Source organism: Pseudonocardia sp. ICBG1293, assembly GCF_020131355.1.
Taxonomy (GTDB): domain Bacteria; phylum Actinomycetota; class Actinomycetes; order Mycobacteriales; family Pseudonocardiaceae; genus Pseudonocardia.
Genome location: NZ_JAHLEL010000007.1, coordinates 56796 through 114466 on the forward strand (window position 1 = coordinate 56796; position 57671 = coordinate 114466).

At 74.6% G+C, this 57671-nt stretch carries 49 protein-coding genes and 6 pseudogenes (2 of these 55 cut by a window edge); 15 read left to right on the forward strand and 40 right to left on the reverse strand.

What is annotated here, in order from left to right; genetic code table 11:
• Window positions 1-894, reverse strand: partial view of a GNAT family N-acetyltransferase gene (locus tag KPF47_RS39855; RefSeq protein WP_224386933.1) — the 5' portion only. It extends 270 nt beyond the left edge of the window; the window shows 894 of its 1164 coding nt (coding positions 1-894); its start codon is at window positions 892-894; its stop codon lies off the left edge, out of view.
• A gap of 233 nt (window positions 895-1127) precedes the next feature.
• Between KPF47_RS39855 and KPF47_RS03730 the strand changes: the two genes are divergently transcribed.
• Window positions 1128-2360, forward strand: coding sequence for an IS110 family transposase (locus tag KPF47_RS03730; RefSeq protein ID WP_224386690.1), 1233 nt, complete (start codon window positions 1128-1130; stop codon window positions 2358-2360).
• Here KPF47_RS03730 and KPF47_RS03735 read toward each other — a convergent pair.
• The 11 genes and pseudogenes from KPF47_RS03735 to KPF47_RS03780 all read right to left on the reverse strand — a co-directional run bounded on the left by KPF47_RS03735 (window position 2309) and on the right by KPF47_RS03780 (window position 12177).
• Entirely contained in the window at window positions 2309-3274 is a 966-nt protein-coding gene (locus KPF47_RS03735; RefSeq protein ID WP_224386934.1) for an aminotransferase class V-fold PLP-dependent enzyme, read from the reverse strand. The genes KPF47_RS03730 and KPF47_RS03735 overlap by 52 nt on opposite strands.
• Complete coding sequence (locus KPF47_RS03740) at window positions 3267-4424, reverse strand: iron-containing alcohol dehydrogenase (RefSeq protein WP_224386936.1); 1158 nt, start codon at window positions 4422-4424, stop codon at window positions 3267-3269. The genes KPF47_RS03735 and KPF47_RS03740 overlap by 8 nt, the downstream gene beginning before the upstream one ends.
• The gene (locus KPF47_RS03745) at window positions 4421-5563 is read right to left on the reverse strand and encodes a thiamine pyrophosphate-dependent enzyme (protein WP_224386938.1); all 1143 of its coding nucleotides are present in this window, start codon (window positions 5561-5563) and stop codon (window positions 4421-4423) included. The genes KPF47_RS03740 and KPF47_RS03745 overlap by 4 nt, the downstream gene beginning before the upstream one ends.
• The gene (locus tag KPF47_RS03750; RefSeq protein ID WP_224386940.1) at window positions 5560-6444 is read right to left on the reverse strand and encodes an isocitrate lyase/phosphoenolpyruvate mutase family protein; all 885 of its coding nucleotides are present in this window, start codon (window positions 6442-6444) and stop codon (window positions 5560-5562) included. The genes KPF47_RS03745 and KPF47_RS03750 overlap by 4 nt, the downstream gene beginning before the upstream one ends.
• Before the next feature lie 46 nt (window positions 6445-6490).
• Complete coding sequence (locus KPF47_RS03755) at window positions 6491-7600, reverse strand: pyridoxal phosphate-dependent aminotransferase (protein ID WP_224386941.1); 1110 nt, start codon at window positions 7598-7600, stop codon at window positions 6491-6493.
• A pseudogene (locus KPF47_RS38370) lies at window positions 7597-8247 on the reverse strand (Ldh family oxidoreductase); the annotation flags it as partial. The pseudogene KPF47_RS38370 and the gene KPF47_RS03755, both read right to left, overlap by 4 nt.
• Window positions 8248-8272: 25 nt before the next feature.
• Window positions 8273-8836 (reverse strand): annotated as a pseudogene (locus tag KPF47_RS40735) (Ldh family oxidoreductase); the annotation flags it as partial.
• On the reverse strand, window positions 8743-9939 hold the full coding sequence (locus KPF47_RS03765) for a glycerate kinase (RefSeq protein WP_224386943.1): 1197 nt from the start codon (window positions 9937-9939) through the stop codon (window positions 8743-8745). The gene KPF47_RS03765 and the pseudogene KPF47_RS40735, both read right to left, overlap by 94 nt.
• Complete coding sequence (locus tag KPF47_RS03770) at window positions 9936-10838, reverse strand: TauD/TfdA family dioxygenase (RefSeq protein ID WP_224386945.1); 903 nt, start codon at window positions 10836-10838, stop codon at window positions 9936-9938. Before KPF47_RS03770 ends, KPF47_RS03765 begins: the two co-directional genes overlap by 4 nt.
• Complete coding sequence (locus KPF47_RS03775) at window positions 10838-11578, reverse strand: SDR family oxidoreductase (RefSeq protein WP_224386947.1); 741 nt, start codon at window positions 11576-11578, stop codon at window positions 10838-10840. Before KPF47_RS03775 ends, KPF47_RS03770 begins: the two co-directional genes overlap by 1 nt.
• Window positions 11578-12177 carry an aspartyl/asparaginyl beta-hydroxylase domain-containing protein gene (locus KPF47_RS03780; RefSeq protein ID WP_224386949.1) on the reverse strand — a complete coding sequence of 200 codons (600 nt, stop codon included), beginning with the start codon at window positions 12175-12177 and terminating at the stop codon, window positions 11578-11580. The genes KPF47_RS03775 and KPF47_RS03780 overlap by 1 nt, the downstream gene beginning before the upstream one ends.
• Window positions 12178-12500: 323 nt before the next feature.
• Between KPF47_RS03780 and KPF47_RS03785 the strand changes: the two genes are divergently transcribed.
• Entirely contained in the window at window positions 12501-13757 is a 1257-nt protein-coding gene (locus KPF47_RS03785) for an ATP-grasp domain-containing protein (protein ID WP_224386952.1), read from the forward strand.
• Between the two features lie 26 nt (window positions 13758-13783).
• Here the strand turns inward: KPF47_RS03785 and KPF47_RS03790 are convergent, their stop codons facing one another.
• The 4 genes from KPF47_RS03790 to KPF47_RS03805 form a co-directional block, all read right to left on the reverse strand.
• A complete protein-coding gene (locus KPF47_RS03790; RefSeq protein WP_224386953.1) occupies window positions 13784-14974 on the reverse strand; it encodes a S8 family peptidase in 1191 nt (396 codons plus the stop codon).
• 184 nt (window positions 14975-15158) lie between these two features.
• The gene (locus KPF47_RS03795) at window positions 15159-16274 is read right to left on the reverse strand and encodes a sulfate/molybdate ABC transporter ATP-binding protein (protein ID WP_374108791.1); all 1116 of its coding nucleotides are present in this window, start codon (window positions 16272-16274) and stop codon (window positions 15159-15161) included.
• Complete coding sequence (locus tag KPF47_RS03800) at window positions 16271-17044, reverse strand: ABC transporter permease (protein WP_224387284.1); 774 nt, start codon at window positions 17042-17044, stop codon at window positions 16271-16273. Before KPF47_RS03800 ends, KPF47_RS03795 begins: the two co-directional genes overlap by 4 nt.
• 95 nt (window positions 17045-17139) lie before the next feature.
• A complete protein-coding gene (locus KPF47_RS03805; RefSeq protein ID WP_224387285.1) occupies window positions 17140-17544 on the reverse strand; it encodes a molybdopterin-binding protein in 405 nt (134 codons plus the stop codon).
• 80 nt (window positions 17545-17624) lie between these two features.
• Between KPF47_RS03805 and KPF47_RS03810 the strand changes: the two genes are divergently transcribed.
• On the forward strand, window positions 17625-18833 hold the full coding sequence (locus KPF47_RS03810) for an acyl-CoA dehydrogenase family protein (protein WP_224386955.1): 1209 nt from the start codon (window positions 17625-17627) through the stop codon (window positions 18831-18833).
• A 27-nt stretch (window positions 18834-18860) separates the two neighbouring features.
• On the opposite strand, the gene KPF47_RS03815 is transcribed toward KPF47_RS03810, so the two are convergent.
• Window positions 18861-19151, reverse strand: coding sequence for a hypothetical protein (locus tag KPF47_RS03815; RefSeq protein WP_224386957.1), 291 nt, complete (start codon window positions 19149-19151; stop codon window positions 18861-18863).
• A 283-nt stretch (window positions 19152-19434) separates the two neighbouring features.
• Between KPF47_RS03815 and moaA the strand changes: the two genes are divergently transcribed.
• Window positions 19435-20493 (forward strand): GTP 3',8-cyclase MoaA, encoded by a 1059-nt coding sequence (moaA, locus tag KPF47_RS03820; RefSeq protein ID WP_224386959.1) that lies wholly within the window; start codon window positions 19435-19437, stop codon window positions 20491-20493.
• A gap of 2 nt (window positions 20494-20495) precedes the next feature.
• Window positions 20496-20768, forward strand: coding sequence for a MoaD/ThiS family protein (locus KPF47_RS03825; RefSeq protein WP_224386962.1), 273 nt, complete (start codon window positions 20496-20498; stop codon window positions 20766-20768).
• A 24-nt stretch (window positions 20769-20792) separates the two neighbouring features.
• Here KPF47_RS03825 and KPF47_RS03830 read toward each other — a convergent pair whose 3' ends face one another.
• Window positions 20793-21248, reverse strand: coding sequence for a hypothetical protein (locus KPF47_RS03830; protein ID WP_224386963.1), 456 nt, complete (start codon window positions 21246-21248; stop codon window positions 20793-20795).
• Between the two features lie 103 nt (window positions 21249-21351).
• Between KPF47_RS03830 and KPF47_RS03835 the strand changes: the two genes are divergently transcribed.
• The 3 genes from KPF47_RS03835 (at window position 21352) to KPF47_RS03845 (ending at window position 23839) form a co-directional block, all read left to right on the forward strand.
• The gene (locus KPF47_RS03835) at window positions 21352-22044 is read left to right on the forward strand and encodes a response regulator transcription factor (protein ID WP_224386965.1); all 693 of its coding nucleotides are present in this window, start codon (window positions 21352-21354) and stop codon (window positions 22042-22044) included.
• Complete coding sequence (locus tag KPF47_RS03840) at window positions 22044-23321, forward strand: HAMP domain-containing sensor histidine kinase (RefSeq protein WP_224386967.1); 1278 nt, start codon at window positions 22044-22046, stop codon at window positions 23319-23321. The genes KPF47_RS03835 and KPF47_RS03840 overlap by 1 nt, the downstream gene beginning before the upstream one ends.
• Window positions 23322-23428: 107 nt before the next feature.
• Window positions 23429-23839, forward strand: coding sequence for a PepSY domain-containing protein (locus tag KPF47_RS03845; protein WP_224386969.1), 411 nt, complete (start codon window positions 23429-23431; stop codon window positions 23837-23839).
• A gap of 18 nt (window positions 23840-23857) precedes the next feature.
• On the opposite strand, the gene KPF47_RS03850 is transcribed toward KPF47_RS03845, so the two are convergent.
• The 4 genes and pseudogenes from KPF47_RS03850 to KPF47_RS03865 form a co-directional block, all read right to left on the reverse strand.
• On the reverse strand, window positions 23858-24853 hold the full coding sequence (locus tag KPF47_RS03850; RefSeq protein WP_224386971.1) for a DUF2399 domain-containing protein: 996 nt from the start codon (window positions 24851-24853) through the stop codon (window positions 23858-23860).
• Entirely contained in the window at window positions 24850-29352 is a 4503-nt protein-coding gene (locus tag KPF47_RS03855) for a hypothetical protein (RefSeq protein ID WP_224386973.1), read from the reverse strand. Before KPF47_RS03855 ends, KPF47_RS03850 begins: the two co-directional genes overlap by 4 nt.
• Before the next feature lie 400 nt (window positions 29353-29752).
• Window positions 29753-30490: pseudogene (locus KPF47_RS03860) on the reverse strand (hypothetical protein); the annotation flags it as partial.
• Window positions 30487-31947 (reverse strand): hypothetical protein, encoded by a 1461-nt coding sequence (locus KPF47_RS03865; protein ID WP_224386975.1) that lies wholly within the window; start codon window positions 31945-31947, stop codon window positions 30487-30489. The gene KPF47_RS03865 and the pseudogene KPF47_RS03860, both read right to left, overlap by 4 nt.
• A 148-nt stretch (window positions 31948-32095) precedes the next feature.
• On the opposite strand from KPF47_RS03865, the gene KPF47_RS03870 reads away from it, so the two are divergent.
• On the forward strand, window positions 32096-32602 hold the full coding sequence (locus KPF47_RS03870; RefSeq protein WP_224386977.1) for a PepSY domain-containing protein: 507 nt from the start codon (window positions 32096-32098) through the stop codon (window positions 32600-32602).
• A 59-nt stretch (window positions 32603-32661) separates the two neighbouring features.
• Here the strand turns inward: KPF47_RS03870 and KPF47_RS03875 are convergent, their stop codons facing one another.
• From KPF47_RS03875 to mftF, 7 genes are all read right to left on the reverse strand, one after another.
• Window positions 32662-32970: a hypothetical protein gene (locus KPF47_RS03875; RefSeq protein ID WP_224386979.1), complete on the reverse strand. Its 309-nt coding sequence runs from the start codon at window positions 32968-32970 to the stop codon at window positions 32662-32664.
• Window positions 32967-33971, reverse strand: coding sequence for a P1 family peptidase (locus tag KPF47_RS03880; RefSeq protein WP_224386981.1), 1005 nt, complete (start codon window positions 33969-33971; stop codon window positions 32967-32969). Before KPF47_RS03880 ends, KPF47_RS03875 begins: the two co-directional genes overlap by 4 nt.
• Before the next feature lie 73 nt (window positions 33972-34044).
• Window positions 34045-34761, reverse strand: coding sequence for an SRPBCC family protein (locus tag KPF47_RS03885; RefSeq protein WP_224386983.1), 717 nt, complete (start codon window positions 34759-34761; stop codon window positions 34045-34047).
• An 87-nt stretch (window positions 34762-34848) separates the two neighbouring features.
• Complete coding sequence (locus tag KPF47_RS03890) at window positions 34849-35700, reverse strand: xanthine dehydrogenase family protein subunit M (protein WP_020626512.1); 852 nt, start codon at window positions 35698-35700, stop codon at window positions 34849-34851.
• Window positions 35697-38180 (reverse strand): xanthine dehydrogenase family protein molybdopterin-binding subunit, encoded by a 2484-nt coding sequence (locus KPF47_RS03895; RefSeq protein WP_224386985.1) that lies wholly within the window; start codon window positions 38178-38180, stop codon window positions 35697-35699. Before KPF47_RS03895 ends, KPF47_RS03890 begins: the two co-directional genes overlap by 4 nt.
• Before the next feature lies 1 nt (window position 38181).
• Window positions 38182-38697 carry a (2Fe-2S)-binding protein gene (locus KPF47_RS03900; protein ID WP_224386987.1) on the reverse strand — a complete coding sequence of 172 codons (516 nt, stop codon included), beginning with the start codon at window positions 38695-38697 and terminating at the stop codon, window positions 38182-38184.
• Window positions 38698-39079: 382 nt separating this feature from the next.
• Window positions 39080-40573 (reverse strand): mycofactocin biosynthesis glycosyltransferase MftF, encoded by a 1494-nt coding sequence (gene mftF / locus KPF47_RS03905; RefSeq protein WP_224386989.1) that lies wholly within the window; start codon window positions 40571-40573, stop codon window positions 39080-39082.
• 97 nt (window positions 40574-40670) lie between these two features.
• Here mftF and KPF47_RS03910 point away from each other — a divergent pair, with 97 nt between their 5' ends.
• Complete coding sequence (locus tag KPF47_RS03910) at window positions 40671-41804, forward strand: alkaline phosphatase family protein (RefSeq protein ID WP_224386991.1); 1134 nt, start codon at window positions 40671-40673, stop codon at window positions 41802-41804.
• Between the two features lie 7 nt (window positions 41805-41811).
• Here the strand turns inward: KPF47_RS03910 and mftE are convergent, their stop codons facing one another.
• Entirely contained in the window at window positions 41812-42534 is a 723-nt protein-coding gene (gene mftE / locus KPF47_RS03915; protein WP_224386993.1) for a mycofactocin biosynthesis peptidyl-dipeptidase MftE, read from the reverse strand.
• 123 nt (window positions 42535-42657) lie between these two features.
• Window positions 42658-44727, reverse strand: coding sequence for a mycofactocin system FadH/OYE family oxidoreductase 2 (locus tag KPF47_RS03920; RefSeq protein WP_308015319.1), 2070 nt, complete (start codon window positions 44725-44727; stop codon window positions 42658-42660).
• Window positions 44728-44954: 227 nt separating this feature from the next.
• On the opposite strand from KPF47_RS03920, the gene KPF47_RS03925 reads away from it, so the two are divergent.
• Entirely contained in the window at window positions 44955-46187 is a 1233-nt protein-coding gene (locus tag KPF47_RS03925) for an IS110 family transposase (RefSeq protein ID WP_224386690.1), read from the forward strand.
• A gap of 153 nt (window positions 46188-46340) precedes the next feature.
• On the forward strand, window positions 46341-47051 hold the full coding sequence (locus tag KPF47_RS03930; RefSeq protein WP_224386995.1) for a hypothetical protein: 711 nt from the start codon (window positions 46341-46343) through the stop codon (window positions 47049-47051).
• A gap of 78 nt (window positions 47052-47129) precedes the next feature.
• Here KPF47_RS03930 and KPF47_RS03935 read toward each other — a convergent pair.
• From KPF47_RS03935 to mftA, 5 genes and pseudogenes are all read right to left on the reverse strand, one after another.
• Window positions 47130-48647: pseudogene (locus KPF47_RS03935) on the reverse strand (NAD(P)-binding protein); the annotation flags it as partial.
• A gap of 59 nt (window positions 48648-48706) precedes the next feature.
• Window positions 48707-49942 (reverse strand): mycofactocin radical SAM maturase, encoded by a 1236-nt coding sequence (gene mftC, locus KPF47_RS03940; protein ID WP_224386997.1) that lies wholly within the window; start codon window positions 49940-49942, stop codon window positions 48707-48709.
• A 33-nt stretch (window positions 49943-49975) separates the two neighbouring features.
• Window positions 49976-50251 carry a mycofactocin biosynthesis chaperone MftB gene (mftB, locus tag KPF47_RS03945; protein WP_224386999.1) on the reverse strand — a complete coding sequence of 92 codons (276 nt, stop codon included), beginning with the start codon at window positions 50249-50251 and terminating at the stop codon, window positions 49976-49978.
• Window positions 50252-50289: 38 nt separating this feature from the next.
• Entirely contained in the window at window positions 50290-50412 is a 123-nt protein-coding gene (locus tag KPF47_RS38375; RefSeq protein ID WP_255659054.1) for a hypothetical protein, read from the reverse strand.
• Window positions 50402-50488: a mycofactocin precursor MftA gene (gene mftA / locus KPF47_RS03950; protein WP_224387289.1), complete on the reverse strand. Its 87-nt coding sequence runs from the start codon at window positions 50486-50488 to the stop codon at window positions 50402-50404. Before mftA ends, KPF47_RS38375 begins: the two co-directional genes overlap by 11 nt.
• Before the next feature lie 158 nt (window positions 50489-50646).
• On the opposite strand from mftA, the gene KPF47_RS40740 reads away from it, so the two are divergent.
• The 3 genes from KPF47_RS40740 to KPF47_RS03965 all read left to right on the forward strand — a co-directional run bounded on the left by KPF47_RS40740 (window position 50647) and on the right by KPF47_RS03965 (window position 53656).
• Window positions 50647-51783 carry a GNAT family N-acetyltransferase gene (locus tag KPF47_RS40740; protein ID WP_224387001.1) on the forward strand — a complete coding sequence of 379 codons (1137 nt, stop codon included), beginning with the start codon at window positions 50647-50649 and terminating at the stop codon, window positions 51781-51783.
• A gap of 345 nt (window positions 51784-52128) precedes the next feature.
• Window positions 52129-52971, forward strand: coding sequence for an IS5 family transposase (locus tag KPF47_RS03960; protein ID WP_224386276.1), 843 nt, complete (start codon window positions 52129-52131; stop codon window positions 52969-52971).
• Window positions 52972-53062: 91 nt separating this feature from the next.
• Window positions 53063-53656, forward strand: a complete 594-nt coding sequence (locus tag KPF47_RS03965; RefSeq protein ID WP_224386178.1) for a plasmid pRiA4b ORF-3 family protein — start codon at window positions 53063-53065, stop codon at window positions 53654-53656.
• Window positions 53657-53687: 31 nt separating this feature from the next.
• Here the strand turns inward: KPF47_RS03965 and KPF47_RS03970 are convergent, their stop codons facing one another.
• The 4 genes and pseudogenes from KPF47_RS03970 to KPF47_RS03985 form a co-directional block, all read right to left on the reverse strand.
• Window positions 53688-54533, reverse strand: coding sequence for an IS5 family transposase (locus tag KPF47_RS03970; RefSeq protein WP_224387003.1), 846 nt, complete (start codon window positions 54531-54533; stop codon window positions 53688-53690).
• A 215-nt stretch (window positions 54534-54748) separates the two neighbouring features.
• Window positions 54749-55606 (reverse strand): annotated as a pseudogene (locus KPF47_RS03975) (IS5 family transposase).
• A gap of 254 nt (window positions 55607-55860) precedes the next feature.
• Window positions 55861-56703, reverse strand: coding sequence for an IS5 family transposase (locus KPF47_RS03980; protein WP_224386276.1), 843 nt, complete (start codon window positions 56701-56703; stop codon window positions 55861-55863).
• Between the two features lie 136 nt (window positions 56704-56839).
• Window positions 56840-57671 (reverse strand): annotated as a pseudogene (locus tag KPF47_RS03985) (IS5 family transposase) (it continues 26 nt past the right edge of the window).

Genomic DNA, 57671 nt, shown 5'->3' on the forward strand with positions numbered 1-57671 from the left:
GCGACAGGACGGCCCGACCCGGCGCAGCATCGCCGCCAGCCGGTCGGGGTCGTAGTAGCGCGGAGATCCCGCCCGCCCCGCCGTGGCGGCCACCAGCCGGAGCAGCTCGGTCAGCCGCGGGTGGTCGGGGCCGTGCTCGACGGTGCGGACACCCCGCTCCGCGGCCCGGCGCAGCTGACGACGCAGCTCGTGGCGGACGGGGCGACGCAACCCGGCCAGGTAGGTCTCGGGGTCCGGATGGTCCGTCGTCAGGAACTGCCAGCGCGGGACCAGGGTCCGCAGGTGCAGGCCGCGCTCGACGAGCAGCCCGACGGCGGGCGCGTCGGCCTCGACGTTGACGAAGCCCCACAACGGGCACCCCAGCTCGTCGGCCTGGCCGGCGACCGCGGACAGCAGCGCGTCCAGCGCGGCCGGTCCGCGGGTCAGCACCCGTGTGTCCGGGCAGTGCCACATCGCCGAGAGCAGCGCCTCCTGGCCCGGTTCCAGGCCGAGCAGTCCCAGCGGATCGGCCTGCCGGTACAGCGGCGCGGCGGCGGCCGGACCGTCGTCGTCCGCGATCTGCACGTACCGGGTCGCCGTGACGGCGGCCACCGGATGGGCCTCGTAGGCCTGCAGGAACGGCCGGTGCTGGAACAGGGTCGCGCCGGTGTGGGAACAGAGCGCGTCCCAGTCCGGACCCAGCTCGTCGGCCCGCGCGACCACCCGCCGGGTGAACCGCTCCGGGCGCGGTGCGGGCTCCGACGGCCCGGTCACCGCCGCGAGCGCCTCGACACAGGCGAGGACCTCGTCCACCGGGACGGGACCCATGTGCCCGATACGGACCACCTCGTCCTTCCAGCCGGCCCGTCCGGAGGAGACCCACGTGTCGTGCTCGGCGGCCAGCCGGGCGCGCACGGCCGCGGCGTCCCCCCCGTTACCTTCTTGATCAAGCCCGCTGAGGGCTTGCAGGCCGCCGGCCGCGGTATGACTGACTGCCCCTGTCGCCCGATGATCTGGGGGGTGTTGTCGCCGTGGCCGGAGGGCGCCAACGACCGCTGATAGAGACCTGACCCGTGTGGTCTGCTCGTAACGTGGCTGCCGGCGCGGGTGCTCGTGGTCGGCCTGCCGCGACGAGAAGGGAGCGGCGGTTGCCCGATCCTGACCAGCACCCGACCGGGTTCGCGGTGTTCTGCGGCCTGGACGTGGGCAAGTCCGAACACCACGCCTGCGCGGTCGACACCAACGGGAAGCGGGTGCACGACAAGGCCCTGCCCAACGACGAATCGGCGCTGCGCACCGTGCTGTCCGGGCTGGCCGAGCACGGCGCGGTGCTGATGGTCATCGACCAGCCCGCCTCGATCGGAGCGCTGGCCATCGCCGTCGCTCGTGATCTGGGGATCACGGTGGCCTACCTGCCCGGGCTGGCGATGCGCCGCATCGCCGACCTGCATCCCGGGCAGGCCAAGACCGACGCCCGCGACGCCCACGTGATCGCCGAGGCCGCCCGGACGATGCCGCACACCCTGCGCCGGGTCGGCACCGACGACGAGACCCTCGCCGAACTCACTGTGCTCGCCGGTTACGACGATGACCTGGCTGGGCAGAGCACCCGGCTGACGAACCGGCTGCGCGACGCCCTGCTGCATGTTCATCCCGCCCTGGAACGCCTGCTCGGGCCACGCCTGGACCGCGGTGGCGTGCTCGACCTGCTCGCGGCCGCGCCCACCCCGCAAGCCCTGCGAGAGCTCGGCGCTGACGGGATCGCCGAGACGATGCGGGCCCGGTCGCCTCGACTGGCCCGCACCCTTCCCGCCCAGATCCTGACCTCGCTCGACGCCCAGAGCCTGACCGTTCCCGGCACGGCCGCGTTCGCCCGTGTCATCACCGGCGTCGCCGGGCAGCTGCGCCAGGTCCACACCGAACGCGACCAGCTCGCCGACGAGCTCGAAGCCCGCCTGGAGGCCCACCCTCTTGGACCGGTCCTGACCTCGATGCCCGGACTCGGGGTCAGGACCGCCATCAAGATCCTCACCATCGTCGGCGACGGCTCCGGGTTCCCCACCGCCGGGCACCTCGCCGCTTACGCCGGCCTCGCCCCAGTCACCCGCCGCTCCGGCACCTCGATCAAAGGCGAAACCCGATCCCAGCGCGGCAACCACGCCCTGAAATCCGCGCTGTTCCTGTCCGCATTCGCCGCCCTGGCCGACCCCGCCAGCCGCGCCTACTACGACCGCAAACGAGCCGCCGGCAAACGACACAACGCCGCCCTGATCTGCCTCGCCCGACGCCGCACCGACGTCATCTACGCCATGCTCCGCGACCGCCGCCCCTACAACCCGCCCACGGTCAACAACCCCGATCCAGAACTCGCCGCCGCTTGACGAACCCATAGAGACACCCCCCCGGGCAGCCGGACGGCGGTGACCCCGGGCGAGCGGTGCTCCGGGGCCGGTACGACCTCGAACCCGCGCGAGGCGAGCGCCTCGTGACACGCGCGCGCGGTCCGCCGGTGCCGTTCCCACACCGCGGGCAGCCCCTCGTCGTGCAGCAGGTCCAGTGCCGCACCGAGGGCCCGCAGCTGGGGCAGCGCCGGTGTCCACGTCGTCGTCCGCTCGGTGGCGGAGTCGGCCGCGGCGGCGAGGTCGAGGTAGAACGCCCGCGACCCCGGGGTGCGGGCCCGCTGGAGGGCCCGCCCGGACACCGCGACCAGTGCCAGACCCGGCGGGCAGGCCAGCGCCTTCTGCGTGACGCCGACGGCGACGTCGAGCCCGAGCTCGTCGAACCCGATCTCGGTGGCACCGAGGCTGCCGACGACGTCGACGAGCAGCAGCGCGTCGCCGGCCCCGCGCACGGCCTCGCTCCACGCCCGCAGCGGGCCGAGCACACCCGTCGACGTCTCGCCGTGGGTGAGGAGCACCGCGTCGTAGTCGCCCGCCACGGCCGCGACGCGCGCGGGATCGACGACCTCACCCCACTCGCAGCTCAGCTCGTCGACCCGGGCGCCGGTGCGGCGGGCGATCTCGGCGAACCGCTGCCCGAAGTAGCCGATCTGCACGGAGAGCACCCGGTCGGCGGGGCGCAGTACCGACCACGCGGCGGCCTCCAGACCGCCGGTGCCCGAACAGGTCAGGACCAGCACGTCGCGGGTGGTCCCGAACACGGGTCCGAGCCGACGGGCGACGTCGGCGAAGTCCGACCGGAAGCCCTCCGAGCGGTGGCTCACCATCGGGGCGGTCATCGCCGCGAGGACCGCGGTCGGGACCTCGACCGGACCGGTGACACGGTAGTTACGCACCGGGCTCCGCCCTCTCCCTGAGTTCGGCGAGCGAGCGCCGCAGCCGGACACGGACCTGCTCGGGTGACAGGTGCACCGGGGTACCACCGACCCGTTCCGAGGCGAGCCCTTCCCCGACCAGGCGGTCGAGCAGCGGCTCGACCCGCCGGGCGGGCACCCCCGCGACGTCGCAGCGGGCGAGTACCCGGTCGAGCAGCGCCGCGACGCCTGCCCCACCGTCCACACCGAGGGCGTCCGCCGCGGCGGCGACCGCGGACCGGGGCACGGCCCGGCCCCGCGGGTCGCACACGGCGTCGCCCCCGGCCTCCACCACGGCAACGAGCCAGCGCAGCGTGACCGCGACCGCGTAGCCGTGGGGGAACCCGAGGTGCGCGGTGAGCGGGTAGGCCAGCGCGTGCGCCGCCGTCGTCCGGGTCCGGTCGATGGCCCGCCCGGCCAGGGTCCCGGCGTCGGACAGGGCCGCCCAGCCGTCCGGACGCCCCACGGCGGCCGGGTCGCCGAGCACCGGCGCGATCCGCTCGAGCGCGCGGACCGCGTCGGACCGCGACCCGGGACCGGAGCGGACCGACCACAACGACTCGATCGCATGCGCGACGGTGTCCAGCGCACCGCTCCACAACACCGCTGCCGGGCAGGTCGCGAGCAGCCCGGGATCGACGGCCGCCACCTCCGCACGGACCCGGTCGTCGTCGAGCGAGAGCTTGCGCGGACCGTCGTAGAGCGTGGCGAAGGAGGTCACCTCGCTGCCCGTGCCCGCCGTCGTCGGCACCAGGACCAGCCGGGGACGGTCCGCGGCGGGTCGGGTGCGCCGGGCGAGCACCGCGGCAGCGGCGTCCGCGTCACCGGGCAGCGCCCGGGCCGCCTTGGCGACGTCCATCGCCGACCCTCCCCCGATCCCGACGACGACACCGGCGCCGTGCCGCTCCCGCGCGCGGGCGGCCGCCAGCGCCTGCTGCGTGGTCGGGTTGGGGGTGAACGCCGAGAACGTCGCGGTACCCGCGGGCAGGAGGTCCGCGACACCCGCCCGGCGCAGGGCGGTCGGGGCAGCGACGACGAACGCGCGTCCGCCCGACAGCACGTCGTGCAGCCGGTGCAGCCGGTCGGCGCCCCGCAGCGCCAGCACCCGGGTCCCCGGCCCGACCGCGGTCACCTCGGCCCTCCCGTCGTCACCGACGCCGGTCGCCCGGCCGCGGCCCGGAACCGCTCCGTGAGCTCCGGGAGCCCGCTGCCGGAGCTGGCCCGCGGGTACACCTCGTCCGGCGTCGGCCGGACCCGCAGTACGCACAGCGCGGGGCCGGGTCCGGAGAGGGCCGCGTCGAGCGCCTCGTCCACCCCGCCGTCGGTCACCACCGTGGCGTATCCGAGGCCGCGACCCAGCGCCGCCCAGTCCAGGTGGCCGCTGGTGGAGCGCTGCGCCCCCGTCGACTCGTAGCACCCGTTGTCGACCACGACGTGCACGAGGTTCGGCGGGGCCTGGGCGGCGACGGTCGCCGCGGTGCCGAGATGCATGAGCAGGGCGCCGTCCCCGTCGAGGACGACCACCCGTTGCTGCGGCCTGGCCCCGGCCAGGCCCAGCCCGATCGCGGCCGCGTGCCCCATCGAGCCCTGCATGTAGAACGTACGGTCGCGGTCGCGTTCGTGGTGCGCCTGCCGGGAGAGGTAGCCGGTCGTGGTCACCAGCAGGTCCTCGTCGACGCGGTCCAGCAGGGCCGCGACCGCCCGGGCCCGCGTCGGTGCCCGCGGGTCGGGCTCCGGGCGCGAGGCGTCCGCCGCGGGTCCGAGGGCGCCCCGGGGCACCAGACCCACGAACGGCAGGCGCTGCGCCCGGGCCCGGGCGGCGCGGTCGAGGACGTCCCCGACCGGCAGCCCGACGCCCTCCGGGGCCGCACCGCCCGCCAGGACCGCGTGGGGCACCTGCAGTGCGTCCAGCATCGCGGTGGTGGCCGTGCCCATCGTCGCGTGCTGCTGCTCGTCCCCCGCGGGGTCGGGCCAGCCGCGCAGCGACATCAGCACCGTCACCGGGATCCCGCAGGCGAGCACGAGGCTGGTCAGCGGGTTCACCAGGTTGCCGAACCCGCTGTTCTGACAGAGCACGACTCCCGGGCGGCCGCCCAGCTCCCACCCGGCGGCGATGGCCAGCGCGGCGCCCTCGTCGGCGGCCGGGCCGAGGTCGCCCGCCCGGTCGTAGAGCTGCCACGGCCCGGCCAGGTGACCGCACGGCACCCCGGTGGCCCGGTCCAGACCCGCCGCGCGCAGGGCGTCGACCAGCTCCGCGGCCGGGACGCTCACCGCTCCCGCCCGAGCCACGTGTCGAGCTGGGAGATCGCGAAGATGTCGCGCACCGGCGCGATGTCCTGCTCGATCGGCCCCGAGCTGCCGTGCTCCAGCACGGCGGACCACGTGCTGCGCACCGCGCTGACCAGTGCCCGCAACGCCTGGTTGGCGTAGATGACCATGTCCACCCCCGCCTCCGCGGCGTCGGCGCTGTCCCAGGCGGCGTAGGTGGTGGGGACGACGACCACCGGGGCCCGGCGCTCCCACCGACGCAGGAACTCGATGACCTCCCCGGGGCCCGACGCCTTCGAGTGGATCAGGATCGCGTCCGCCCCCGCCTCGACGTAGAGGTGGCAGCGGCGCAGCGCCTCGTCGATGTCCTCACCGCAGATCAGGGCCTCGGTGCGGCCGATCAGCAGCGTGTCCCGCCTGCTGCGGGCCTCGGCCGCCGCCTGCAGCTTGCCCGCGAACTCCTCGGCGGCCAGCAGCTGCTGGCCGGCGCCGACGAAGCTGTTCCGTTTGGGGAAGACCTTGTCCTCGATGCAGACGGCCGCGATCCCGGCCGACTCGAACTGCATCATGGTGTAGGCGGCGTTGATGCTGCCGCCGAAGCCGGTGTCGCAGTCGGCGAGCACCGGCACCTCGACCGCGCGGTGCATCGCGGTCGACGCGGACAGGTACTCCGCCAGCCCGAGCAGGCTGACGTCGGGCAGGCAGGCCGCGGCGGAGATCCCGAAGCTGGACGCCCAGACCGCGTCGAAGCCGGCCTGTTCGGCGAGGCGGGCGGTCAGGCCGTCGTGGGCCCCGGCCACGCGGACGAGTCTGCGGTCGGCGAAGGCCTGCCTGATCCAGGCGGCGCGCTCCGCGCCCACCGGGCGTGGCGGTGACATGGTCATCGGTATGACTCCCGACGGTTGGGACGGCACCGCGGCGACGTGGTCGTCACCCGGCGATCTCCTGCAGGTGGGTGCGTAGCCGCTCCGCGGCCGACGCGAGCACGCCCGGTTCCGCGGCGACGCACAGCCGCAGGTGTCCGGGCATGCCGAAGGTCGACCCCGCGCGCATGCGGACCCCCGTGCGGTCGGCCAGCGCCGCACAGAGCGCGCGGTCGTCCCCGGCGCCGAACGCCCGGGACGCCAGCAGCCGGCGGGCGTCCAGGCACAGGTAGATCCCGGCGTCGGCGGGCACCACCTCGACACCGGGCACCGCCTGGAACAACGCCGTGGCCTCGGCCAGGGCGGCCGTGGAACGGCGCACCCGCCCGGTCACGTCCGCGGAGCGGAACGGTTCCGCGAGCGCCGCGACGGCGACGTCCTGGGCGGCCGTGCACACCGGACCGGTCACGTGTTCGGCGACGTCGTCGAGTTCCGCGGCCAGCTCGGGTGGCCCGACCACCCACCCGACCCGGAGCCCGGCGAGTGCGTGCACCTTGGACACGCCACCCACGACGACGGCGTCGGCACCGACGACGGCGAGGGGGTCCTCGGGGCCGGCGAAGGCGCCGTAGACGTCGTCCACCACGACGGTGATCCCGGCCTCGGCGGCCCACCGGGCGATCGCCCCCACCCGCTCCCGGTCCAGCACGGCCCCGCTCGGGTTGACCGGACTGGTCAGCAGTACCGCCGAGGTGGCGGTGGTGCGCGAGGCCTCCAGCGCGTCCACGTCGGCGCGCCAGCGGTCCGCCGGGTCGCCGGGCACCACGACGGTCCGGGCCCCGGCGAGGTCGAGGGTCCGCGGGTAGTGGCTCCAGTGCGGGGCGGGCACCAGCACCTCGCGGTCGCGGGCGACGACGGCCGCGGCGGTGAACAGGGCGGCCCGGACCCCCGGGGTGACCACGACCTGGCCGGCCCCGGTCGCCCGCCCGGTGCGCCCGGAGTACAGCGCGGCGACGGCACGGCGCAGCTCCGGTCGCCCGCCCCGCGGGGCGTAGGGCAGCGGGCCGTCGCCGGCGGCGGAGCGCATCGCCGCGCGCAGCGGCGGAGCGAGTGGGTCGAGGACCTGGCCGGAGGACAGGTCCAGCACCGCCTCCCGCATCGCGGACGGCGCGCTCACGCGTCGGCACCCGGGGCGCGACGGGCGACCGGGGCGACGCCGGTCCGCCCGGCGATGGCGTCGAGATCGGCCAGTATCGGCGGGAGCAGCGGGATCCCCTCGGCGGCACGGTGCGCCGTACTGCGCACCCGCCGTTCGCCGGGCAGCCGCACACCGGGTCCGCCGACCGCGGCCGGCAGCCCGGTGATCTCCGCTCCCAGGTCGGTCACGCGCGCGCCGATCTCGTCGGGCTCGCCGAACGCCGCCGGGTCCAGGCACAGGACGAAGTGGCCGAGGTCGGCCCCGTCCGGACCGTAGGTGTGGCGGCTCCAGCTGGCTCCCGCCAGCGGTCCGCACAGCAGCTCCACCAGCAGGCCCAGCCCGGAACCCTTGTGTCCGCCGAACTCCGGGCCCAGCCCCCCGAGCGGCACGAGAGCATGGCCGGCCCGTGCCTTGAGGCCGGCCACGAGCGCGGGGATGTCGGTGGTGGGGAGCCCGTCGGGGCCCATCGCCCAGCCCTCGCGCATCGGCGCGCCCTCCCGGTGCAGCCGTTCGAGCTTGCCCCGGGGGACCACGGACGTAGCCGCGTCGAACACGACGGGCCGGTCGCCGGCGGGGACCGCGTAGCTGATCGGGTTGGTGCCGAACATCGGTGCGGCCGCGCCGGTGGGCGCGACCTGGGGGGGTGGCGTTCGTCGTGACCAGGGCCAGCACCCCGGACCGGGCCGCCCGCTCGGCGAACCAGCCCGCGATGCCGATGTGGTTGCTGCGCCGCACGGCGACGGCGGCGCACCCGGTCTCCCGGGCCCGTGCGACGGCGTGGTCGACGGCGAACCGCAGAGTGGGCTGTCCGAGGCCGTTCCCGCCGTCGACGACGGCGACCGCGCCGGCGTCGCGCACGAGGGAGGGCACGGCGGTCCCGGAGATCGTGCCCGCCCGCAGTCCGTCGACGTACCGTCGCAGCCGGGCCACACCGTGGCTGTCCACACCGGCCAGGTCCGCCGCCACCAGCACCTCCGCGGAGACCTCCGCGTCCGCGCGCCGGGCTCCGGCGGCGACGAGCGTCGCGGCGGCGAACGACCTCAGGTCGGCGGCGTCCACCACCCGGGCGTCCGGGCGTCCCGTGTCGCCGGTGGTCCCCGTGCCGTCGGACGTCGTCGTACTCACCCGCTGCTCCCGTTCCTCGATGTCGTCGTGGCGGTCCCCGGTGCGGTGGACGTCGCCGGGGGCCGTGGCCGGGCCGCATGGTGGCGCCACACCGCCGCCCCGGCCGCGGCGAGGCGGTCGGGCAGGGTGGCGGCCCCGCCGGGTGCCAGCAGGTGGCGGTGCACGGCCGCGTCACGGCCGGAGGCGCCCGCCTCCTCCTCGAACCGGGCGGCGACGATGGCGGTCGGCCGACCGTGCTCCCGCCGTAGCGCGGCGACCGCGCCGGGCACCTTGCCGGTCCAGGTGCTCGCGTCCACCACACCCTCGGCCGTGACGACGAGGTCCGCGCCGGCCACGAGACCACCGGGGTCGGCCATGGCGAGTACGGCCAGCGTGCCGCCCGTCGCGGTGGCGGCGGCGACCGCGGAGAGCCCCACACCGATCCCGCCACCCGCTCCCCACCAGGGTGCGGCGCACCGCTCGTGCAGCTCGGCCGGTCCGCCCTGCGGGTCGGCGCGGGCGAGCAGCGCGACCAGGTGCGCCATCCCCGCCGCGGCCACCGGCCGCTCCGCGGCGCCGAGCCCCTTCTGCGCACCGAACCGCGCCGAGTTCGACGAGTACGTGGTGGAGACGTCGGCCAGGAACCGCAACCGGACCCCGGCCAGCAGGTCGCGGGCCGGTCCGAGGTCGACGCGCACGACCTCGTGCAGCGTGCCGGGCGTGACCGGCACGCTGCGGCCGGTCGCGTCCTCGAACCGCGCGCCGAGCGCCGCCAGCGCCCCCGCCCCGCCGTCGACGGTCGCGGTTCCACCGAGCCCGACCAGCACCTCACGGTGGCCGGCACGGACGGCGTCCGCGACGGCGACACCGACCCCGGCCGACGTCGACCGCAGGGGGTCGAGCGGGGTGCCGGCGAGCGCGGCGAGGCCGCAGCAGCGAGCACTCTCCACCAGCGCGGTCCCACCCAGCCGGAGCCAGTCCGTGGCCCGTGCGCGACCGAGTGCGTCGGGGACCTCCACCCGGCGTCGGGTGCCCCCCGTCGCCGCGGCCACCACGTCGAGCGTGCCGTCCCCGCCGTCGGCCAGTGGCAGCCGGAGCACCTCGGCGTCGGGAGCCGCCCCGGTGACGCCCCGGGCCAGCGCCGCCGCGACGCCCGGTGCGTCGAGGTGCCCCCGCATCGGATTGGGCGCGACGACGACGGCCGGTGCGCTCACGCCGGCCGCGGAGCTCGCCGGATCCAGGACCGGACCAGCAACCGCGGCCGGTCCGGCTCGTCGACGAACTCCGTCCGTCCGTGCAGCAGACGCAGGTTGTCGAACACGGCGAGTTCGCCCTCCTCGAGTTTGCCGACCAGCTGTACCGCGGGATCGGCCACCACGGCGTCGAGCGCGTCGAGGGCGCCGACCTGGTCCGCGGTGAGCTCCGGGACCCCGTCGTGGCGGTGCCCGATCTCGATGTAGCTGCGCAGGTAGCTGATGGACAATCGCCCGTCCTGTTCGAACAGGACGGGCTTGCGCACGGTCGGCGGGTCCCCCGCGTCCTCGTCGCCACGTCGGTCCACGTGGAACGACTCCCGCAGCGTCCGGATCACCTCCGGCCTGTCGGCCAGCCGGCGCAGCACGTCGTCGAGATGGACCGTGACCAGGGCGCCCCCGCGGCGGGACTGACGCACGCAGTAGAGGGTGAACAGGTCCGGCGCCGGCAGCGCCGCCTCGGCCCCGTCGGTGTGCAGGTCGCCGCCGAACCGGGAGTCCGAGTAGCGACCCCGCCTGCCCTCGCCGACGGCGGTGCTGCGGTCGCGGACCCGCCGCAACAGCTCACCCTCGCGGTTCTGCGGCCGGGCCTCCCCCAGCAGCGCCGACAGCCGCGCGATCGCGGTCGCGGCCGCGGCCTCGTCGGGGTCCAGCCCGGTCAGCACGAGTACCCCCGGTCCCTCGTCGAGATGGGTCCGGGCCAGCGCGCCCAGTTCGGTGCGTGCCGCGGCGACCGCGTCCGTGTCCGGCTCCGGACCACGCAGGACCGTGGCGAGCGCGGGGCCCGGGACGACCCGGGCCGGGCCGAACCCGTCCGTGGCCGACGGGTCGGCGGTCGGTGGACCGGCTCCGCGGATCATCAGCGCCCCCCGGCGATGTCGATGAACGAACCCGTCACGTAGGACGCCCGGTCCGAGAGCAGCCAGAGCACGGCCTCGGCGACCTCCGACGGCCGCCCCGGCCTGCCCAGCGGGATCGCCGGGGTCAGCCGGGCGAGCCGGTCGGGGTCCCCGCCGCGCGCGTGGATCCCGGTCTCGATGAAGCCCGGCCGGACGGCGTTCACGCGGATGCCCTCCGCCGCGACCTCCAGCGACAGGCCCGTCGTCAGCGTGTCGAGCGCCCCCTTCGACGCCGCGTAGTCGACGTACTCCCCCGCGGAACCCAGGCGGGAGGCGGCCGACGACACGTTCACGATCGCCCCGCCTCCGCCCCCGTGCGCCGTGGACATACGGCGCACCGCCTCCCGCGAGCACAGGAAGGGGCCGACCACGTTGGCGTCGAGCACCCGGCGCAGCCGGGCGCCGTCGATGCGCTCGACCCGCCCGCCGCCCTCCAGCACACCGGCGTTGTTGACCAGGGCGCTCAGCGGGCCGAGCCGGTCGTCGACGTCGGCGAACATCCGGACGACGTCGTCCTCGGACCCGACGTCCGCGCGCACCGCGATCCCGGAACCGGCCAGGCCGTCGACGACCTCCTCGGCCGCGGCCCGGTCGGCGTGGTAACCGACCGCGACCGCGTAGCCGGACTCGGCCAGCAGCCGGGCGGTCGCGGCACCGATGCCCCGTGCCGCGCCGGTCACCAGTGCGACCGGCTGCCCCACTAGATGTCCCCGTTCGCGTCGGCGATCATCTGCGCGGACCAGCGGCGCTTGAGGCGCAGGCAGGTGCGGTTGAGCAGGTCCAGCACCGGGTTGAGCGGCCGCAGCACGTCGATGATCAGCATGATCCGGGTGCCGGTGCTCTCGTTGTGGACCTCGTGGTCGAACGTGTCGTCGATCAGGATCGGACGTCGTTCGGCCCAGGTGTGGTGCTCCTGGCCGACCCGCAGCCGGGGCGGGTCGTCGACCGGGACGCGCAGCGGGAGGTGGTAGCGCAGGATCCCCGCATAGGGGCCCTCGTGGGCGGAGAGCCCGACGCCCGGCGGCAGCTGCGCCACGATCGCGTTGACGACGCGCGGAGTGCGCTCGGCGAAGTCGAGCAGCAACGGCACGTCCTCGTGCGCCCGGTCGTTGGCGACGCCGAGCATGTAGGCGTAGTACAACCGCCACCCGGTCGACACCTGGGCCGCCCGGATGGGATCGATGTCGCCGTACGGGGTCAGGTCGCGGATGCCGACGAGTCGGTCCACCTCGCCGCGGAGCTCGTCGAACCGGGCGACCAGCTCTGCGGACTCGGGGAAGGCGGGCAGCGGGTCGGTCATGATCGGTGGCCGGTTCGCGCCGCCACTGCCCCACAACAACAAGCGGTTGACAACATTTCGCACAAGTGGCTGGTTGACACTCAGAGAACCACGCACAGAAGTATGACTCCCTGATTCTTGCGGGATGTGCGGAATGGTGATCCGGGCCCGTCCGCGTTGCGACTGAATCGAGCCCCACTGATGAGTCATAATCTCCACACCGAGGGTGACTGTCAACCATCTGTCGTACGGTCGACGCTCGACGTCAACCCGGACGACACGGCACGGCCACCCGCCCGGGTCGTTCGCGACGCAGGTCGGTGCGGGTGCGGAGCGGAGTGACAGTGGTGATCGACAGGGGCCGGGTGCTCGTCGTCGGAGGGTTCGGGACCGAGGTCGTGGACGCCCTGGCGCGGCACGGGGCGAGGTCCGTCCTGCTGCAGCGCGCGGGCGCGACGACGGAGGGACAACGACGCCTCGCGGAGGAGGTCGTGGAGCTGCCCGATCTCACCGACAGGTCGGCCGTGGCGGCCGCCTGCGCCGCCGTGCACGAGCGCTCCCCGCTGAGCGCCGTACTGTCGCTCACGGAGTTCGGACTGGCCCCCGCCGCCGCGGTCGCCGCCGATCTGGGGCTGCCCACATTCCATTCCGAGGCCACCACGCAGGCATTGCGGGACAAATCCGAGATGCGCCGGATTCTGGCCGCGGCGGGCCAGGACATCGGTTTCTCCCGGGTGACGACACCGTCGGCCGCCGGCGCCGCCGCGGACGCCATCGGATACCCCGTCGTGGTGAAACCGTGCTCGTCGTGGGGGAGCCTGGCGGTCCGCCGCGCGAACGGCACCGACGAGGTGATCACCGCGGCCGAGGCGGTGCTGCAGGTGGCCGACGCCGTGCTCGTGGAGCGGTTCCTGGAGGGGACCGAGTACTCCGTCGAGGCGTTCAGCACGGCCGGCGAGCACCAGGTCGTCGCGATCACCGGCAAGCGCGTGGCCGATCTGCTCGAGATGGGGCACGTGGTCCCGGCGCCGATCGCGCCGGACGTCGCGGCCGAGGTCGTCGCGGCCGTGCGGTCACTGCTCGACGTCGTCGGCGTGCGCGACGGCGCCACCCACACCGAGGTGATCGCCGGGCCCGGCGGGGTGCTTCCGGTCGAGTCGCACACCCGGGTGGGCGGCGACCGGATCCCGGAGCTGGTCCGGCTCGCGACCGGGGTGGACCTCTACGACCGCGCGGCGGCACGGGTGCTCGGTGTGCCGGCCGGGCCGCCGCCCGCACCGCCCCGGAGAGCAGCGGCGATCGCGTTCTTCCACGCCGCCCCGGGGACGGTCCGCTCCCTCGGCGGCACGGAGGACGCCCGTCGCGCCGACGGCGTCGTCGAGGTGGACCTCGCGGTGGCCCCCGGGGACGTGGTCCGCCCGCTGGCGCACTCGTTCGACCGGTGCGGTCACGTGATCGCCGTCGGCGCCGATGCCGCCGAGGCCTCCGCCCGTGCCGAGCACGCCGCCGCACTGATCACCGTGCGGACCGACACCACCCGGGTGGCCGGGCCCGGCGAGCTGCGGGAACGACAGCGGAGACAGGCCGAGGGCCGGCGCTGAGCGCCGCCACCGGCGGTGCCACGCCCCTACAGCCCGCCGGTCTGCAGCAGCCGGTCCGGGGTGCCGCCGGTCCCGCCGCCCTCGATCTTCCCGGGGACGGAGTTGTCGACGATCCGCTTCTTGACGGTGGTGGCCGGCGCGTCGCCGCGGGCCTGCTTGTAGAGCGCCGCCACCCCGACCGCGAACGGGGCGGCCATCGAGGTCCCGCTGTAGGAGGCGGTGCCGCCGCCCGGGACCGGCGCGACGATCCGGGTGCCGGGTGCGTAGAGCGAGACGCAGCGACCGGTCGAGGAGTTCGAGGAACGCCGGTCCTCGATCGTGGAGTTGGCGACGACCAGGACGTCCTCGACCGCCCGGGGCAGTGCGGTGCAGTCGTCGCCACCGGTGTTGCCGGCCGAGGAGGCCGCGAACACCCCGGAGTCGATCATGCGCTGGACGGCCTGCCGGAGCATCGGCGAGCCGCCGTAGCTCCACGACATCACCGCGACCGACGGGCCGCGCTTGTTCTGCACCACCCAGTCCAGCCCGGCGAGCAGCGACGACAACGTCCCGGTGCCGTTGCAGTCGAGCACCTTCACCGCGCGCACGGTCGCGCCCGGGGCCACGCCGTAGTCCTTCGACGCCGCGATCCCGGCGACGACGGTGCCGTGCCCGTCGCAGTCGGAGTCGGTCCGGTCGATGGTGTTGACCTCCTGCTTCGCCCGGCCCCCGAACTGCGGGTGGCCCGCGTCGACGCCGGTGTCGAGGACGAACACGTCCACGCCGGCGCCAGTGGCGGTGTGCCGGTACTGCCCGTCCAGCGGCAGGTCCGGCTGGTCGATGCGGTCGAGACCCCAGTTGCCCGGCGCCTGCTCGGCCCCGGCGGGCGGCGCGACGGGCGCGTCCTGGTGGACGGCCTGCGGATCGAGCGGGGTGATCTGCCGGTCCTCCTCCACCCCGACCACGCCGGGCCGGTCACGCAGCTCGGTCGCCTGCGCGGGGGTGAGGTCCGCGGCGAAGCCGTGCACCACGCTGTCGAACGTGACCTTCGGCTCCACGCCCACTGCCTCCGCGGCGGCCCGCGTCTGCCCGGCCGTCGCGGTCTGCACCAGGTAGCCGGCGGGCGCGGACGGCGCGGACGGCACCGACACGGCGGCGGACGCCGACGGCGCGAGAGGTACACCGAGCGCGACCGCCAGGACACCGGCAGTGACCAGTCGGGCGGCGCGGGGACGCATGGGGCTCACAGACAGCGACGCTATGCGCCTGTGACGCCTGGTGCGAGAGACACGATGGTGGTCCGGGTGACACCTGGGACCACCCGGGTGACGGAGCGTTTCGGCACCGGCGGTGCGGGGACCACCCGCCGCCCGGGGTGTGACAGGCCCGCGACCTGCACGATCGGCGGATCGGCGGGCTCGTTCAGGCGTGCCGGCCGTGCACGGCGACCTCGGTCGCCTTCACCGCGAACCACACCTCGTGACCGGGCTCGACACCCAGTTCGGCGACGGCGGCCGGGGTGACGTCGGCGGCCAGCCCCGACACCCAGTCCGGCCCCCCGGCGACCGGCGCGGCCCGCAGCCGGACGGTGTCCCCGCGCGGCTCCAGCGCGGCGATCCGGACCGGGAAGACGTTGCGCGGGCTGCCCGCCGGCCGGCTCGCGTGCACCGCCACCGCGGAGGGCGGGAACACCGCGACCGCGGGCTCCCCCTCGGCGACCTCGACCGCGCGACCGTGGATCCCGACCCCGTCGCTGGTCCGCACCCCGGCGCCCTCGGCGGTGCCCGGCACCAGGTCCAGGCCGGCGATCCGGGCGGAGAACGCGCTACGGGGACGGGCCAGCACGTCGCGGACCGGTCCCTGCTCGACCACCCGGCCGCGGTCCAGCACGACGACCCGGTCGGCGAGCACCAGCGCGTCGAGCGCGTCGTGGGTGACCAGCAGCGCGGTCTGCTTGCCGTCGGCGATGACCCGGCGCAGCAGGGTGCGCATGGCAGGGGTGGCGTCGACGTCGAGCGCGGCCAGCGGCTCGTCGAGCAGCAGCAGTCCCGGCCGGGGCGCCAGCGCGCGGGCCAGCGCGACCCGCTGCTGCTGGCCGCCGGAGAGCTGCGCGGGGCGCCGGGCGGCGAGCTCGCCGACGCCGACGTCGTCGAGCAGGCCGCGGGCCCTGGCGTCGGCCGCGGCGCGCGGGGTCCCCTGGGCCCGCGGCCCGAAGGCCACGTTGGCCAGCGCCGACAGGTGCGGGAACAGCAGCGGCTCCTGGGCGAGCAGACCGACACCGCGCCGGTGCGGCGGCACGAAGGTCCCGTCGGCGGTGTCGAGCAGCGTCCGACCGTCGACGCGCAGGTGCCCGGAGTCCGGGCGCAGCAGACCGGACAGGACGCCGAGCACGGTGGACTTGCCCGCACCGTTCGGGCCCAGCACCGCGAGCACCTCCCCCGCGCCGACCGTCAGCTCCAGGTCCAGTGCGAACCCGTCGCGCTCCAGCCGCGCCCTCATGTCCACACCGAGCTCCACCGTGTCGCCGCCGCTGCTCATCCGCGGCCGTCCAGCCCGCGCGGGCGACCGACGACGATCACGACCAGCGACACGACGACGAGCAGCAGCGACAGCGCCACGGCCCCGGCGACGTCGGTCTCGCCCTGCAGGTAGACCAGCAGCGGCAGGGTCCGGGTGGTGCCCTCCAGGCTGCCGGCGAACGCGATCGTGGCCCCGAACTCGCCCATGCAGCGGGCGAAGGCCAGCACCAGTCCGGACGCCAGGCCGGGCAGCACCAGCGGCACCGTCACCCGGCGGAAGGCCAGCCCCGGCGAGGCGCCGAGGGTGGCCGCGGTCGCCTCGTAGCGCTCCCCCGCGGTCCGCAGGGCGCCCTCCAGCGACACGATGAGGAACGGCATCGCGACGAAGGTCTGCGCCAGGACCACCGCCGCGGTGGAGAACGGGATGAAGATCCCGAACACGGTGTCCAGCCCCTGCCCGAGCAGGCCGTTCGCACCGAGCAGGAACAGCAGCGAGAGTCCCCCGACGACCGGCGGCAGCACCAGCGGGAGCAGCACGACCGAGCGGATCCCGCGCATCAGGCGGGGCAGCCGGTTGATCCGGCCCCGGGCCAGGACCACCGCGAGCGGGCCGCCGAGCAGCAGGCACAGCGTCGTGGAGATCGCCGCGGTGAGCAGCGACAGGCGCAGCGCCGACAGCGCGGCCTCGCTGGTGAGCAGGCGGGGGGTCTGCGCCCAGTCGGCCTCCCACAGCAGGCCGAGCACCGGGAGCGCGATCACCAGGAACCCGATGCCCGCCGGGAGCCACATCCACACCGGCAGGCCGACGCCGGTGCCGTGGCGGTCGGCCGCACCCTCGCGACGCCGGGTCGGGGCCGGCGCGCGGGCGGTGCCGGCCCCGGGCGTCACAGGTGCCCGCCGGGCGTCTCCACCACCACGTTCGTCGACTTGATCACGGCCACCGCGAGCGCCCCGGGTTCCAGGCCGAGGTCGCGCACGGCCTCGCTGCTCATCAGCGACACCACGCGGTGCGGGCCGCACTGCATCTCGACCTGGGCCATCACCGTGTCGGCGAGCACCGAGGTGACCAGGCCGACCATCCGGTTGCGGGCCGAGCGCTGCACCACCGAGGGGTCCGGCGGGGCGGTCGCGTGGTCGCGGGCGAACTCGGCGAGCGCGGCGCCGTCGATGACCTTGCGGTTCGAGGCGTCGGCCTGCACCGGCAGCGTCCCCGCGTCCACCCAGCGGCGGACGGTGTCGTCGCTGACGCCCAGCAGTCGGGCGGCCTCGGAGATCCTGAAGTGCGGCACGACCCGGATACTATGGTCGCGCCTGCGGTGGTGCCACGGCGCGTCTCCCACCAGGACCGAGTTCGTGGTCTGATCGCCGGGTGGACTTCGCACCCAGCGCCGTGGCGGCCGACTACACCGCGCGCATGCGCGCCTTCCTGGACGAGGAGATCCTCCCGGCCGAGGCCTCCTACGACGCGTTCCGCGCCGAGCGACGCGGCACCCCCCAGGAGTGGGACCTGCCCCCGGTGGTCGAGGAGCTGAAGACCGAGGCCCTCGGGCGCGGCCTGTGGAACCTGTTCCTGCCGGACGTCTCGGGCCTGTCGAACCTGGAGTACGCGCCGGTCGCGGAGGTCTCCGGCTGGTCCCCGGTCATCGCGCCCGAGGTGATCAACTGCCAGGCGCCGGACACCGGCAACATGGAGATCCTGCACCTGTTCGGCACCGACGAGCAGAAGCAGCAGTGGCTGGAGCCGCTGCTCGACGGCGAGATCCGCTCGGCGTTCGCGATGACCGAGCCGGACGTGGCGTCCTCGGACGCCACGAACATCGAGACCCGGATCCGGCGCGACGGCGACGACTACGTCGTCGACGGCCGCAAGTGGTGGATCTCCGGTGCCGCCGACGAGCGCTGCCGGATCTTCATCGTCATGGGCAAGACCGACCCGGACGCCTCGACCCACCGGCAGCAGTCGATGATCCTGGTCCCGCGCGACACCCCGGGGCTGACGATCGAGCGGCACCTGCCGACCTTCGGCTACCAGGACCAGCACGGGCACTCCGAGCTGCATCTGGACGGTGTGCGGGTGCCGGCGACGAACCTGCTCGGCGAGGAGGGCGGCGGCTTCGCAATCGCCCAGGCCCGGCTCGGGCCGGGGCGCATCCACCACTGCATGCGGCTGATCGGCATGGCCGAGCGCGCGCTGCACCTGATGACCGAGCGCGCGCAGGCCCGGGTCGCCTTCGGCAAGCCGCTGGCCGAGCAGGGCGTGGTGCGCGAGCAGATCGCGCTGTGCCGCATGGAGATCGAACAGGCCCGGCTGCTGACGCTGAAGACGGCCTGGCTGATCGACGCCTACGGTGCGAAGGGCGCGGCCACCGAGATCGCCGCGATCAAGGTCGTCGTACCGCGGATGGCGTGCGCCGTGATCGACCGGGCGATGCAGGTGCACGGCGGCGCCGCCATGAGCGACGACACCCCGCTGGCCTACTTCTACGCCTGGGCCCGCGCCCTGCGCTTCGCCGACGGACCGGACGAGGTGCACATCCGGTCCGTCGCCCGGCAGGAGCTCAAGGCCCACCGGTCCTAGTCACGGTCCGCCGGCGACGCGGCGGGCTCAGACGTTGCGGGAGCGCAGGATCCAGTACTCGCCGATGCACCCGTCGGCCGCGGTGGGCGGGCATCCGGCGGTGCCCGCTCCCACCGAGTAGGTCTTCTCGCAGGTGAAGGTGAACCCGCTGAACGGTCCCCCGGCGGCGAGCTGCTGGCGCGAACCCTCGGCCTGGCAGGCGTCGTAGGAGGTGAACACGGGCGCGGGTGCCGCCGACGCGGCCGGGGCGACGACGACGGCGGCAGCCGCCGCGGCCAGCGCGGCGGGGACGAGCTTCGACAACATGGTCGACGACATGGTGGTTCCCTCCTGTACGGCGACCGGCCACCGGGCGACCGGCCACCGGGTGACCGGTCTGTTCGTCCTGGAGCCCGGGACGCTAGGAGGGACCCCTCGGGAGCCCTCCCGGGACCGCGGGCGGGACGTCTCGATGTCCCTGTCCTTTCGACTAGGTACAGGATGACTAGTTCCGCACCTGCGACAGCGTGGCCCCGGCCGCGTCCGCGGGTGCGGATCACGGTTCTGAGCTGCGGAAACCCGCCCTGGGCGGGCACGCACGACGGCGGCTAGCCTCGGGCCCATGACCACCGAGCTCGGCCTGCCGTCGCTGCGGGGCGGCACGTCCCGGGACCCGGCCCGACCGGCCGACCCCCGCCTCGTCGACGGGTTCGGCCGGGTCGCGACCGACCTGCGGATCTCGCTCACCGACCGCTGCAACCTGCGCTGCACCTATTGCATGCCCGCCGAGGGCCTGGACTGGATGCCGCGCGAGGAGCAGCTGACCGACGCGGAGCTCAACCGGCTGATCGCGTTGGCGGTGCGCGACCTCGGGATCGAGGAGCTGCGCTTCACCGGCGGCGAGCCCCTGCTGCGCAAGGGCCTGGAGGACATCTTCGGTGCCGCGTCGGCGCTGGAGCCCCGCCCGGACATCTCGCTCACCACCAACGGCATCGGGCTGGCCCGGCGGGCCGGGGCCCTGGCGGCGTCCGGGGTGAACCGGCTCAACGTCTCGATGGACACCCTGCGCCCGGAGCGGTTCGCGCAGATCACCCGGCGCGACCGGCTCTCGGACGTCATCGACGGGATGGCCGCCGCCCAGGCCGCGGGCCTGGCCCCGGTGAAGATCAACGCGGTTCTGCTGCGCGGCGTGAACGACGACGAGGCCGCCGACCTGCTCGAGTTCGCCCTGACCCACGGCTACCAGCTGCGGTTCATCGAGCAGATGCCGCTCGACGCCCAGCACGGCTGGCGCCGCACCGAGATGATCACCGCCGAGGAGATCCTGGCGCGGCTGGAGGAGCGCTTCGTGCTCACCCCGTCCGACGAGGACCGCGGTGGCGCGCCCGCCGAGCGGTTCGTGGTCGACGGGGGCCCCGCCACCGTCGGGGTGATCGCCTCGGTGACCCGCCCGTTCTGCGGGGCCTGCGACCGCACCCGTCTCACCGCCGACGGCCAGGTCCGCACCTGCCTGTTCGCCACCGGCGAGACCGACCTGCACGCCATGCTCCGCGGCGGCGCGACCGACGCCGAGATCGCCGACGTCTGGCGCGACGCGATGTGGGGCAAGAAGGCGGGCCACGGCATCGACGACCCCGGATTCCTGCAGCCCGCGCGCCCCATGAGCGCGATCGGAGGATGAGCATGACCCTGTCCCTGGAGACCAGGACCCTCACCGTCCGGTACTTCGCAGCGGCCAAGGCCGCTGCGGGGACCGGCGAGGAGACCGTGGAGCTGCCCGACAGCGCGATTGTCGCCGACGCCGTCGCCGCCCTCGGCACCGCGCACGGCCCTGAGCTGGCGCAGGTGCTGCTGCGGTGCAGCTTCCTGCTCGACGAGGTGGCGGTGCGCGACCGCTCCGCCGCGCTCGGCGGGGCGGCCACGCTCGACGTGCTGCCGCCGTTCGCCGGGGGCTGAGACCCGGCGCGTGCCCGGGGCGGCTCAGTCCTCGGGGACGCTCACGACCCGGCCGGACGGGACCCCACCGGCGCAGCTCAGCACCACGCGGACGTCCGGGACGTCGTCGCCGTCGAAGACCACCTCGGCCGGACCGATGTCGCTGTCGTCCTCGCGCTCCCAGCCCTGCGCGGGGTTGACCGACACGATCCTCGGCGTCGCGCCGTCGCAGCGGGCGAGGACGTTCCCCGCGCTCCCGGCCTGCACGACCACGGGCGGTGCCGCGGCGGGCGCCGGCCTCGGGGCGGGCGCCGGCGGCGCGGCCGTGGCGGTCTGCTGGGCCAGGCGGGCGTCCACCTGCTCGGCGCTCAGGGGCTGCGTCTGTGTGCCCGCCAGGTCGCTGCCGATGCTCCCGACGGCCGTCAGGCCCAGGAGCAGGGCACCGGCGGCCGCGGCGGTCCAGAGCACGATCTGCAGGACGGGGCGCGTCGGTCGTTCCACGCGCACAGCATGCCCCGGACCCCGGTTAACGGATCCCTAAGCCGACCACAAGCAACGGCCGGGCCCCCCACCGGCACGCCCGCGACGGATAGGTTCTCCCCCCGTGGCCCAGATCCTGATCGTCGAGGACGACCCCGGCATCCGCGGTGCACTGATCCGCGGGTTGACCGAGCGGGGGCACGCCGTCGACTCCGCACCGACCGCGATGGCCGGTCTGGAACACGCCGTCGGGAGACGGCCCGACCTCGTGGTGCTCGACCTCGGCCTGCCCGACATGGACGGCACCACCATGCTGCGGATGCTGCGCGGCGCCAGCACGGTCCCGGTGATCGTCGCGACCGCCCGCGACGACGAGACCGAGATCGTCTCCGTGCTCGACGCGGGCGCCGACGACTACCTGGTCAAACCCTTCGCCGCCGCGCAGCTCGACGCCCGGATCCGGGCGGTGCTGCGCCGCCTCGGCGACGGGGCGGGGGCCGATCCCACGGTCGTCGTCGGCGGGCTGTCGGTGGACCCGCGCTCGCGGCGCGCCGTGCTCGACGGCGCCGAGCTGGAGCTGACCCCACGCGAGTTCGACCTGCTCCACCACCTCGCCGCCCGCGCCGACCAGGTCGTCAGCAAGCGGGAGCTGGTCACCGAGGTGTGGCAGCAGCCCTACGGCGGCGCCGACAAGACCGTCGACGTGCACCTGTCGTGGCTGCGCCGCAAGCTCGGCGAGACCGCGCAGTCCCCCCGCTACCTGCACTCGGTGCGCGGGGTGGGGATCCGGCTGTCCGCGCCGGCGGGCCCCGCCTGATGCGACGGCGCATCCTCGTCCTGGTCGGGGCGACCGTGCTGCTGGTGCTGGTCGCGTTCGCGATCCCGCTCGCGACCCTGGTCCGCTCGGTCGCGGAGAGCTCGGCGGTGTCCGCGGCGACCGTCCAGGCCCAGGTGCTGACCCCCGCGGTGGCGGGCGGGGACCGGTCGGTGCTGGTCCCCGCCGTGCAGAACGCCGACGGCCGCGACGCCTCCGACGTCTCGGTGTTCCTGCCCGACGGCACCGTGCTCGGTGCACCGGCACCCCGCAGCCCGGTGGTCCGGCTGGGGCTGCTCGGGACGAGCGCCTCGACCGAGGCGCCCGGCGGGCGCGAGCTGGTGTTCGCCGTGACCGGTGCCGCGGACGGCAACGCCGCGATCCGGGTGTTCGTCCCCGACGCCGAGCTCACCCGCGGCGTGACCCGTTCCTGGCTGCTGCTGGGCGGGCTGTCGCTGGTGCTGCTGGCCGGTGGGCTGCTGCTCGCGGACCGGCTCGCGCGCACCCTCGTCGAGGCCACCACCGACCTGTCCGAGGTGTCCGAGCGGCTCGCGGCCGGGGACCTGTCCGCCCGCGCCGACCCCCGGGCCCCGGCGGAGCTCGGCGTCGTCGCCGGCGCGCTGAACGGGCTGGCCGGGCGGATCTCGGAGCTGCTGCGCGAGGAGCGGGAGAACGTCGCGGACCTCGCGCACCGGGTCCGCACCCCGCTGACCGCGCTACGGCTGGACGCCGAGGCCCTGCGCGACCCGGACGAGGCCGCGCGCCTGTCGGCCGGGGTCGACGGCGTCCAGCGCGCGGTCACCGGCGCGATCGAGCAGGCCCGGCGACGCGGCGGCACGACCCGTAGCGCGGACGCGGCGGCCGTCGTCCGGGAACGGGTGGAGTTCTGGCGGGTGCTGGCCGAGGACACCGACCGTGCGGTGACCCTGCACCTGGCCGACGGCCCGTTGCCCGTGGCCTGCGCGCCGGGCGACCTGGAGGCCTGCGTGGACGCGCTGCTGGGCAACGTCTTCGCCCACACCCCGGACGGCACGGCCTTCGGCGTGTCGCTGTCCGGCCGGACGGGCGGGGGTGCCCGGGTGGTGGTGCACGACGACGGCCCGGGGCTGCCGCCCGGCACCGACCCCACCTCGCGCGGGGTCAGCGGCGGAGGCTCGACGGGGCTGGGCCTCGACATCGCCCGGCGCACCGCCGACCACGGCGGTGGGGCGCTGACGGTGCACTCCCCGGCCGGGGGCGGGCTGCGGGTGGAGCTGGAGCTGGGGCCGCCCGCGGGCTGAGCGGGCACCGGTCTTGGGGTGCCCTTAGGAGTCGTGCAGCGCGCCGTTGATCGACAGCGCGGCATCGTCACCGGTGTCGGCACGACCCCTCCCGGAAGGACACCCCGATGCCCTCGAAGATCTCCGTCGCCGCCCTCGCCGCCACCGGCCTGCTGCTCGTCGGCGGCGGCGCCGCGTGCGCCTCGCCGGCCGAGGTCGCCGTGACCCCCGCCGCGCAGAGCGCCGCCGACACCGCCCCCGCACCGGGCGCAGGCGCTGGTGCCGCGGTGGACCGTGCCGCGGCCGAGCGGATCGCCGTCGAGCGGGCCGGGGGCGGGCAGGTCGTGGAGGTCGAGTTCGACCGCGCCGACGACGGCCGCGACGACGACTCCCGCTCCGACGGCCGCGACCACTGGGAGGTCGAGGTCCGCACCGCCGACGCCGGGCACGACGTCGACGTCGACGCCGCGACCGGTGAGGTCCTCGACCACGACATCGACCGGAACGACCGCACCGACGACGACCGCGACGACAGCTGATCCGGTCCGGGTGAGCCCTCAGGCCGGGGCGAGGCCGTCGCGCCAGTCCGGGTCGCCGGCCAGGACCGTGACCCCGACGGCCTCCTGGGCCAGCCGCGCCCCGGCCGCGAACAGGTCGCGGACGAGACCGCGCAGTCCGGCGTCGAGCCACTCGACGTCGCTGTGGTCCACCGTCCGCGCCGAGGCCGGGCGCCCGGGCCGCAGCAGCGCCCGGTACAGCCCGGTCGCGGGCCGCACCGGCGGCAGGCCGTGCGCCTGCGCGAGGTCGGAGGCGGCACGCGGGATCCGCAGCCCGGCGGCGTCCAGGTCGCCGAAGTAGCGGACCGCCGCGGGCGGGCGGGTGCGCAGGGCGAGCACGGACGCGGTGAACGCGTTCCCCGCGCCCCAGGCGAGCTCGCCGACCGGGCCGGGGGCGGGTTCCAGGGCACGGCGCAGCGAGTCCAGGGTGTCGGCGTTCTCGACCACGAGCAGCACCGGCCCGCCGCCGGGCAGCGGCTCGCGGTGCAGCGGAGGGACGACCCGGCGGGCCCGCAGGATCTCCGGGGTGAGGCCGCCGGGCAGCGGGCCGTCGAAGGCCTTCTCGTCGCCGGTGATCTCCAGCGCGCGCTCGCGCAGCGGGACCTGCACCGCACGGGACGCGTGGGCGAACAGCCACTCGTTGACCTGCAGCAGCACCGGCGACGGACGCCGCAGGGCCACCGCCGCGGACAGCTCGAGGTGCCACGGCCCCCGCTCGGCCGCGGCCGGGGCGGCGGCCGAGCGCGACCGGAGCAGCCGCACCGAGTTCGGCAGCGGCGGCACCCCGTCGTCGGTCCGGTCGGTCGGCTCCAGCACCCCCGCGGCGGCCAGCTCGGCCAGCGCCGCGGCGAGGTTCCGCCGGGCCCCGACGCTGCCGACCATCGTGGGGTCCGCCTGCAGGAACGCCGCGCGCAGCGCCGAGCGCGGGATCCGGGTCCGTCCGGTGGCCGCCAGCAGCTCGGCGAGCCGCTCCGCGACCGGCCCGGGCGAGGTCATCCGCCGGCCCCCGCGGGCGCGGTGTCGTCCGCACCGCCGGTTCCGGCGGCCACCGCGGCCTCGGGGCGGCGGTAGACGCGGGCCGCGGTGATCCGGCCACCGGGGGCGTCGGCGTCGGGCACGGACCGGGTGACCCGCTCGTCGACCGACAGGTACTTGCGTCCGGCGCGCAGGTCGGCGTCGTTGCGCAGTCGCACGAGCAGCGGGAACGACGACAGCGCGCCCGCGTCGAACAGCCCGGTCGTGTAGACCAGCTGCACCCCCAGGGCCTGCGCGACGCCGAACTGCAGCTCCAGCAGGTACCCCGCCGACGCCCGTCCGATCGGGTTGTCGAGGAACAGCACGCCCGCGTGCGCCCGCCTGCCCTGTCCGCGCTGGTGCGCCCGCAGCGCCGCCATCGTGCAGTACAGGACGATCGCCGCGGTCAGCTGCTGCCCGCCGGAGAACACGTCCTTGATCGCGGAGACGCGCAGCCGCTCGGTGCGCAGCACGGCGTCGGGCTTGAGCATCTCGACCCGGACACCCTTCGGCATCGCGGCCCGGACCCCGCGCAGCAGCATGGACATGCCGTCGCGCCGGTCCTTCGCCTTCCCGCCCGCCATGCCGGTGGCGGTGCGGTCGACGACGGCGCCGAGCTCGTGGCGCAGCGCCGCGTCGGGCAGCTCCTCGAACCGGATCCGCAGGAACTGCTGGCCCGACCAGTCGCCGAGGCCCTCGGGCAGCTGGGACAGCCGCTGCGCGAGCCGCACCGTGCGCAGCGCCTCGCCGACCATCCCGGACAGCCGGGTGACGATCCCCGAGCGGTGCCGCTCGATGTTGCCGAGGTCGTCGTCGAGGGAGCGCAGCCGCGGGCGCAGCGCGGCGATCCACTCCGCGGCGAGGCCGGGCATCTCCGACCGGTCGACGCCGCCGATGTGGCGGTGCACCGGGGAGCTCAGGGTCGCGAACCGCGGGTCCTGGGCGAAGCGGGCGACGGCGTCGACCCCCTCGCGGACCTTCTTCTCGGCCCGCGTCCGCTCGCCCGCCGCGTCGCGGACGGCGTTCTGGTGGCGCTTGAGCGCGGCCTGGGCGGCCTCGACGTCACCGTCGAACGGCACCCCGGACGGCTCGGGCGTCTCGTCCAGAGAGGACACGACCAGCCCGAACCCGCGGGCGAGGTCGGTGGCGGTGCGGTGGGCGTCCTCGGCGTCGGTCCGGGCCCGACGACGGCGTTCCAGGTCCTTGCCCGCCGCGTCCAGGTCGGCCGTGGCGCGGGCGACCAGCTCGCGGCCGTGCTCGGCGTCGCGGGGCGGGTCGTAGGGGTCGATCGGCCGCTCGCCGCCGGTGAACCGCTCCAGCTCGCGGCGGGCGACGGCCAGCTCGGTCGCGGCGTCGGCGCGGCGGCTCTCGGCCTCGTCGTAGGCGGTGCGGGCCTGCTCGGCGGCGGCGCGGCGGCTGGCGGCGTCGGCGCCGTCGGGGGTGTGCAGGAACGCCGTCGCGGCCTCGACGACGGTGCGCGGCAGCCCGTCGACGGCGACCCGCCGCTCCCGCGCGTCGGCCTCGGCCCGCTCCAGCGCACCGTGCAGGTCGGTGTCGACGGAGGCCGAGGCGTAGGCGTCGCGGGCCCGCTGGAACTCCTCGCGCAGCTCGGCCAGCGACGTCCCGGGGGTCCCCTCCGGCTCCCCGTCCTGCCCGCCGACCTCGTCGGTGGAGACCGGGAGCGCCGCGGCCTCGTCGCGCAGGGTCGTGCCGATGCCGCGCTGCCGGTCGCGCGTCTGCTGGGCGTCGGCGGCCTCGCGACCGGCGCGGTCGGCGGTGGTCCCGGCGGCGTCGGCCTCGTCGCGGGCCCGCGCGGCGTCGGCCTCCCCGGTGCGCATCCGCTCCTCGTGCGTCGCCCGGCGGGCGAGCTCGGTGCGCAGCGCGGCCAGCGCGTCCGCCCGGCGACGGGTGTCCCCGGCGGTGCGCTCCAGGCCGGGCCGGTCGACGGTCAGCCGGTCGGCGCGCTCGTCGAGGTCCTCGACCTCGGCGCGGGTCGCCTCGTGCTCGGCGACGGCGGCGGCCCGGGTGGTCTCCGCGGCCTCGGCGGCGCCGGTCAGGTCGGCGAGGGTGGGACGTCGGTCGCGCAGCGCGGCGAACCGGTCCCGCAGCCTGCGGTCGTCGTCGAGGACGGTCTCCAGCTCGGCGAGCCGGGCGGCGCGCTCGGTGGTCTCGGCGACGAGCCGGACCCGGACCTGCTCGGCGGCCTGTTCGTCGTGCAGTGCCGGGTTGGGCGGCACGACGAAGTCGATCCCGGGCGCCGCGTCGGCGTCGGCGCGCAGCGCGGCGGTGGTGCCGACCGCGACCAGGCAGGCCGGCAGCAGCCGTGCCGCGTCCAGCTCGGCGCGGGCCCGCTCGGCGTCGCGCGCGTCGTTGAGCAGCACCCCGCCCGCCAGGTGCGGCAGCCGCGCCAGCACGGTCTCCCGGTCGGGGGCGGGCAGCTTCGCCAGGTAGCGACGGCCGGACCAGGCGGTGATCCCGGCGGCCTCCAGCGCCGCGAGGACGTCCTCGATCTCCGTCGGGTCGGGCAGCAGGCCGCCGTCGCCGAGCGCGGCGAGCGCGCGTTCGTCGCGGCGCTGGTCGACGTGCAGGGTCGTCCGCTCCCGCTCGGCGCCGCGGATCGCGGTGGTCAGGGTGTCGACGACGAGGCCCGCGTCGGTGTCCGGGCGGATCTCGTCGAGTCCGAGCAGCTCCGCGGGCCGGACCTCCCCGGCGAGCGCGACGGCGTCGGCCTCCGCAGCGGAGCGCGCGGCCTCGGCGGTCGCGGCGTCGGCGCGGGCGGCGGCCGCCGCGTCCTGGGCGGCGGTGCGGCGGGCCTCGGCGGCCCGTCGCTCCTCACGGATCGTGGCGGCCGCGGAGTCGGCGTCGGCGAGCGCGGTGGCGCACCGCTCCGCCTCGGTCCGGGCGGCGGCCGCGGAGTCCTCGACGTCGGCGGCGGTCGAGCCCGCCTTCAGGTGCCCGGCGGAGACCGCGGCGGCGACCCGGGTGTCGAGGTCGTCGAGGTCGTCGAGGGCCTCGCGGGCGGTGGTGGCGGCGCTCTCAGCGCGGGCGGCGTCGGCGGTGCGGGTGACCTGCTCGCGACGGGCGGCCGCCGCGCGCTCCTCGGCGTCGGCGCGGTGTTCCTCCGCCGCGTCGGCGGCGGCGTCGGCCTCCGCGGCGACCCGGGCCAGCGCGACCGCGAGCGTGCGGGCGGCGTCCTGCCGGGCGGCGAGCGCGGGCCGGGCCTTCTGCTCCTCCTCCTCGACGCGGGCGCGCAGCCGCGCGGCCTCGGCGGCGGCGACGCGGTGCGCCAGGACCGGTTCGACGGCGTCGCGGGCCATCGAGACGGCCGACGCGGCGTCGCGCTCGCGGGTCGCCTCGGCCGCGGTCCGCTCGGCGGCCTCGACGGCGAGCCCCGCGGTGAGTCGGCGCAGCTCACCGACGGTGTCCTGCAGCCGCTCCGCCGCCCGGGCCGCGGACTGCTCGGCCTCGACCGCGCCGGTGGCCTCCTCGGCGGCGGTCACCGAGCGGGCCTCCTCGGCGATCCGGCGGGCCGCGATCCGGGACGCGGTCGCCGCCAGCTCGGCGCGCGCGACGGTCTCGGTGTCGCGGGCGGCGGTCGCGGAGGCCTCGGCGTCGACCATCGGCTCGAGCCGGGACAGCGTGCCGTCGACGAACTCCCGCTCGGTCTCCAGCTCCTCGCGCTGGGCGAGCCGGTCGGCGTACCCCGCGACGAGCTCGGCGACGTTCTGCGGCTCCGCGGGGTCGAGCACCGCACGGAGCAGGAAGTCGACGAAGGCCTCATCGGAGGAGAACGAGAACGCCTCGGCGGCCTCGCCCTCGCCGGCGTTCATGGCGCGCTGGTAGCGGAACAGCTCCGGGTCCAGGCCGACGTCGACGAGGTGGCGGGTCCAGTCCCGGTGCCCGGTCTCCCAGGCCAGCTCGGCGTCGGGGTGTTCGCGGTGCGCGGCCTGCAGGCGCTCGCGGAACGCGGCCAGGGTGACGCGGCGACCGTCGTGGGTGAAGGGCAGGTCGTCGAGCCCCATGCCGGGCACCGGCCGGAAGGAGAACCAGGCGTCGGCCAGCTTCTCGGGGTCGGTGGAGGCCACGTGCCCGCGCCACTCCGAGACCTTGCCGGTCACCAGCAGCCGCCCGGTGCCGACGTGCATCCACTCACAGACGACGTGCGCGACGTCCTCGGCCAGCACGAAGTTCTCCAGCACCGTGGTGCTGGTGGTGCCCACGACCTGACGTCGCCCGGGCAGGAGCACCGAGAAGATCAGCTTGAGCAGGACGGACTTGCCGCCACCGTTCTCCAGGAACAGCACCGACGCCGGCGAGGGCCGCCGCGGCGTCGTGCGGTCGAGCGCGTCCGGGGCGAACAGGTCCTCCTGCACGGCGACCTTCACCGGGGCCCCGACGCCCCGCAGGTCGAGCGCGACGTCCTGGTAGCGCGCGGCGGTCGGCCCCACCGAGAACAGGCGGACCCGGGTCAGCTCATACATCGCGGTCCTCCGTGGGGTGGTCGGTCGGCGGGGTGTCCGGGTCGGCAGGGTGTCCGTCCCCGGCCGCGTCGCCACCCCCTGCGCTGTCCTGTGCGACTTCGCTTACCGGGTAAGCGAACTCCCCCGTCCCAGCCCCACCGGCCGAGCCGACCGGGGCACCGGCCACGCCGGCACCCCCGGCACCCCCGTGCGCGAGCTCGCTTACCGGGTCAGCGAGTTCCACGGACGCAGCGTCATCGTCGGAGCCGACAGAGCCGACAGAGCCGGCCGGGTCGGCATCCCCACCGTTCCCTTCGACCTCCGACTCCGACGGATCGTCGAGGTCGGACGCGCTCCCCGTACCGGGCGTGCCCTGAGCACCGGATCCCGGCGTGTCGAACACGCCGTCGTGCTCGGTCACCAGCGTCCCGGCGGCGGTCGCGGCGGGCAAGACGTTCAGGGCCAGCAGCTCGTCGAAGGCCCGCTGCGCGGCGAGCTCGCGCACCTGGACCTGGTAGCGCGGTGTCGTCCGGTAGGCGCCCTCCGCGCCGACCGGCACGAGGAAGCCCTGGTCGGCGAGGAACCGCAGCGCCTTGCCGACGATCCCGCGGGTGGTGGACTCGCCGACCCGGCCGTCCTTCGTCGCGGTGGCCTCGGGGCGGCGCTGCCAGACCCGCCAGACCTCCTCCAGCTGCGGGGCGTCGGACTCGGGGTCGGCGGGGCCACCGGCACGCTCGTCGAGCACCCGGCACGCCTCCCGCACGGCACCGTCGACGAGCTCCACCGACACCCGGCCGACGTAGGAGTCGTCGCCCAGGTCGTCGGGGCGCGGGAAGGCCAGCGCGGCGACGGCGAGGTGCGCGATGCCGTGCAGGACCTTGTCCGCGCCGCGGTTGGCGAGGGTGGTGCGGCGGGCGTACTCGTCCATCCGGATCTCGAACACCGAGCCCTCGGTCGCGGCGAGCACGATGCCCGGACCGGTGTCGACGGCCAGCACGACCAGGCCCAGGCCGGAGGCGACGCGCTGGACGGTCGTGCGGAACTCGTCGTCCTCCCGGTAGCGGCGGACCAGGTCGGCGTAGTCGGGGTCGCGGCCGGGCAGCGCCTTGGGGCGCATGCCGTAGCCGACGAGGCGGGCCGCGGTCTCGGTGTCACTCATGTCTGCGCCGTCCGTCGGTGGGTCTGTCCGCCCTGTACACCGGCCCGTGCCAGCAGCAGGTCCGCGCCGCCGAACTCGGGGTCGTCGAGGACCGCCCCGTCGTCGACGGCGACCAGCACCGACGGGTCGCCCTGGGTCCGCGCCGTGGCCACCGCCGTCCCGACGGCGTGCATCGCGCGCAACGCGACCAGCTGAGGCAGGTCCGCGCCGGCCGCGCGGGCCTCCGCCAGCGCCGCGGACAGCCGCACCGGGTGTTCGACGTCCGCGGGCAGCACCGCGTCGGCCGCCGCCCAGGTGTCGACGCCGAACCGCTCGCGCGGCTGCGGTGCCAGCTCCGGCTCGGGCACCTCGGCCCCGAACGGGTCGCGGTCGCTCGGGGGCGTGAGCAGCGTCTCGACCAGCCCGCCCAGACTCGGCACCGACGGGTTCCGCACCCCGGCACCGGCACCGAAGTAGCCGGTCACCGGGTCGTGCGCGACCTCGACGGTCAACGCCAGCGACGGTCGCAGCAGCTGCCCGAACACGTCCACGGCGGCCCGCTTCGGCTTCCCGGAGAACTGCTGGCGGTCCTGCTCGGCGCGGAAGGCCGCCCCCGCCTCCTGCAGCCGTGCCTGCAGCTGGGTGTGGCGCTGGATGCAGTCGTCGACGACGGTCACCAGCTCCGCGGCCTGCCTGCGGCGTCCCGGCTCGGTCGCCTCGTCACGGGCGTCGGCGATGTTCGCCTTGATCATCGTCTCGGCGCGGTAGCGCGCCTCGATGTGGGTCAGCGCCTCGTCGAGCAGCTGCGGGACGGCGTCGAGCCAGTCGACCGAGCGGACGTCGCGGCGGGTCGCCTCCAGCTTGCGGCACAACGACTCCGCGTACTGGACGGTCCGGTAGCGGGCCTGCTCCGCGGCCAGCCGGGCGTCGCCGAGACGGCCGCGGACGATGAGCGTCTCCAGCTTGGTCTCGGCCGCCTCCTGCGCCGACTCGACGTCGGTGTCCAGCGCTCCGACCAGCACGTTGATCGCCTCGTCCGAGGCGCGCAGGTAGATCCCGCCGTCGGGGGCGGCGACCTCGACCAGCAGCTTGAAGTCGAACCGGCGGCGCACGTAGCGCCCGTCGTCGTCGGTCGTGCCGTACTCCACCGCGAACCCGCGGTCGATCGAGCCCACGTTGATCAGGTTGTCGATCACCCACTGCGCGACGCGGACGTACTCCGACCGCGGGGCCCCCGGCACCTGCGCGCCCACGAACGGCAGCAGCCGCCGCACCACCTCGGCGTGGTCCGCTCCGTGGTCGAAGTCCATGGCCAGGGTGACCTGGTCGATCGCCTGCAGCCCGATCTCGGCCATCTGGTAGCCGGTCGCGTCCCAGTCGAGCCGCCCCTTGCGGGCGTCGAGGTCGTGCAGCGGCGCCGTGCAGGCCAGGGCCTTCAGCCGGCGCGCCACTCCCTCGTCCGGGCTGATGGTCGACACCCCGACGACTGTAGTTCGACCGCTCCGGGCCCTAACGCCGCCTTAGGGCTCACGCAGCGCGACCTTGGGGCACACGGCGGCACAGTTCCCTCCAGCGTCCGGGTCACACCGACCCGGACCAGCCGGAACCTCTCGGAGGAAGATCACTGTGCGTACCCCGCTCACCGTCGCCGCCGTCGCCGCCACCGGGCTCCTGCTCGTCGGCGGGGGCACCGCTCTCGCGCTCGGGAAGGGCGGCGCCCCGGACGAGTTCGCCGTCGTCCCGACCGGTGCCGCGATCGCGCGCACCGCCGACCTGCTGCCCCCGGAGCTGCCCCGCACCGCCGCCACCGCGCCGGCGGCCCCTGCCCCCGCCCCGGCGCCTGCTGCGCCCGCGGTCGACCGCGCCGCCGCCGAGCGTGCGGCCCTCGCCGCCGCGGGCGGCGGGCGGGTCACCGAGGTCGAGTTCGACCGTGCCGACAGCGACGACGACGGGCACGACGACGACCGCGACGACGACCGCAGCCACGGCCGGGACCACTGGGAGGTCGAGGTCGTGAACGGCACCACCGAGCACGACCTCGACATCGACGCCGCCACCGGCCAGGTCCTCGACCACGACGTCGACCAGCACGACGGCGACGACGACGACCGGCACGACCGCGACGACGACTGAGCCGGCGCCGGGACCGGGGATCGGCGGGGCCCGGGTCACGGTGCCCCGCCGACCGGTGGTCAGCCGCGGCCCGCGGACCCGTCGGCCGCGGCCAGCACCGTCGCCCGCAGCAGCTCCCGCTCCCCGGCCGGGGCGACGGCGTCGAGCAGCTGGTCGAGGGTGTGGCAGAGCGTGTAGTAGCCGCTGAGGAACGAGACGGTCCACCCGTCGTCGAACGCGCGCACGTCCACCCCCCGCACCACCTCGTTCACGGCGCGGGCCGCGGCCCGCCGCCGGGGCAGCCCCACCAGACGCACCGCGTCCGGGTCGGGCGCGGGCTGCGGGCGTGGCGCGCGCGGACGGCCGAGCCACGGGTTCGGCGTGCTCATCGGGCCACCACCAGCGACGTGTACGACGGCCGGTCCGGTGCCGGCTCCGCCGCCAGCAGGGCGTGTGCCACCGCCCGCGCCGTCACCTCCGCGGCGGCCGCCTGCAGCGCGAACACCCCGGCGACGTCCGGGACCGCCCGGGTGCCCGTGGCCAGCGCGAACGCGCAGTCGCCGTCGCGGATCGTGTGCACCGGCGAGATCGACCGGGCCAGACCGTCGTGCGCCATCGTCGCGAGCCGGGTGCACCCCGCCTTGTCCAGGGTCGCGTCGGTGCCGACGACCACCAGCGTCGTCGCCGTGCCCAGCGGGTTCACGTGCCCCTCGTACAGCGCGGTGAGCCGCTCCGGCGGGGCCAGGGCCGGGGCCACCCCGGTGGTGAACTCCCCGGGCAGGCCGTGCCGGGCCCCGTACACCTCGCCGGTGGCCGGGTCCGCGGCCGCGCCCGCGGAGTTGAGGACGACCAGGGCCGCGACGGTGGTCCCGTCCGCCAGCACCGCGGACGCCGACCCGACACCACCGCGCAGCCCACCCGACACCGCGCCGGTACCCGCCCCGACCGAGCCCTGCGCGACCGGGCCGGCGTGGGCGTCGTCGTAGGCCGCCGCACCGGTCCCGGCCGTCGGACGCACCCGCGGGTCTCCGCCGCGCCCGAGGTCGAACACCACCGCGGCGGGCACGATCGGCACGACGGCGCCCGGCACCGGGAACCCCTCGCCGTCGCGCTCCAGCCGGGCCATCACCCCGGAGGCGGCGTCGAGGCCGAACGCGCTGCCCCCGGACAGGGTGACGGCGTGCACCCGCTGGACCGTCGCGACCGGGTCGAGCAGATCGGTCTCCCGGGTACCGGGCGCGGCACCGCGCACGTCCACGCCGGCGACCGCGCCACCCGGCGGGGCGAGCACCACCGTCGTGCCGCTGCGGGCGCCCGGCCCGCTCACGGCCGCGTGGCCGACCCGCAGGCCCTCGACGTCGGTCAGCCCGTTCCGCTCACCCGCTCGCACCGCACCATCCTGCCCCGCAACGCCACGGGCCGGCACCGCGGAACGCGGTACCGGCCCGGGACGACGTGCGGTCTCAGCCCGCCGAGCCGCCACGCAGGCGGCGGATCAGCACGACCAGCAGCACGAGCACACCCACGCCACCCAGGACCGGGGCGAGACGCTTCAGCACCGGCGCGCCGGCCGAGTCGAGCAGGTCGATGGCCTCGACCGGGCTGCTCTGCGGCTGCCGCGGGGCGGCGGGGCGCGGCGCGGCCTGCTCACCGGGGGCCGGCGGGACGGCCGGGATCGGGCTGGTCTCGTCGGCCGCGTGCTTCGGGCCGGCACCGTTCGACGACGCGGCGCCGGGACCGGTCAGCTTGTCCGCGACGCAGTTCGAGAACTGGCCGATGATCTTGTCGGCGACGTCGGTGATGACGCCCCGGCCGAACTGTGCCGGACGACCGGTGACGGTCATGTCGGTGACCATCGTGACCGAGGTCTTGTCCGGACCGTCGGCGACCATCGTGCCGGTCACGATGGCCTTGGCGGTGCCGTTGCCCCGGGCGTCGCGGCCGGACGCGTCGATGACGACCTTGTGGTTCGCGTCGTCGCGCTCGATGTAGGTGCCCTTGCCCTTGTAGGTGAGCGAGATCGGGCCGAGCTTGACCTTCACGGTGCCCTGGAACGAGTCGCCCTCGTACTCGGTGAGGGTCGCCCCGGGGAAGCACGGCGCGATGAGCTCCGGGTCGTTGAGCGCCTTCCAGGCGTCCTCGATCGGCGCGGCGACCGTGAACTTGTTCTCCAGCTGCATGTGTCTTCCAAGCCTCCTCGAACGAACACCGGCGCCGGTCCGGGGACTCCCGGGACCGGCGCCGGCGTCGGCGTGCTTCTGGGTTCGTCAGCCGGCGGCGGCCAGCACCGCACGACCGGTGAGCACCTTCGCCAGGTGCTCACGGTAGTCGGCGGCGGCGTCGGCGTCACTCGGAGCGGAGGTGCCCTCCAGGGCGTGCTCCGCCGCGGCCTTCGCGACGTCCGGACCAGCGGACTTGCCCACCAGGGCCTGCTCGACGCCGGTCGCCCGGACCGGCGTGTTGCCCATGTTCGTCAGGCCCACACGGGCCTCGGTGATCGTCCCGCCGTCCACCTTCAACGCGACGGCCACGGCCACCATCGACCACGCCTGGGCGACCCGGTTGAACTTCTCGTAGTGGCTCTTCCACCCGGTGTACTTCGGGAACCGGATCATGGTGAGGATCTCGCCCTCACCGATGGCGGTGGTGAAGTAGTCCTGGAAGAAGTCCTTCGCCGTGACCAGGCGGGTGCCGCCGGCACCGAGGATGACGAACTCGGCATCCAGCGCCAGCGCCGCGGCACCGAGGTCGCCGGCCGGGTCGGCGTGCGCGAGCGCGCCGCCCAGCGTCCCGCGGTGACGGACCTGCGGGTCCGCGACGGTCTCGGTGGCCCGGGCGATCAGCTCCACGTGGGTGTTCACCAGGTCGTTGCGCATGACCTCGTGGTGGGTGGCCATCGCACCGACCATGACGTACTGGTCGTCCTCGCCGATCCGCTTGAGCTCGGGGATGCCCCCGAGGTCGATGACCGTGCTCGGCGCCGCCATCCGCAGGCGCAGCACCGGCAGCAGGCTCTGCCCGCCGGCCAGGATCTTGGCGTCCTCGCCGGCCGACTGCAGGGCCGACACGGCCTCCTCGACCGAGGAGGGCCGGACGTAGTCGAACTTGGCCGGGATCACTGGACCTCTCCCTTGGGGTTGTTCGGGTCGATGGACCCGAGGCCGGCGCCGGGCGAGTGGGTGTCGCTCGGGGTCTCCTGCGGGTTCCTGCCCTTGGCCACCTGCAGGGCGCGCCACACGCGCTGCGAGGTGGTCGGCATCTCGAGCTCGTCGACGCCGAGGTGCCGGACCGCGTCCAGCACACCGTTGAGGATGGCCGGGGTCGAGGCGATGGTGCCCGCCTCGCCGACGCCCTTCACGCCGAGCGGGTTGGACGTCGCCGGGGTGGAGACGGTCTCGGTGGTGAAGCTCGGCAGGTCCGCCGCGGACGGGATCGTGTAGTCGACGAACGTGGCGTTGACCAGGGTTCCCTGGTCGTCGTAGTTCGCCTCCTCGAACAGGGCCTGCGCGATGCCCTGGGCGAGACCGCCGTGCACCTGGCCCTCGACGATCAGCGGGTTGATGACGTTGCCGATGTCGTCGACGCAGACGTACTTGCGCAGGTTCACCCGGCCGGTGTCGGTGTCGACCTCGATCGCGGCGAGGTGCGTGCCGTGCGGGTAGGAGAAGTTCTCCGGGTCGAACACGGCGTCGGAGTCCAGCGAGGGCTCCATGCCCTCCGGGTAGTCGTGCGCCATGAACGCGGCGAACGCGATCTCCTGGATGGCCTTGCCCTTGTCGGTGCCCTTGACCGTGAACTGGCCGTTGGCGAACTCGAGGTCGTCCTCGGAGGCCTCGAGCAGGTGCGCGGCGATCTTCTTCGCCTTCTCGATGACCTTGTCCGCGGCGTTGACGATCGCGACACCGCCGACGACCAGCGAGCGCGAGCCGTAGGTGTCGAGGCCCTTCGGCGCCACCTGGGTGTCGCCGTGCAGGATCTCGACGTCCTCGAACGCGACACCCAGCTTGTCCGCCACGATCTGCGAGAACGCCGTCTCGTGGCCCTGGCCGTGGGCGGAGGCACCGGTGGTGACCTCGACCTTGCCGGTGGCCAGCATCCGGATGCTGGCGGCCTCCCAGCCACCGGCGCCGTAGTCCAGCGAGCCGAGCACGCGGGACGGGGCGAGACCGCACATCTCGGTGAAGGTCGAGATGCCGATGCCCAGCTGGACCGGGTCGTTGTTCTTCCGGCGCTCCTCCTGCTCACGGCGCAGACCGGCGTAGTCGAACAGCTCCATCGCGCGCTGCGTGGCCTGCTCGTAGTTGCCGGTGTCGTAGGTCAGGCCCACGACCGTCGTGAACGGGAACTCCTCGTGCTTGATCCAGTTCTGCTCGCGCAGCTCCATCGGGTCGCGGCCGAGCTCGACGGCCAGCTCGTCGAGCATGCGCTCGACGGCGAAGGTCGCCTCGGGACGGCCGGCACCGCGGTAGGCGTCGGTCAGCGTCTTGTTGGTGAAGACGTTGGAGCAGGTGAACTTCAGCGCGGGGATCTTGTAGATCGCGTTGAACATGAACGCGCCGAGGATCGGCACACCCGGGCCGACGAGACCCAGGTAGGCGCCCATGTCGGCGTAGAGGTGCACGTCGAACCCGGTGATGGTGCCGTCCTTCTTGGCGGTCATCACGAGGTCCTGGATCTGGTCCCGGGCGTGGTGCGCGGTGAGCATGCACTCGCTGCGGGTCTCGGTCCACTTGACCGGCTTGTTCAGCTTCTGCGCCAGCAGGACGCAGAGCATCTCCTCGGGCAGCACGCCGATCTTGCCGCCGAAGCCGCCGCCCACGTCGGGGGCGATGACGCGCAGCTTGGACTCCGGCACCCCGAGGGTCACGGTGGTCATGGTGCGCAGGATGTGCGGCACCTGGGTCGCGGCCCAGATCGTCAGCTGCTCGCCGGTCGGGTCCACCACGCAGGAGCGGGGCTCCATGAACGCCGGGATCAGGCGCTGCTGGCGGAAGCGGCGGCGCACGACGACCGAGTCGCTGTCGGCCTCGGCGGCCTTGATCGCCTCGGCGACGTCGGCACCGGTGCCGGCGGCGGCGGAGTCGAAGACCCAGGTGGCGGAGACGTTGGTGCCGAGGTCGGGGTGGACCAGCTCGGCGCCGTCCTGCGCGGCGGCCTCCATGTCCAGGACCGGGTCGAGCGGCTCGTAGTCGATCTCGACCAGCTCGGCGGCGTCGCGCGCGGCGGCGGCGGAGCGCGCCACGACGACCGCGACGCCCTCACCGGAGAAGTTCACCCGGCCGACGGCGAGCACCGGGCGCTGCGGGGCCTTCTGGTCCGGGGTGATCGGCCACGCACACGGCATGCCGACCTCCTCCGCGCCGAGGTCGGCCGCGGTGTAGACGCCGAACACACCCGGGGCCTTCTCGGCCTCGGACTTGTCGATGGAGGTGATGGTCGCCCGTGCGATCGTCGACCGGACGACGGCGATGTGGACGGTTCCCGGCGGGGTGATCGAGTCGGTGTAGCGGGACCGGCCGGTGATGAGGCGCTGGTCCTCCTTGCGGACCCGGGCCTTGCCGATCTCGCCGGTGGTGGTGGGCTCGGCGGTCGTCGTCACGTCAGTTACCTCCCGCCACGGGGGCGGCCTGCTCGGTGGGCTGGGCCGCGCCCGGCTTCATGTTCTTCGCCGCGGTCTGGACCGCGCGCACGATGTTCTGGTAGCCCGTGCAACGGCAGAGGTTGCCCTCGATGCCCTCGCGGACCTCCTGCTCGGACGGGTCGGGGTTGTCCCCGAGCAGGTCCACCGCAGCCATGATCATTCCCGGCGTGCAGTACCCGCACTGCAGGCCGTGGCACTCGCGGAAGGCCTCCTGCACCGGGTGCAGCTGACCGTCGCGGGCGAGGCCCTCGATGGTGGTGACCTCGGCGCCGTCGGCCTGGACCGCCAGCACCGAACAGGACTTCACGCTCTGCCCGTTCAGATGAACCGTGCAGGCACCGCAGTTGCTGGTGTCGCAGCCGATCAGCGTCCCCGTCTTGCCCAGGGTCTCCCTCAGGTACTGCGCGAGCAACATGCGGGGCTCGACGTCGTCGGCGTAGTTCACGCCGTCGACGGTGACCCGGACCTCTGTCATGAACTCTCACTCCTCGTACGCGACCACGCACGCCGAAGCGCGGGGTCTGACCGGGGACTTCACCCGAGGAACGCCGTCCGCCGTCGCCTGACTCGCGACCACACCGGCGCGCCCGGAAAAGTTGCCGCACGTCTCGTGTGGCAGCGCCCACATCACACTCCCGATCTTCCAGGGGTGCAAGGAGCCGGGAACGGCCCGACGGGAGGTCGGATGGCGTGTTGCCGACGTCACGGCGATCGCCTGCCGCGCGCAACCGCAGCAGCGGAGAACGTGGGCGAGAGCCGCCCGCAGAATCGGATCCGTGACGCAACACGAATCACCCGTTCAGACCAACCCGGACGGAGTGGTCCGCTGTCGCAGGTCAGGGACAGCCTGACCTGCGTCAGCGTCGGGCGCCAGGCCCGGTCGGACGCAGCGGGGCGGTCGTGCGGTGCGTGACCGCCCCACGCCACAGCCCGGCCCCGTAGGCCAGGTCGTCGAGCCGGTGGGCGAGCAGGTGGGGCACCGGCCCGGTCCGGACGCGTGGGTCGCGGTCACGGTGACGCCACCAGTCGGCCAGCCCCTCCGCCAGGACCGCCACGACGACGGCCCGGCGGGCCCGCCGCGACACCAGGCAGGCCGCCGCGGCGACCGGCCAGAAGTGCCGGGTGAGCACCGACGCCGTCTGCCACAGGGCCCCGGACAGGCCGAGCACGGTCAGCAGGGCCGCCCCGCGTCGCGGGTGGTCGAGCCGCGGCAGCCTGCGGGCCAGCCGCTCGGTCGCGACCCCGGTGACGACGGCGGCGAGCGCCGTCGCACCCCGCCGCTGGAGGAGCAGGAGCACGCAGACGGCCGCCGTCCACGGCGAGAGGATCGCCGGGGGGACCGCTCCGGGGTGCCGGAGCGCCAGCGGCGCCGCCCCGGTGCCGTAGAACGCCTTGCGGCGGATCCACTCCACCGGGCGGGTGCGGTGGTCGTGGGCGACCCGGGAGCCGGGCTCGAACCGCATCGCCCAGCCCGCCGCGTGCAGGCGCAGGACGAGGTCGACGTCCTCGGCGACGTGCATCGCCGGGTCGAACGCGACCGCACCGACCGCCGACACCCGGACGAGCATGGCCGCGCTCGGGACGTACGCGACGCGCGACCGGGGCACGATCAGCGCCGGGTCGGGGCCCAGGTCCAGCGACGAGCGCACCGCCTCGTAGCGCCCGACCGCACCGCGCAGCCCGGCGCCGCGCTCCGGGTCCAGCGCCGTGATCCGCGGTGCGACGAGACCGACCGCGGGATCGGTGAGGTGGGCGAGCAGCGGGGGCAGCCAGCCGGGTTCGGGGACGACGTCGGAGTCGAGGAAGACCACGAACGGGGTGGTCGCCGCGGCCAGACCGGCGTTGCGGGCGGCCGCGGGGCCGCGTGGGGTCGCGTGCCGCAGCACCGTTCCCCCGGCCCGCTCGACGGAACGGCGCAGCGGGACCGGGTCGGCGGACCCGTCGTCGACGACGATCGGGCCGGCCAGCCCGGTCCCGGCCAGCGCGGTGAGCAGCCGGTCCAGCGGACGGTCCTTCACCGGGACGACGACGGTGACCTCGGCCGCGGTGACCGTGGCCGGCACGTCCGGGACGGGGTGGGCGAGCCCGGCGTCGAGCAGGGTCCGGGCCAGGGACCGTTCGGTGGGACCGGTGACCACCAGCGGTCGCCCCGGGCCGGGCAGCAGGCCACGGGCCCGCTCCGACAGGTGCATCAGCCGGGGCGGGGCGCCACCGAGCAGGGCCGCGCCGCCGTCGAGCCGCCGGGTGCGGCGGTCGAGCAGCACCCGGAAGCCCTCCGGGAGCCGCCGGTCCGCCGGGCCCGCGGGCTCCGCGGCGGGCGGGCGGTCGGGGTCGGTCCGGGCGGCGGTCACCCCGGTGAGCCTTCCATCCCCGGCGCCGGTGGGTCGACACCCGCACCTGCCCGATCGGCGTGGTCCGCGCGGCCGCGCCGGGGGCAGACTCCGGACCATGTCCGAGGTCATCCCCCGCTACGGCTCCGCCACGCTGGCCGACGTCCTGCCCGCACTGCTGCACGCCGTCGGTGCCCCGCTCGACGACCGGCCACCCGCCTTCGGGCTCCCGCCCGCCCGGGCCGCGGTGCTGCTGCTGGTCGACGGCCTGGGCCACGAGCTGCTGCACGCCCACGCCGCCGAGGCCCCGGTGCTGGCCGGGCTCGCCGACGCGGGTCCGCTGACCGTCGGCTTCCCGTCGACCACCCCGATCAGCCTGACCAGCCTGGGCACCGGGCTCCCGCCGGGCGCGCACGGCACGCTGGGGCTGCGGTTCCGGGTCGAGGGCCTGCTGCTCGACGCGCTGGGCTGGTCCTCGGACCGCCGGGACCTGCGGGAGACGCTCGTCCCGGAGCAGGTGCAGCCGGAGCCGACCGTCCTGGAGCGGGCCGCGGCCGCGGGCGTCGCGGTGCGGCCGGTAGCGCCGCTGGAGTTCCGGACCTCCGGTCTGACCCGTTCCGGGCTGCGTGGCGGGGAGTACCGCGGCGTCGCGGCGCTGGGTGACCTGGCCGCGGAGATCCTCGCCGGGGCCGAGGGCCCTGGCCCGCGACTGGTCTACGGCTACCACGCCGACCTCGACAAGGTCGGGCACCTGTACGGCCCGGGGAGCCCGGCGTGGCGCTGGCAGCTGCGCCAGGTCGACGCGCTGCTCGCGATGCTGCTCGAGGCGCTGCCCGCGGGCACCCTGCTGGTGGTCACCGGCGACCACGGGATGGTCACCGTCGACCGGACCGTGGACGCCGACGCGACGCCCGCGCTCACCGAGGGGGTGGCGCTGCTCGGCGGGGACCCGCGGGCCCGGCACGTCTACGCCGAGCCCGGTGCGGCGACCGACGTGCTCGCCGCCTGGCGGTCGGTGCTCGGCGACGACGCAGCCGTGGTCGGCCGGGAGGAGGCGGTGGCCCGGGGCTGGTTCGGCCCGGTCGAGGGCCGGGTGCTCGACCGGGTCGGCGACGTCGTGGCCGCGATGCACGGGACGGCCGCGGTGGTCCGCAGCGAGGCGGAGCCGTTCCTGTCGACCCTGCCCGGGCAGCACGGCTCGTTCACCACCGCCGAGCAGCTCGTTCCGCTGCTGGTGCACCCGGCGACGTGACCGCGCGCTACGCCGGCGGCGGGCGGAGACGTCCGGTGCCGGGGTCGGGGTCCCACGCCCCGACCGCGGCGGACGCCGTCGCCGTGATCGCCGCGAGCAGCCGCCGTCCCTCGTCGGGCGACGCCCCCGCCGGGTCGCCGAGCACGCCGTTCGGGCTGACGGCGCCGATCCCGCCGGCCCGCAGCTCGCCGATGACCTCGCGCAGCGGCCGGGTGTCGCCCGCCTCGGCGCGCTCGGTGCGGACCAGCTCCGGGCGGAGGTGGGTGAGCAGCGAGGTCTCGTAACGACCGGCGTGGGCGTCCAGCGGCACCCCGGGGACCTCGGCGACACACGACAGCCAGCCGGCGTCCCGGCCCTCGTGACGCAGCAGGGTCACCGCCGAGCGGAGCGCGGCCACGTTGCCGCCGTGCCCGTTGAGCAGCACCAGCCGCGACGCCCAGCGGCAGGCCGAGCGGCCGTACTCGACGAGCACGGTGTGCAGCGCGTCCTGCCCGATCGAGACGGTGCCGGGGAAGCCCTCGTGCTCGCCCGCGGCGCCGTAGGGCAGGGCGGGGGCGAGCACGAGCGCCGGGTCGGCGTCGTGCAGCGCGGCCGCGACGGCCGAGGCGACGGCGGTGTCGGTCCCCAGCGGCAGGTGCGGGCCGTGCTGCTCGGTGGAGCCGACCGGGACGAGCAGGGTGGGGGCCGCCGCCGGGTCGAGGTCGGGCCAGGTCAGATCCGCGAGGAGCACGGTCCCAGCCTGCCCGTCCGGGCCCCGGCCCGGTACAGCGCGGTCGGGTGCGCGCGACGGCGCCGGTCGGCAGCCGGTGCGCCACCCGCGGGCCCGGCGCTCCGGCCCCGGCATCCCGGTGGTTCAGCCGGCCGCCGTGGGACCTCGGCCCGGTGCCGGGTCGACGCGGTGGCCCTCGCGGAGCGCGGCGTCCACCCGGCGCGGCGCCAGCGCGTCGCCGATCCGGTGCACGGGCCACGGTCCACCGGCCAGCGCCTCCCACAGCCGGGTGTCGGGGACGGTGGCCGTCGCCGCGACGACCGCGCCCACCGCACGTCGCTCGGTGCGCCCGGTCGGGTGGTGCAGCAGCTCCACGACGCAGCCCCGGCCCGGGGACCCCCTCCGGCCGGCGCCCTGCCCGCCGGCGCTCTGCTCACCCCCGCGCAGCACCCGCAGCACGGCGAGGTCGGTGCGGCATCCGATCCCGGCGGCGTGCGCGCGGCGGCGGAAGCCCTCGCGGTCCAGGGTGAGCCCGAGATCCTGGCCGACGACCAGCGCCGGGGTGGCGATCTCGACGGTGTGCCCGCGGGCGGCGAGCAGCTCGGCGACCGAGGTGGCCTGGTGGAACCCGAGCTCGTCGACGACGAGCACGGGCCCCGCGGGGAGCCACACGCCGGCCAGGACGTCGTCGACGCTCGTGGTCGACCGCTCCGGGTCCCACGGCGGAGGGGTCGGGACGGACCCGGTCGCGACGACGACCGCGTCCGGGCCGAGGGCGTCGACGACGGCACGGTCGACGGTCGTGCCGTACCGGACCTCGACCCCGGCCGCGTGGACCTCGCGCAGCAGGTCGGCGACGACGTAACCGAGCTCGGACCGCCCCGGGGCCGCTGCGGCGAGGGCGAGGCGCCCGCCGGGTGTGGCGGCGCGTTCGGCGAGCAGCACCCGGTGCCCGCGTCCGGCGAGCGAGGCCGCTGCGGCGAGCCCGGCGGGCCCGGCCCCGACGACGAGCACCCGCCCCGGTCCGGGGTCGGCGGACCGCGCGAGCGGGACGAGCCGCTCGCGTCCCGCGGCCGGGTTGACCGCGCAGCCCAGCGGCAGGTTCAGCCCGACCCGGCCGATGCAGTCCTGGTTGCACCCGACGCACCGGCGCACCGGGAGCCCGGTGAGCGCCTTCGTCGCGAAGCCGGGGTCGGCGATCTGCCCGCGGGCGACACCGACGAGATCGCACTCCCCGCGTGCCAGCGTCGCGGCGGCTTCCCCGGGCGTGGTGAACCGGCCGACCCCGATCACCGGGAGGTCCGCCCCGGCGGCGCGGACCGCGCGGCGCAGGGTCGCGGCGAGGTGCCCGGCATAGCCCGGGCGGGTGTGCATGGACGGCTCGATCAGGTGCAGCGTCGAGGTGGCGACGCCGACCGAGGTGTTGAGGTGGTCGACCTGCCCGGTCGCGGCGAGGCGGCGGGCGAGGTCGGCGCCGTCGGCGGGGGTGATGCCGCCGTCGATCCGCTCGTCGACGCCGATCCGCAGGCCCAGCACCGCGTCCGCGCCGATGGCCGCGCGGACCGCGGCGACGACGTCGAGCACGAGCTTCGCGCGGTCGCGCCCCCAGGCGTCGGTGCGGCGGTTGGTGGCCGGGGACAGGAACAGCCGCAGCAGCGAGGCGTGCGAGCACTGCAGCTCGACGCCGTCGAACCCACCCGCGACGCAGCGCGCGGCGACGTCGGCGAAGGCGTCGACGATCTCGCCGATGCCTGCCGCGTCGAGCGCGGCCGGGACCTCGCGGAACATCGGGTCGGGCAGCGCCGACGGTCCGACGACGGCCGCCCGCGAGTACATCCCCGACCCCTGCGCACCGTTGTGGTTGAGCTGGGCGAGCACGAGTGCGCCGTGCGCGTGCACGGCCCCGGTGAGGGAGCGGTAGCGGGGCAGCACCGCCGGGTCGTGGCCGCGGATCAGCCGCTCGTAGGGCCGGTCGCCGGGGTGGACGGCGTGCTCCTCGGTGATCACCAGCCCGGCACCCCCCGCGGCGCGGGCCGCGTAGTAGGCGGTGTGCCGGTCGGTCGGCATGCCGTCCTCGGCGAAACCGGTGAGGTGGGCGGTGAAGACGATCCGGTTGCCGAGCGTGCGACGACCGAGCCGTACCGGGTCGCCGAGAGCGGGCGCCCCGGACGCGCCGGCCCGCAGCGCCGACCGGACGGCCCCGGTCCGGGGCAGGGACGCCGCCCCGTTACCTTCTTGATCAAGCCCGCTGAGGGCTTGCAGGCCGCCGGCCGCGGTATGACTGACTGCCCCTGTCGCCCGATGATCTGGGGGGTGTTGTCGCCGTGGCCGGAGGGCGCCAACGACCGCTGATAGAGACCTGACCCGTGTGGTCTGCTCGTAACGTGGCTGCCGGCGCGGGTGCTCGTGGTCGGCCTGCCGCGACGAGAAGGGAGCGGCGGTTGCCCGATCCTGACCAGCACCCGACCGGGTTCGCGGTGTTCTGCGGCCTGGACGTGGGCAAGTCCGAACACCACGCCTGCGCGGTCGACACCAACGGGAAGCGGGTGCACGACAAGGCCCTGCCCAACGACGAATCGGCGCTGCGCACCGTGCTGTCCGGGCTGGCCGAGCACGGCGCGGTGCTGATGGTCATCGACCAGCCCGCCTCGATCGGAGCGCTGGCCATCGCCGTCGCTCGTGATCTGGGGATCACGGTGGCCTACCTGCCCGGGCTGGCGATGCGCCGCATCGCCGACCTGCATCCCGGGCAGGCCAAGACCGACGCCCGCGACGCCCACGTGATCGCCGAGGCCGCCCGGACGATGCCGCACACCCTGCGCCGGGTCGGCACCGACGACGAGACCCTCGCCGAACTCACTGTGCTCGCCGGTTACGACGATGACCTGGCTGGGCAGAGCACCCGGCTGACGAACCGGCTGCGCGACGCCCTGCTGCATGTTCATCCCGCCCTGGAACGCCTGCTCGGGCCACGCCTGGACCGCGGTGGCGTGCTCGACCTGCTCGCGGCCGCGCCCACCCCGCAAGCCCTGCGAGAGCTCGGCGCTGACGGGATCGCCGAGACGATGCGGGCCCGGTCGCCTCGACTGGCCCGCACCCTTCCCGCCCAGATCCTGACCTCGCTCGACGCCCAGAGCCTGACCGTTCCCGGCACGGCCGCGTTCGCCCGTGTCATCACCGGCGTCGCCGGGCAGCTGCGCCAGGTCCACACCGAACGCGACCAGCTCGCCGACGAGCTCGAAGCCCGCCTGGAGGCCCACCCTCTTGGACCGGTCCTGACCTCGATGCCCGGACTCGGGGTCAGGACCGCCATCAAGATCCTCACCATCGTCGGCGACGGCTCCGGGTTCCCCACCGCCGGGCACCTCGCCGCTTACGCCGGCCTCGCCCCAGTCACCCGCCGCTCCGGCACCTCGATCAAAGGCGAAACCCGATCCCAGCGCGGCAACCACGCCCTGAAATCCGCGCTGTTCCTGTCCGCATTCGCCGCCCTGGCCGACCCCGCCAGCCGCGCCTACTACGACCGCAAACGAGCCGCCGGCAAACGACACAACGCCGCCCTGATCTGCCTCGCCCGACGCCGCACCGACGTCATCTACGCCATGCTCCGCGACCGCCGCCCCTACAACCCGCCCACGGTCAACAACCCCGATCCAGAACTCGCCGCCGCTTGACGAACCCATAGAGACACCCCCCCGCTCCGCCGGGCGTGGGCGCCCGGACCCCGCAGCGGTGCCGGGCGCGGCGGGCACCCCGGTGCCGGCGGGGTCGGGCGGGTCGACCGGACCGGTGGTCGCGGCCGGGCCGGGATCACCGGCCGGACCGGTGTGCCCGGCCCGATCCGCGAGCTCGGGGTACTCGGCCGGGCCGGCGTGTCCGGACGCGACCGTCCGGGCGTCCCCCGCGACGGCGAGCGCGGCGTGCCTCCCCTCCCGGACGGCCTCCGCAAGCGTCCGCGGCGCCACCCGGTCCCCGGCGACCCGGCAGCCCGGGGGCGCCGGCGGGGCGTCCGCCGGCAGTCGCGGACCACAGTCGACGACGGCCGCGCACGGCACCGTCGTCACGGCTCCGGTGTGGACGTCCACCAGCTCGGCGACCCCGTCCCGGACCACCCCCGGCCGGGTGAACAACGCCCGCCGGACCCCCGCCCGTTCCAGCCGGGCGTTGGCCGCGGCCAGGTCGCCGCAGCGGCCGAGCTGGTGCCCGGCGACGGCGTCCGGCATGGACAGGACCACCGGACGTCCGTTCGCGGCGAGCAGCTCCGCGACCCCCGGGCCGGTCCAGTCCCCGAGCGGGTCGACGACGAGCACCGGCGCGTTCCGCGGAACGCCTGCGGCGGCGAGCACCGCACCGACCGGGTCACGGTGCCCGACACCGGCGTCGTCGGATCCGCCGTGGTCCTCGTCCCCCCGATCGCGCCCCTGCTGGTGGTCTCCCTGCTCCACCGCGTGGTGCACCGGGCCGTCCGCGACGGCATCGCCGACGCCCGGGCGGTGCGGGACTCCTCCTCGGCCGCCGACCCCGACAAGGGCGGCTGACCGCGCGATCCCGGCGCACAGCTCCGCCGCGGTGAGCACCGGGACGTCCGTGTCGCGCACCGACGGCGACGGTCGGGAGCCCGTCGCGAGCACCACCGCGTCGCCCCGCGCCCGAGCCGCTCCGAGTGCCGCGGTGTCCACCTCGGAGCCGAGCACGATGCGGACGCCGAGCCGTCCGAGCTCCGCGGCCCACCACCGCACCGGCAGTGCCAGGCGCTCCCGGCCGGGCAGCACCGCCGCCGCGGGGAGCAGGCCCCCGAGCCGGTCGGTGCGCTCGTGGAGGGTCACCGGGTGCCCGCGCAAGGCCAGGGTCCGCGCCGCCTCCAGACCCGCAGGCCCACCCCCGACGACGAGCACCGGCCGCCGCGCCCCGGAGGCGCGTTCCGCGCGACGCCTCGGGTCGTGGTCGGGGTCGGGGTCGGTCCGTTCGTGCCCCGACCGGGGTTCGAGCTCGTCGCCGACGCGTGGGTTGCGGGGGTCCCGGGCGGCGGCGAGGGAGTTCGTGAGCAGGCACGGCCGGATCCGCTCCGGCGTCCCGGCCCGGGCCAGCGCGACGAGCCGTGGGTCCGCGATCTGCGCTCTCGTCATCTCGACGATATCGGCATCACCGCTGTTCAGGGCGCTCTCGGCGAGAGCCGCAGTGGCGACGCTGCCGGCTAGGACGACCGCCGCCGCCCCGCCGAGGGCGCGCCGCAGCTCACCGCACCGGACCCGCAGGAACGCCTCGGGGGTGTGCAGGTCCGGCCGGGTCGCCGCGACCGACAACGCGCTCCCGACGACGGGGACGAGCAGGTCCACCCGGTCGGCGACGGCCCGGGCGAGGGCGTGACCGTCCTCGGGCGTGATGCCGGCCCAGGGGGCGAGCTCGTCGACGCACAGCCGCAGCGACAGCAGGGGGCCCGGCCCGATCGCGGACCGGACGGCGTCGAGGACCTCCCGCAGCAACAGGGTGCGGTCGCGACCGTGGGCGTCGTCCCGGTGATTGGTCAGGCCCGAGCAGAACTGACGCAGCAGCGAGTGCTGACCGGCCGAGATCTCCACACCGTCCACACCGTTGTCCACAGCCGCCCGGGCCGCCGCGGCGAACCCACGGACCACCGCGTCGATCTCCGCGGGGCCCATCGCGACCGGGATCTCGCGGGACCCGACGTCGGGGACCGGCGACGGCGCCCACAGCGGATGCCCGGAGTGGGCGGAGCTGCCCTGTCCACCGGAGTGCGCGAGCCCGGCCAGCACGAGGGTCCCGTACGGCCGGCACGCCGCGACGACCGCCGCCCACCCCGCCGCGGCGGGCACCCGCACCGCGTCCCGGTCGCCGAGATGCGGCTCAGCGGGCTCCGGAGATCCACACCGCCCGCCGAGCTGCGTCTCGGCACGCGCCGACGCCCCTGCGGAGGCGGGCGACGCGGCCGGGGCGGCGAGCGGGAACGCGGCGGTGGCGTAGGCGTAGGGATGGTCCGAGGCGTGCACGGACGCGGGCTCGACCACGACGATCCCGGCACCCCCGGCGGCGCGGGCGGCGTAGTAGGCCACGTGCTCGGCCGTGATCTCGCGCGCGGTGTTGCCGAGGTTCGTCTCGTGCGACCCGAACAGCACACGCGACGGGGCCCGCCGACCACACAGGTCGACGGGCCCCGTCAGCGCCAGGTCCGTGGTCAGCTCCCCGCGACCGGCTGGGCCGCGGGTGCGGCCTCCGGTGCGAACCCGGCGAGCGGGTTCTCGTCGCAGGCCCGGTCCGGCCGGCGTGGCGGCGGGGTGAGCGAGAGCATCGTCGGCTGCTTCGGCGCCCGGGTGTTGCGCGGCGCCGAGCGCGAGTGGTCCACGTCGGACTTCGGGATGACCGTCCCGCCGTCGCGTGCGGCGAGCATGGACTCGCCGTAGCCCTGCACGCACTCCGGGTCCGGGCCGTCGAGCGGCAGGCCGGTGAAGAACTTCGCCGCCATGCACCCGCCCTGGCAGGTGTCGTAGTGCGAGCACGACGCGCACGCCCCGCCGGTCTGCGGCTGGCGCAGCTCGGTGAACAGGTCGGAGTGCTCCCAGACCTCCTTGAAACCGCCCTCGTCACGCACGTTGCCGGCCAGGAAGTTCTCGTGGATGGCGAACGGGCAGGCGTAGACGTCGCCGACCGGGTCGATCAGGCAGACCACGCGGCCCGCGCCGCACAGGTTCAGCCCGGGCAGGGCCTCGCCGAAGGCGGACAGGTGGAAGAACGAGTCGCCGGTCAGGACCTGGTCGCCGTTCGCCACCAGCCAGTCGTAGAGCTGCTTCTGCTGGGCCTGGGTCGGGTGCAGCTCGTCCCAGACGTCGGCACCGCGGCCCGACGGGCGCAGCCGGGTGATCCGCAGCTGGGCGCCGTACTTGTCGGCGATGGCCTTGAACTCGTCGAGCTGGTCGACGTTCTCCCGGGTCATCACGACCGAGATCTTCGGGTGCTTGAAGCCCGCCTCGGCGAGGTTCTCCAGCGCGGTGATCGCGGTGTCGAACGAGCCGGGGCCGCGCACGTAGTCGTTGACCTCGGCCGTCGCGCCGTCCATCGAGATCTGGATGTCGACGTAGTCGGTCGCGGCGAGCTGTGCCGCGCGGGCCTTGTCGAGCTTGACGCCGTTGGTGGAGAACTTGACGCCGACGTCGTGGGCGATGGCGTAGTCCAGCAGCTCCCAGAAGTCCGGGCGCACGGTCGGCTCGCCGCCACCGATGTTGATGTAGAAGACCTGCATGCGCTGCAGCTCGTCGATGACGGCCTTGGCCTCGGCGGTGCTCAGCTCGCGCGGGTCACGCCGCCCGGAGCTGGACAGGCAGTGCACACACGCGAGGTTGCAGGCGTAGGTGAGCTCCCAGGTCAGGCAGATGGGCGAGTTCAGGCCGTACTGGAAGTGGTCGACCAGCTTCACGGGCACCTCACTGTGGTGGTCGGCGGGGCGGGACTAGCGGGCGACGATCGTGTGGGACTGCAGCAGCCCGGCGAGGGCGCGCAGGTAGGCGTCGTGCTGCGCCTCGGGGACGTCGGCGGCCGCGACGGCCGAGCGGGCGTCCGGCTGGTTCTCCAGGTCGCGCACGACCGAGACCAGCTGGGGCGTCTTGAGGAAGGACAGCTTGCGGGTCACGAAGTCGTACACCAGGGCGCCGAAGGGCTCCGGACGCAGCGAGACGCTCTCGCTGAGCCGGTACGGCGCCGCGGGGTCGAAACCCCCCCGCGGCACCGTCCGGAACCGTGGTGTCGAGGGGCTTAGAGGTCGTTTCAGAACGACTTGTCGAGTTTCCATTGACCCCTCGACGACAGATCAAACGGCAGGTCAGATAGCCGCTTGTCGTCTACAACAGACACGTCGACCTCGTTCTGAAATGACCTCTTAGTAGACACCGCACATGCCGTCGATGGAGACCTCCTCGACGAGGGTCTCCTCGGTCAGGGCGTCGTCGTTCTGGTGCTCGCTCATGCGCAACCTCCGCTGGATCCGACTCTCGGCGAGAGAGGTGGTGAACCGCCCCGCCGGCCGGCGGTGGCAGCGGTTCGGACGCTATTGGCACCCGGTGCCGGAAATCAATACTCGGCGTCCACGCCCGTCCGATCGGACGGGCGGGCAGGCTGTCTCCCATGACGGTCCTGCTGCACCTGTGCACCCCCGGCGACTGGCGGGCCTCGCTCGCGACCGGGTCGGTCGCGCCGCCCTCGCTGCCCGAGGTGGGTTTCGTGCACCTGTCGACGCCGGAGCAGGTCGCGCTGCCCGCGCAGCGACTGTTCGCCGGTCGGACCGACCTGGTCCTGCTCGTGGTCGACCCGGCCCGGCTCGACGCGGCCGGGATCGAGGTGCGCTGGGAGCCCGGCGTGCCCGGCGACCCGGAGTCCCTGCGCTTCCCGCACGCCTACGGGCCGGTGCCGGCCGCCGCGGTGCTGATGGTGCTCCCCTACCGGCCCACCCCGGACGGCTTCACCGCACCGGAGGTACCCGTGCCCGGCGCGACGGCGCGGGCGATGGGGTTCGAGCCGTCGATGCTGCGCCGGGGCGCGAGCGCGGAGGAACCGGTGACCGGAGGTGTCGCGGTCCGGACCGAGGCCTGGCCCGCGTCCCGGATGCACAACCAGCTGCTGCTCGACCGGCCCGACCGCACCGACCCGGCCACCGTCCTCGCCGAGGCGGACCGGGCCCTCACCGCCCACGGGCTGCACCCGGGCGCGCTGCTGTGGGGCCCGGGCGCGGACGCACTCGCCGACGGCCTGCGCACCGCCGGATGGTCGATCGCGGCGAACGAGGCCATGACCGCCCCCACCGCGACCGACCCCACGACGACCGGCACGACCCCCGGGCCGATCACGGTCGCCGGGTCCGACCACGACGGGCTCCGCGCGTTCCGGCGGGCCGCCTGGGCCCGGGACCTGCCCGGTGCCGACGCCGGAACGCTCGACCAGCTGGTCGACCGCGACACCGGCGACGACCGGGTACTGGCCCTGCACCGCCTCGCCGTCGTGATCGACGACCGGGTGGTGGCCGCCGCGACCCTGCGCCGCGACGGTGCCACGGCCTGGCTCGACGCCCTGGAGACCGACCCGGCCCATCGCGGCCGCGGGTACGGCCGGGCGCTGCTGGCCCGTTCCCGCGAGCTCGCCGCCGAGCACGGCTGCGACCTGCTCGCGCTGGGCGCCGACCCCGCCGACCGGCCACGGGACTGGTACCGGCGCAGCGGGTTCACCCCGGTCGGCCTGCACGTCGAGGCCTCCGCCCCGCGCCGGTGACCCCTCCGGACGGAGGGGGTTCCTGCCCCGACGAACGACCCGGTGGTCAGGTACCCATCTGTAGCTGTTGCCAGTAAGAGCGTCCGGCAGTAGAGGTGGCCGTGTGTCGGTGTTGGTAGAGACACGGACCTGCAAGTGATCATGGGATTGCTGATGTCCTGATGGTCGCCTGGAGAGTCCGTGCCTCTACCTGCAACGACACCCCCACGACCTCATTTGCCGGGCGCTCTAAGAGGTCGCGCGGATTGGTCACAGCTTGGCCGCGGTCGAGTGTCTGGGGGCGAGGGCGGGTACGGGCCTGCCGATCATGAAGTTATCTACGCTTCGTGATCGTCTGGAGGCCGCGTGCCCACCCTGCCATCATGGCTGACCGAGCCGTTGTGGGACCAGTTCACCGCGCTGCTGCCTCATCGAGACGAGTTCGATCCCACCCATCCGCTGGGCTGCCATCGCCGCCGGATCGCGGATCGGATCGTGTTCGACAAGCTCCTGCAGGTACTGCGGTTCGGCTGCTCGTATGAGGGCATCGCTGACAGCACCTGCTCGGCGACCACCATCCGCGATCGTCGTGACGAGTGGATCAGGCTCGGGGTCTTCGCCCAGCTGCGTCGGATCGTCCTGGACGCCTACGACCGCATCGTCGGTCTGCTGCTGCACGACATCGCCGTCGATGGCGCCATCACCAAGGCCCCCGGCGGCGGCGAGGTCGCCGGTCCGTCGCCGGTGGACCGGCGCAAACAGGGTATGAAACGTTCGGTGCTCGTCGAGGGATACGGCATCCCGCTGGGCCGAGTCCTGGCCGGAGCCAACCGGCACGACTCCCCGCTACTGGGCCCCACCCTCGACCGCCTCGATGCTCTCGGCCCGCTGCCCGACGACATCACCGTGCACCTCGACGCCGGCTATGACTCCGGCAAGACCCGCGACACGCTGGCCGAACGAGGCCTGCACGGCGAGATCGCGCACAAGGGTGAGAAAGCGCCGATCCAGGCCACCCGCCGCTGGCACGTCGAGCGGACCAACGCTTGGCACAACAGCTTCAACCGGCTGCAGCGCTGCTACGAACGACGAGAAATCGTCGTCGACGCGTTCTTCGACCTCGCCGACACGATCGTCACACTCCGTAGCTTGATTCGGCAGGCCTGGACCACACACCGCTGGAACGCCCGACCTGCACGACGTCCATGATCACCAACCAATCCGCGCGACCTCTAAGACGTCGTTTCAGAAGTGGTGGGCCCGGTTCTGCCGGTGACGGCGGGGCTGGCAGCATCGGCTGATGGTCGCGCCTCGTGTGTCTGAGAAGACGAAGATTTTCGAGTTGGAGATCGTCCTGACCGAGGTGGTGCCGGCGGTCCGGCGTCGGGTGCAGGTGCCGGGCGAGGTCGACTTGGCGGTGTTGCACGAGGTGGTGCAGTCAGTGATGGGCTGGACGAACTCTCATCTGCACGAGTTCGAGATCGTCGGGCGCCGCTACGGGATCCCAGACCCGGACTGGCCCGGACAGGATGTCGCCGACGAGACGAAAGAGAAGCTGTTTCGGCTGGTCAAGGCTGGTGACCGGTTCGGTTACGTCTACGACTTCGGTGACAACTGGGCCCACGAGATCACCGTCGAGGCGGTCGCGGCCGTCGAGCCGGGAGTGTGCTATCCGCGATGCGTCGCCGGGCAGGGGGCGTGCCCGCCCGAGGACGTCGGCGGGATCGGGGGGTATGAGGACTTCCAGGCCGTGCTCGCCGACCCTGACCATCCCGACCGCGCCGAGCGCCTGGAGTGGGCGGGCGGGCCGTTCGACCCGCACCGCTTCGACCCTGACGAGGCCGACCGGGCCTTGGAGTGGCTGGCCTGGCGGCCGCTGGCCCCGACCTCGTAGGCGAGTGCCTCAGCGAGGGCTGGGTCGACCATCACTTCGGCTTCGGCTTCGGCTTGGTGAGGCGGCGGTGGCAGATCAGGGCGCAGGCCAGCGATAACAGCGCGGTGATCGTGGATTCGGCGCGGTCGTAGCGCAGCGCGAGGCGGCGGAAGTCCAGCAGCCAGGACATGGTGCACTCGACGACCCAGCGGACCCGCCCGAGCCGGGTGGAGTCCTCGATCCCGCGCCGGGCGATCCGCACCCCGATCCCACGCCCACTCAGGTAGCGGCGGCAGCGGGGATAGTCGTAGCCCTTGTCGGCGTGCACCTTGTCCGGCCGACGTCGCGGACGCCCCGGCTGTCCCGCCCGTTCGCGGACGCCGGGGTTGGTGTCCAGCAGCGGGGCGAGCATCCGACTGTCGTGGGTGTTCGCCCCGGTGACCAGCGCATGCAGCGGGAGCCCGCCTCGGTCGCAGAGCACGTGGTACTTGCTGCCCGCCTTCCCGCGATCGGTCGGCGAGGGCCCGGTGGCCTCGCCGCGGCGCTTGGCCCGCACGCTCACGCTGTCCACCGCCGCCCGCGACCAGTCCAGCAGGCCCTGCTGGGCGAGGCGGTCGAGCATCACCCGGTGCAGCTGGGCCCAGACCCCGGCCTGCTGCCACTGCCGTAGCCGCCGCCAGCAGGTTACTCCGGACCCACAGCCGAGCTCGGCGGGCAGCGCGTTCCAGCTGATCCCGGTCTTGAGCACGAACACGATCCCGGCCAGAGCGGCCCGATCCGGCACCCGCGGACGGCCTGTCCGTCCCCGCTTGTGCTTGCGCGGCTTGGGCAGCAGCGGCTCCACCAGCGCCCACAGCTCGTCGCTCACCAATCGCTCGACACAAGATCGCCGCGCCACGACCGGACATGATCAGCTACCAGCGCCGATCCACACAGGACCGACACGCCGACTTCTGAAACGACCTCTTAGAGGTCGTTTCAGAACGACTTGTCGAGTTTCCATTGACCCCTCGACGACAGATCAAACGGCAGGTCAGATAGCCGCTTGTCGTCTACAACAGACACGTCGACCTCGTTCTGAAATGACCTCTAAGAGCGCCCGGCGATTGATGGTTATCGGAGTCGACGGGTCGTGGGTCGGGTTGTCCAGCGGTAGCGGCTGCGGGCACGGTTGATCAGCCGGCGGATCACGGTGAGCGCGGCGGCGAGGTCGAGGTAGAACTCGACGATGATCTTCCGGCGATCGGTGAACCGGCGCAGCTTGCCGTAGCCGTTCATCCAGGAATGGGTGCGCTCGACCGGCCACCGCATACCGACCTGGATCGGGGCGGGCCGGCCCTTGGTGGCGATCTGTGCGTCGAACCCGAGTCGTTCGAGCAGATCGCGGGTCTTGCCTGAGTCATAGCCCCGGTCCAGGTGCAGGCACGGTCGCTCGGGCAGCGGCCCGATCATGTCGTAGATCCCGATCAGGGTCGGTTTCAGCAACGGCGAGTCGTGGTCATTGGCGCGGGCGCTGATCAGGTGCAGCGGGATCCCCGCACCGTCGCAGACCACGGAGCGTTTGGTGCCCTGTTTGCCCCGGTCGACCGGGTTACAGCCGGCGACCTCGCCACCGCAGGGAGCCTTGGTGATCGCTCCGTCGGCAGACAGATCGTCGAGGTCGAGACCGATCATCTAGTCATAGCCGGCCAGCGCGGCCCGAAGGACCTGCTCCCCGACGCCAGCGGCGGCCCACTGGGCGAGACGGCGGCGGATCGTGCGGTCCGAGCAGCCGGGGGTGGCAATGCGTTCGTAGCCGCTGCCGTGCACCAACGCCGCGAGCACGTGCTCGAACACCAGGCGGTCGGGGATACGGCGGCGGTGACATCCCCACGGATGGGCCGGGTCGAACTCCGGGCGCCGCTCTGCCTCGATCAGGGCAGCGAACTCGACCCAGAGGGGGTCGATCAGCGATTCTGGCAATAGAGGCACGGACCCTCCAGGCGACCATCAGGACATCAGCAATCCCATGATCACTTGCAGGTCCGTGTCTCTACCAACACCGACACACGGCCACCTCTACTGCCGGACGCTCTAAGAGGTCGTTTCAGAACGACTTGTCGAGTTTCCATTGACCCCTCGACGACAGATCAAACGGCAGGTCAGATAGCCGCTTGTCGTCTACAACAGACACGTCGACCTCGTTCTGAAATGACCTCTAAGAGGTCGCGCGGATTGGTTGGTGATCATGGACGTCGTGCAGGTCGGGCGTTCCAGCGGTGTGTGGTCCAGGCCTGCCGAATCAAGCTACGGAGTGTGACGATCGTGTCGGCGAGGTCGAAGAACGCGTCGACGACGATTTCTCGTCGTTCGTAGCAGCGCTGCAGCCGGTTGAAGCTGTTGTGCCAAGCGTTGGTCCGCTCGACGTGCCAGCGGCGGGTGGCCTGGATCGGCGCTTTCTCACCCTTGTGCGCGATCTCGCCGTGCAGGCCTCGTTCGGCCAGCGTGTCGCGGGTCTTGCCGGAGTCATAGCCGGCGTCGAGGTGCACGGTGATGTCGTCGGGCAGCGGGCCGAGAGCATCGAGGCGGTCGAGGGTGGGGCCCAGTAGCGGGGAGTCGTGCCGGTTGGCTCCGGCCAGGACTCGGCCCAGCGGGATGCCGTATCCCTCGACGAGCACCGAACGTTTCATACCCTGTTTGCGCCGGTCCACCGGCGACGGACCGGCGACCTCGCCGCCGCCGGGGGCCTTGGTGATGGCGCCATCGACGGCGATGTCGTGCAGCAGCAGACCGACGATGCGGTCGTAGGCGTCCAGGACGATCCGACGCAGCTGGGCGAAGACCCCGAGCCTGATCCACTCGTCACGACGATCGCGGATGGTGGTCGCCGAGCAGGTGCTGTCAGCGATGCCCTCATACGAGCAGCCGAACCGCAGTACCTGCAGGAGCTTGTCGAACACGATCCGATCCGCGATCCGGCGGCGATGGCAGCCCAGCGGATGGGTGGGATCGAACTCGTCTCGATGAGGCAGCAGCGCGGTGAACTGGTCCCACAACGGCTCGGTCAGCCATGATGGCAGGGTGGGCACGCGGCCTCCAGACGATCACGAAGCGTAGATAACTTCATGATCGGCAGGCCCGTACCCGCCCTCGCCCCCAGACACTCGACCGCGGCCAAGCTGTGACCAATCCGCGCGACCTCTAAGAGCGCCCGGCGATTGATGGTTATCGGAGTCGACGGGTCGTGGGTCGGGTTGTCCAGCGGTAGCGGCTGCGGGCACGGTTGATCAGCCGGCGGATCACGGTGAGCGCGGCGGCGAGGTCGAGGTAGAACTCGACGATGATCTTCCGGCGATCGGTGAACCGGCGCAGCTTGCCGTAGCCGTTCATCCAGGAATGGGTGCGCTCGACCGGCCACCGCTTACCGACCTGGATCGGGGCGGGCCGGCCCTTGGTGGCGATCTGTGCGTCGAACCCGAGTCGTTCGAGCAGATCGCGGGTCTTGCCTGAGTCATAGCCCCGGTCCAGGTGCAGGCACGGTCGCTCGGGCAGCGGCCCGATCATGTCGTAGATCCCGATCAGGGTCGGTTTCAGCAACGGCGAGTCGTGGTCATTGGCGCGGGCGCTGATCAGGTGCAGCGGGATCCCCGCACCGTCGCAGACCACGGAGCGTTTGGTGCCCTGTTTGCCCCGGTCGACCGGGTTACAGCCGGCGACCTCGCCACCGCAGGGAGCCTTGGTGATCGCTCCGTCGGCAGACAGATCGTCGAGGTCGAGACCGATCATCTAGTCATAGCCGGCCAGCGCGGCCCGAAGGACCTGCTCCCCGACGCCGGCGGCGGCCCACTGGGCGAGACGGCGGCGGATCGTGCGGTCCGAGCAGCCGGGGGTGGCGATGCGTTCGTAGCCGCTGCCGTGCACCAACGCCGCGAGCACGTGCTCGAACACCAGGCGGTCGGGGATACGGCGGCGGTGACATCCCCACGGATGGGCCGGGTCGAACTCCGGGCGCCGCTCTGCCTCGATCAGGGCAGCGAACTCGACCCAGAGGGGGTCG

Excerpts from the sequence above, each read along its gene's own strand:
- KPF47_RS03750 (WP_224386940.1), bottom strand. The coding sequence starts at position 6,444 with ATGACCATGTCACCGCCACGCCCGGTGGGCGCGGAGCGCGCCGCCTGG.
- KPF47_RS03770 (WP_224386945.1), bottom strand. The coding sequence starts at position 10,838 with ATGATCCGCGGAGCCGGTCCACCGACCGCCGACCCGTCGGCCACGGAC.
- KPF47_RS03780 (WP_224386949.1), bottom strand. The coding sequence starts at position 12,177 with ATGACCGACCCGCTGCCCGCCTTCCCCGAGTCCGCAGAGCTGGTCGCC.
- KPF47_RS03790 (WP_224386953.1), bottom strand. The coding sequence starts at position 14,974 with ATGCGTCCCCGCGCCGCCCGACTGGTCACTGCCGGTGTCCTGGCGGTC.
- KPF47_RS03795 (WP_374108791.1), bottom strand. The coding sequence starts at position 16,274 with ATGAGCAGCGGCGGCGACACGGTGGAGCTCGGTGTGGACATGAGGGCG.
- KPF47_RS03800 (WP_224387284.1), bottom strand. The coding sequence starts at position 17,044 with ATGTGGCTCCCGGCGGGCATCGGGTTCCTGGTGATCGCGCTCCCGGTG.
- KPF47_RS03815 (WP_224386957.1), bottom strand. The coding sequence starts at position 19,151 with ATGTCGTCGACCATGTTGTCGAAGCTCGTCCCCGCCGCGCTGGCCGCG.
- moaA (WP_224386959.1), top strand. The coding sequence starts at position 19,435 with ATGACCACCGAGCTCGGCCTGCCGTCGCTGCGGGGCGGCACGTCCCGG.
- KPF47_RS03825 (WP_224386962.1), top strand. The coding sequence starts at position 20,496 with ATGACCCTGTCCCTGGAGACCAGGACCCTCACCGTCCGGTACTTCGCA.
- KPF47_RS03840 (WP_224386967.1), top strand. The coding sequence starts at position 22,044 with ATGCGACGGCGCATCCTCGTCCTGGTCGGGGCGACCGTGCTGCTGGTG.
- KPF47_RS03845 (WP_224386969.1), top strand. The coding sequence starts at position 23,429 with ATGCCCTCGAAGATCTCCGTCGCCGCCCTCGCCGCCACCGGCCTGCTG.
- KPF47_RS03850 (WP_224386971.1), bottom strand. The coding sequence starts at position 24,853 with ATGACCTCGCCCGGGCCGGTCGCGGAGCGGCTCGCCGAGCTGCTGGCG.
- KPF47_RS03855 (WP_224386973.1), bottom strand. The coding sequence starts at position 29,352 with ATGTATGAGCTGACCCGGGTCCGCCTGTTCTCGGTGGGGCCGACCGCC.
- KPF47_RS03875 (WP_224386979.1), bottom strand. The coding sequence starts at position 32,970 with ATGAGCACGCCGAACCCGTGGCTCGGCCGTCCGCGCGCGCCACGCCCG.
- KPF47_RS03885 (WP_224386983.1), bottom strand. The coding sequence starts at position 34,761 with ATGCAGCTGGAGAACAAGTTCACGGTCGCCGCGCCGATCGAGGACGCC.
- KPF47_RS03900 (WP_224386987.1), bottom strand. The coding sequence starts at position 38,697 with ATGACAGAGGTCCGGGTCACCGTCGACGGCGTGAACTACGCCGACGAC.
- KPF47_RS03910 (WP_224386991.1), top strand. The coding sequence starts at position 40,671 with ATGTCCGAGGTCATCCCCCGCTACGGCTCCGCCACGCTGGCCGACGTC.
- mftA (WP_224387289.1), bottom strand. The coding sequence starts at position 50,488 with ATGAGCGAGCACCAGAACGACGACGCCCTGACCGAGGAGACCCTCGTC.
- KPF47_RS40740 (WP_224387001.1), top strand. The coding sequence starts at position 50,647 with ATGACGGTCCTGCTGCACCTGTGCACCCCCGGCGACTGGCGGGCCTCG.
- KPF47_RS03965 (WP_224386178.1), top strand. The coding sequence starts at position 53,063 with ATGGTCGCGCCTCGTGTGTCTGAGAAGACGAAGATTTTCGAGTTGGAG.